At 61.8% G+C, this 47,448-nt stretch carries 50 protein-coding genes, 1 rRNA gene and 1 riboswitch; of the genes, 17 read left to right on the forward strand and 34 right to left on the reverse strand.

The window, feature by feature from the left end; translation table 11 throughout:
• The first annotated feature begins 79 nt into the window (after positions 1 to 79).
• From ACFQ95_RS23325 to ACFQ95_RS23335, 3 genes are read left to right on the forward strand one after another with little or no spacing between them, the layout of a single operon-like run.
• Positions 80 to 577 carry a YbaK/EbsC family protein gene (locus ACFQ95_RS23325; RefSeq protein ID WP_422834951.1) on the forward strand — a complete coding sequence of 166 codons (498 nt, stop codon included), beginning with the start codon at positions 80 to 82 and terminating at the stop codon, positions 575 to 577.
• Position 578: 1 nt separating this feature from the next.
• Positions 579 to 815 (forward strand): DUF1289 domain-containing protein, encoded by a 237-nt coding sequence (locus ACFQ95_RS23330; protein WP_422834953.1) that lies wholly within the window; start codon positions 579 to 581, stop codon positions 813 to 815.
• 19 nt (positions 816 to 834) lie between these two features.
• The gene (locus ACFQ95_RS23335) at positions 835 to 1,482 is read left to right on the forward strand and encodes a 2-hydroxychromene-2-carboxylate isomerase (protein WP_422834954.1); all 648 of its coding nucleotides are present in this window, start codon (positions 835 to 837) and stop codon (positions 1,480 to 1,482) included.
• Positions 1,483 to 1,505: 23 nt separating this feature from the next.
• On the opposite strand, the gene ACFQ95_RS23340 is transcribed toward ACFQ95_RS23335, so the two are convergent.
• Together ACFQ95_RS23340 and ACFQ95_RS23345 are read right to left on the reverse strand one after the other, a co-directional pair.
• Positions 1,506 to 1,916, reverse strand: a complete 411-nt coding sequence (locus tag ACFQ95_RS23340; protein ID WP_422834956.1) for a RidA family protein — start codon at positions 1,914 to 1,916, stop codon at positions 1,506 to 1,508.
• Complete coding sequence (locus tag ACFQ95_RS23345; protein WP_422834957.1) at positions 1,906 to 3,054, reverse strand: DSD1 family PLP-dependent enzyme; 1,149 nt, start codon at positions 3,052 to 3,054, stop codon at positions 1,906 to 1,908. Before ACFQ95_RS23345 ends, ACFQ95_RS23340 begins: the two co-directional genes overlap by 11 nt.
• A 94-nt stretch (positions 3,055 to 3,148) precedes the next feature.
• On the opposite strand from ACFQ95_RS23345, the gene ACFQ95_RS23350 reads away from it, so the two are divergent.
• The 3 genes from ACFQ95_RS23350 to ACFQ95_RS23360 all read left to right on the forward strand — a co-directional run bounded on the left by ACFQ95_RS23350 (position 3,149) and on the right by ACFQ95_RS23360 (position 5,519).
• Positions 3,149 to 4,042: a LysR family transcriptional regulator gene (locus tag ACFQ95_RS23350; protein ID WP_422834959.1), complete on the forward strand. Its 894-nt coding sequence runs from the start codon at positions 3,149 to 3,151 to the stop codon at positions 4,040 to 4,042.
• Positions 4,043 to 4,197: 155 nt separating this feature from the next.
• Entirely contained in the window at positions 4,198 to 4,908 is a 711-nt protein-coding gene (locus tag ACFQ95_RS23355; RefSeq protein ID WP_422834960.1) for a YebC/PmpR family DNA-binding transcriptional regulator, read from the forward strand.
• A gap of 167 nt (positions 4,909 to 5,075) precedes the next feature.
• On the forward strand, positions 5,076 to 5,519 hold the full coding sequence (locus ACFQ95_RS23360; RefSeq protein ID WP_422834962.1) for a YdeI/OmpD-associated family protein: 444 nt from the start codon (positions 5,076 to 5,078) through the stop codon (positions 5,517 to 5,519).
• Positions 5,520 to 5,561: 42 nt separating this feature from the next.
• Here the strand turns inward: ACFQ95_RS23360 and ACFQ95_RS23365 are convergent, their stop codons facing one another.
• Complete coding sequence (locus tag ACFQ95_RS23365; protein ID WP_422834963.1) at positions 5,562 to 5,744, reverse strand: hypothetical protein; 183 nt, start codon at positions 5,742 to 5,744, stop codon at positions 5,562 to 5,564.
• A 187-nt stretch (positions 5,745 to 5,931) separates the two neighbouring features.
• Between ACFQ95_RS23365 and ACFQ95_RS23370 the strand changes: the two genes are divergently transcribed.
• Positions 5,932 to 6,444, forward strand: coding sequence for a GAF domain-containing protein (locus ACFQ95_RS23370; protein ID WP_422834965.1), 513 nt, complete (start codon positions 5,932 to 5,934; stop codon positions 6,442 to 6,444).
• Between the two features lie 4 nt (positions 6,445 to 6,448).
• Here the strand turns inward: ACFQ95_RS23370 and ruvC are convergent, their stop codons facing one another.
• From ruvC to ACFQ95_RS23385, 3 genes are read right to left on the reverse strand one after another with little or no spacing between them, the layout of a single operon-like run.
• Positions 6,449 to 6,997, reverse strand: coding sequence for a crossover junction endodeoxyribonuclease RuvC (gene ruvC, locus ACFQ95_RS23375; protein ID WP_422834966.1), 549 nt, complete (start codon positions 6,995 to 6,997; stop codon positions 6,449 to 6,451).
• 56 nt (positions 6,998 to 7,053) lie between these two features.
• Positions 7,054 to 8,052, reverse strand: coding sequence for a phosphatidate cytidylyltransferase (locus tag ACFQ95_RS23380; RefSeq protein WP_422834970.1), 999 nt, complete (start codon positions 8,050 to 8,052; stop codon positions 7,054 to 7,056).
• 1 nt (position 8,053) lies between these two features.
• Complete coding sequence (locus tag ACFQ95_RS23385) at positions 8,054 to 8,683, reverse strand: lysophospholipid acyltransferase family protein (protein ID WP_422834972.1); 630 nt, start codon at positions 8,681 to 8,683, stop codon at positions 8,054 to 8,056.
• 45 nt (positions 8,684 to 8,728) lie between these two features.
• Between ACFQ95_RS23385 and ACFQ95_RS23390 the strand changes: the two genes are divergently transcribed.
• Entirely contained in the window at positions 8,729 to 9,145 is a 417-nt protein-coding gene (locus ACFQ95_RS23390) for a YchJ family protein (RefSeq protein WP_422834974.1), read from the forward strand.
• Between the two features lie 22 nt (positions 9,146 to 9,167).
• Here the strand turns inward: ACFQ95_RS23390 and ACFQ95_RS23395 are convergent, their stop codons facing one another.
• Together ACFQ95_RS23395 and ACFQ95_RS23400 are read right to left on the reverse strand one after the other, a co-directional pair.
• The gene (locus ACFQ95_RS23395; protein WP_422834976.1) at positions 9,168 to 10,439 is read right to left on the reverse strand and encodes a hypothetical protein; all 1,272 of its coding nucleotides are present in this window, start codon (positions 10,437 to 10,439) and stop codon (positions 9,168 to 9,170) included.
• 7 nt (positions 10,440 to 10,446) lie between these two features.
• On the reverse strand, positions 10,447 to 11,052 hold the full coding sequence (locus ACFQ95_RS23400) for a hypothetical protein (protein ID WP_422834978.1): 606 nt from the start codon (positions 11,050 to 11,052) through the stop codon (positions 10,447 to 10,449).
• A gap of 408 nt (positions 11,053 to 11,460) precedes the next feature.
• Between ACFQ95_RS23400 and ACFQ95_RS23405 the strand changes: the two genes are divergently transcribed.
• From ACFQ95_RS23405 to ACFQ95_RS23420, 4 genes are all read left to right on the forward strand, one after another.
• Positions 11,461 to 12,726: an ABC transporter substrate-binding protein gene (locus ACFQ95_RS23405; RefSeq protein ID WP_422834979.1), complete on the forward strand. Its 1,266-nt coding sequence runs from the start codon at positions 11,461 to 11,463 to the stop codon at positions 12,724 to 12,726.
• A gap of 97 nt (positions 12,727 to 12,823) precedes the next feature.
• A complete protein-coding gene (locus ACFQ95_RS23410; protein ID WP_422834981.1) occupies positions 12,824 to 13,705 on the forward strand; it encodes a carbohydrate ABC transporter permease in 882 nt (293 codons plus the stop codon).
• Positions 13,695 to 14,549, forward strand: coding sequence for a carbohydrate ABC transporter permease (locus ACFQ95_RS23415; protein WP_422834983.1), 855 nt, complete (start codon positions 13,695 to 13,697; stop codon positions 14,547 to 14,549). Before ACFQ95_RS23410 ends, ACFQ95_RS23415 begins: the two co-directional genes overlap by 11 nt.
• Before the next feature lie 6 nt (positions 14,550 to 14,555).
• The gene (locus tag ACFQ95_RS23420; protein WP_422834985.1) at positions 14,556 to 15,626 is read left to right on the forward strand and encodes an ABC transporter ATP-binding protein; all 1,071 of its coding nucleotides are present in this window, start codon (positions 14,556 to 14,558) and stop codon (positions 15,624 to 15,626) included.
• A 128-nt stretch (positions 15,627 to 15,754) separates the two neighbouring features.
• Here ACFQ95_RS23420 and metF read toward each other — a convergent pair whose 3' ends face one another.
• The 12 genes from metF to ACFQ95_RS23480 all read right to left on the reverse strand — a co-directional run bounded on the left by metF (position 15,755) and on the right by ACFQ95_RS23480 (position 27,992).
• Entirely contained in the window at positions 15,755 to 16,600 is an 846-nt protein-coding gene (metF, locus tag ACFQ95_RS23425; protein WP_422834986.1) for a methylenetetrahydrofolate reductase [NAD(P)H], read from the reverse strand.
• Positions 16,601 to 16,740: 140 nt separating this feature from the next.
• Positions 16,741 to 17,757 (reverse strand): TlyA family RNA methyltransferase, encoded by a 1,017-nt coding sequence (locus tag ACFQ95_RS23430; protein WP_422834988.1) that lies wholly within the window; start codon positions 17,755 to 17,757, stop codon positions 16,741 to 16,743.
• A 151-nt stretch (positions 17,758 to 17,908) separates the two neighbouring features.
• Positions 17,909 to 19,342, reverse strand: coding sequence for an adenosylhomocysteinase (gene ahcY / locus ACFQ95_RS23435; RefSeq protein ID WP_422834990.1), 1,434 nt, complete (start codon positions 19,340 to 19,342; stop codon positions 17,909 to 17,911).
• A gap of 80 nt (positions 19,343 to 19,422) precedes the next feature.
• A riboswitch (S-adenosyl-L-homocysteine riboswitch) is annotated at positions 19,423 to 19,499 on the reverse strand.
• A 77-nt stretch (positions 19,500 to 19,576) separates the two neighbouring features.
• Complete coding sequence (locus ACFQ95_RS23440) at positions 19,577 to 20,704, reverse strand: acyl-CoA dehydrogenase family protein (protein WP_422834992.1); 1,128 nt, start codon at positions 20,702 to 20,704, stop codon at positions 19,577 to 19,579.
• A gap of 27 nt (positions 20,705 to 20,731) precedes the next feature.
• On the reverse strand, positions 20,732 to 21,400 hold the full coding sequence (locus tag ACFQ95_RS23445; protein ID WP_422834993.1) for an SDR family oxidoreductase: 669 nt from the start codon (positions 21,398 to 21,400) through the stop codon (positions 20,732 to 20,734).
• 75 nt (positions 21,401 to 21,475) lie between these two features.
• Positions 21,476 to 22,102, reverse strand: a complete 627-nt coding sequence (locus ACFQ95_RS23450; protein ID WP_422834994.1) for a pyridoxamine 5'-phosphate oxidase family protein — start codon at positions 22,100 to 22,102, stop codon at positions 21,476 to 21,478.
• A 12-nt stretch (positions 22,103 to 22,114) separates the two neighbouring features.
• On the reverse strand, positions 22,115 to 23,299 hold the full coding sequence (locus tag ACFQ95_RS23455) for an acetyl-CoA C-acyltransferase (RefSeq protein WP_422834996.1): 1,185 nt from the start codon (positions 23,297 to 23,299) through the stop codon (positions 22,115 to 22,117).
• Position 23,300: 1 nt separating this feature from the next.
• A complete protein-coding gene (gene aceK / locus ACFQ95_RS23460) occupies positions 23,301 to 25,142 on the reverse strand; it encodes a bifunctional isocitrate dehydrogenase kinase/phosphatase (RefSeq protein WP_422834997.1) in 1,842 nt (613 codons plus the stop codon).
• Positions 25,143 to 25,179: 37 nt separating this feature from the next.
• Complete coding sequence (gene can, locus ACFQ95_RS23465; protein ID WP_422834999.1) at positions 25,180 to 25,836, reverse strand: carbonate dehydratase; 657 nt, start codon at positions 25,834 to 25,836, stop codon at positions 25,180 to 25,182.
• 68 nt (positions 25,837 to 25,904) lie between these two features.
• Entirely contained in the window at positions 25,905 to 27,083 is a 1,179-nt protein-coding gene (locus tag ACFQ95_RS23470) for an isovaleryl-CoA dehydrogenase (RefSeq protein WP_422835000.1), read from the reverse strand.
• Positions 27,084 to 27,114: 31 nt separating this feature from the next.
• Entirely contained in the window at positions 27,115 to 27,498 is a 384-nt protein-coding gene (locus ACFQ95_RS23475; protein ID WP_422835033.1) for a PaaI family thioesterase, read from the reverse strand.
• Positions 27,499 to 27,551: 53 nt separating this feature from the next.
• Positions 27,552 to 27,992, reverse strand: coding sequence for a MerR family transcriptional regulator (locus tag ACFQ95_RS23480; protein WP_422835002.1), 441 nt, complete (start codon positions 27,990 to 27,992; stop codon positions 27,552 to 27,554).
• Positions 27,993 to 28,109: 117 nt separating this feature from the next.
• On the opposite strand from ACFQ95_RS23480, the gene ACFQ95_RS23485 reads away from it, so the two are divergent.
• Positions 28,110 to 29,264 (forward strand): MBL fold metallo-hydrolase, encoded by a 1,155-nt coding sequence (locus ACFQ95_RS23485; protein WP_422835004.1) that lies wholly within the window; start codon positions 28,110 to 28,112, stop codon positions 29,262 to 29,264.
• A 90-nt stretch (positions 29,265 to 29,354) separates the two neighbouring features.
• On the forward strand, positions 29,355 to 30,041 hold the full coding sequence (locus tag ACFQ95_RS23490) for a TetR/AcrR family transcriptional regulator (RefSeq protein ID WP_422835005.1): 687 nt from the start codon (positions 29,355 to 29,357) through the stop codon (positions 30,039 to 30,041).
• A gap of 13 nt (positions 30,042 to 30,054) precedes the next feature.
• On the opposite strand, the gene ACFQ95_RS23495 is transcribed toward ACFQ95_RS23490, so the two are convergent.
• The 5 genes from ACFQ95_RS23495 to glyQ form a co-directional block, all read right to left on the reverse strand.
• A complete protein-coding gene (locus ACFQ95_RS23495) occupies positions 30,055 to 31,017 on the reverse strand; it encodes a M48 family metallopeptidase (protein WP_422835006.1) in 963 nt (320 codons plus the stop codon).
• 15 nt (positions 31,018 to 31,032) lie between these two features.
• Complete coding sequence (locus ACFQ95_RS23500; protein ID WP_422835008.1) at positions 31,033 to 31,770, reverse strand: lysophospholipid acyltransferase family protein; 738 nt, start codon at positions 31,768 to 31,770, stop codon at positions 31,033 to 31,035.
• Between the two features lie 87 nt (positions 31,771 to 31,857).
• Positions 31,858 to 32,445: a D-glycero-beta-D-manno-heptose 1,7-bisphosphate 7-phosphatase gene (gene gmhB, locus ACFQ95_RS23505; protein WP_422835010.1), complete on the reverse strand. Its 588-nt coding sequence runs from the start codon at positions 32,443 to 32,445 to the stop codon at positions 31,858 to 31,860.
• Positions 32,446 to 32,469: 24 nt separating this feature from the next.
• Positions 32,470 to 34,629: a glycine--tRNA ligase subunit beta gene (gene glyS / locus ACFQ95_RS23510; protein WP_422835012.1), complete on the reverse strand. Its 2,160-nt coding sequence runs from the start codon at positions 34,627 to 34,629 to the stop codon at positions 32,470 to 32,472.
• Between the two features lie 17 nt (positions 34,630 to 34,646).
• Complete coding sequence (gene glyQ / locus ACFQ95_RS23515) at positions 34,647 to 35,552, reverse strand: glycine--tRNA ligase subunit alpha (RefSeq protein WP_422835014.1); 906 nt, start codon at positions 35,550 to 35,552, stop codon at positions 34,647 to 34,649.
• A gap of 295 nt (positions 35,553 to 35,847) precedes the next feature.
• Here glyQ and ACFQ95_RS23520 point away from each other — a divergent pair, with 295 nt between their 5' ends.
• The gene (locus ACFQ95_RS23520) at positions 35,848 to 36,123 is read left to right on the forward strand and encodes a hypothetical protein (RefSeq protein ID WP_422835015.1); all 276 of its coding nucleotides are present in this window, start codon (positions 35,848 to 35,850) and stop codon (positions 36,121 to 36,123) included.
• A gap of 49 nt (positions 36,124 to 36,172) precedes the next feature.
• Here ACFQ95_RS23520 and ACFQ95_RS23525 read toward each other — a convergent pair whose 3' ends face one another.
• The 4 genes from ACFQ95_RS23525 to ACFQ95_RS23540 all read right to left on the reverse strand — a co-directional run bounded on the left by ACFQ95_RS23525 (position 36,173) and on the right by ACFQ95_RS23540 (position 40,670).
• Positions 36,173 to 37,243, reverse strand: coding sequence for a type II asparaginase (locus ACFQ95_RS23525; protein ID WP_422835016.1), 1,071 nt, complete (start codon positions 37,241 to 37,243; stop codon positions 36,173 to 36,175).
• Between the two features lie 133 nt (positions 37,244 to 37,376).
• Positions 37,377 to 38,948, reverse strand: coding sequence for an apolipoprotein N-acyltransferase (lnt, locus tag ACFQ95_RS23530; protein WP_422835035.1), 1,572 nt, complete (start codon positions 38,946 to 38,948; stop codon positions 37,377 to 37,379).
• Positions 38,949 to 38,992: 44 nt separating this feature from the next.
• A complete protein-coding gene (locus tag ACFQ95_RS23535) occupies positions 38,993 to 39,877 on the reverse strand; it encodes an HlyC/CorC family transporter (protein WP_422835017.1) in 885 nt (294 codons plus the stop codon).
• Positions 39,878 to 40,010: 133 nt separating this feature from the next.
• The gene (locus ACFQ95_RS23540; RefSeq protein ID WP_422835019.1) at positions 40,011 to 40,670 is read right to left on the reverse strand and encodes a GNAT family N-acetyltransferase; all 660 of its coding nucleotides are present in this window, start codon (positions 40,668 to 40,670) and stop codon (positions 40,011 to 40,013) included.
• Positions 40,671 to 40,944: 274 nt separating this feature from the next.
• Here ACFQ95_RS23540 and ACFQ95_RS23545 point away from each other — a divergent pair, with 274 nt between their 5' ends.
• Complete coding sequence (locus ACFQ95_RS23545) at positions 40,945 to 41,559, forward strand: HdeD family acid-resistance protein (protein ID WP_422835021.1); 615 nt, start codon at positions 40,945 to 40,947, stop codon at positions 41,557 to 41,559.
• A gap of 9 nt (positions 41,560 to 41,568) precedes the next feature.
• On the opposite strand, the gene ACFQ95_RS23550 is transcribed toward ACFQ95_RS23545, so the two are convergent.
• From ACFQ95_RS23550 to ACFQ95_RS23560, 3 genes are all read right to left on the reverse strand, one after another.
• The gene (locus ACFQ95_RS23550; RefSeq protein WP_422835023.1) at positions 41,569 to 43,389 is read right to left on the reverse strand and encodes a diguanylate cyclase domain-containing protein; all 1,821 of its coding nucleotides are present in this window, start codon (positions 43,387 to 43,389) and stop codon (positions 41,569 to 41,571) included.
• A gap of 13 nt (positions 43,390 to 43,402) precedes the next feature.
• Positions 43,403 to 44,620, reverse strand: a complete 1,218-nt coding sequence (locus ACFQ95_RS23555; protein ID WP_422835025.1) for an oxygenase MpaB family protein — start codon at positions 44,618 to 44,620, stop codon at positions 43,403 to 43,405.
• 380 nt (positions 44,621 to 45,000) lie between these two features.
• Positions 45,001 to 45,462 (reverse strand): SH3 domain-containing protein, encoded by a 462-nt coding sequence (locus ACFQ95_RS23560; protein ID WP_422835027.1) that lies wholly within the window; start codon positions 45,460 to 45,462, stop codon positions 45,001 to 45,003.
• 349 nt (positions 45,463 to 45,811) lie between these two features.
• Here ACFQ95_RS23560 and ACFQ95_RS23565 point away from each other — a divergent pair, with 349 nt between their 5' ends.
• Complete coding sequence (locus ACFQ95_RS23565; RefSeq protein WP_422835029.1) at positions 45,812 to 46,207, forward strand: methylglyoxal synthase; 396 nt, start codon at positions 45,812 to 45,814, stop codon at positions 46,205 to 46,207.
• Between the two features lie 123 nt (positions 46,208 to 46,330).
• Here the strand turns inward: ACFQ95_RS23565 and ACFQ95_RS23570 are convergent, their stop codons facing one another.
• Together ACFQ95_RS23570 and rrf are read right to left on the reverse strand one after the other, a co-directional pair.
• Positions 46,331 to 46,978 (reverse strand): 2'-5' RNA ligase family protein, encoded by a 648-nt coding sequence (locus ACFQ95_RS23570; protein WP_422835031.1) that lies wholly within the window; start codon positions 46,976 to 46,978, stop codon positions 46,331 to 46,333.
• A 187-nt stretch (positions 46,979 to 47,165) separates the two neighbouring features.
• A 5S ribosomal RNA gene (rrf, locus tag ACFQ95_RS23575) occupies positions 47,166 to 47,278 on the reverse strand.
• Between the last annotated feature and the right edge of the window lie 170 nt (positions 47,279 to 47,448).

The following is a 47,448-nucleotide window of genomic DNA, read 5'->3' on the forward strand; positions in this document are numbered from 1 at the left end:
CGCGCCGCCACAGCTTTGCTGAACAAGCGCACGTCGTAGAACCTGTTCACGCTCTTGAATTTTTGAAGGCCTGATGACCATGTGCGGAGCCGAACTCCATTCCCTGCCCGAAGGTGTGCAACGTGTGGCCGCCGTGCTGCAGGACAAAAACCATCCACACACACCGGTGATGCTGGCCGACGCCGCGCGCACCGCGCAGCAGGCCGCCGACGCGCTGGGCATAGCTGTCGGGCAGATTGCCAAGAGCATCATCTTTCGCCGCACCGAAGACGACGCGGCGGTGCTGGTGATCACCTCGGGTGACCGGCGTGTGGACGAAAAAAAGGTGGCGGCCCTGGTCGGCAAACTCGGGCGTGCCGACGCCGACTTCGTCAAAAGCAAGACCGGCTTCACCATTGGCGGCGTGGCGCCCGTAGGCCATGCCGCGCCGGTGGTCACGCTGATAGACCGTGAACTGTTCCGCTTCGACGTGGTGTGGGCCGCAGCCGGCCACCCACACGGCGTGTTCCAACTGCGCCCGCAAGACCTAGAAGGGCTGACCTCGGCCCCCGTGGCCGACGTGGTGAAGGTGGACTGACATGACACCACGGCAGCAACTACGCACGCGCGCGCTGGCCGCACAGGCCCTGCCCGCAGATGCGGTCGAGGTGTTGTCGCCGTGTGTGTCGGTGTGCCGCATGAGCCCGGCCACGGCCTTGTGTGAAGGCTGCCTGCGCACCATAGGCGAAATTGCCGATTGGAGCCGCATGGCGCCCGACGGCAAACGTGTGGTCTGGGCGCGCATAGAAGAACGCCTGGCGGCCTGCGCCGCATAACACCGCCTGGAAACCGAACATGCACCAGATCACCTTCTACCTCGACTTCGTTTCGCCCTACGCCTACATTGCGTTCGAGCGTTTGCCGCGGGTTCTGCAAGGCCTGAGCTACAACGTGCAATACCAGCCCGTGCTGCTTGGCGCTGTGCTGCAGCACCACGGCCAGCGCGGCCCGGCGGAAATTCCGGCCAAGCGCGAATGGCTTTATCGACATGTGCAATGGCTGGCCGCGGAGCAGCATATTCCGCTGCAAATGCCCGCCGCCCACCCCTTCACCCCCCTGCCCTTGCTGCGTTTGGCCGTGGCCAGCGACACCCAAGGCCTGCCCAACCGCCACACCTGCGCCAGCTTGTTTCGCCACGTCTGGCAGGATGGCGCCGATGCGCTCGACGCCACACGCCTGGATACCCTGCGCCAGCAATTGCCCGCCTCGCGCGAACCAGGCGATGCCGAGGTCAAGCAGCAACTGCGCAGCCACACCGAACAGGCGATTGCCGCCGGTGTCTTTGGGGTGCCGAGTTTTGTGGTCAATGGCAAACTTTTCTGGGGCGTGGATGCCTTGCCCATGCTGCGCGCCTACCTGGATGGCTCAGCGTGGTTTGACGGCCCACAGTGGGACGCGGTGCAACAGTTACCGTCCGGCTTGCCCGGCAAGGCCACCGCCTGACGGCGAACTTAACGGCGCTCGTGTTACGGCGCTGGCAGTGCCAGCGCAATCGCTTCCACCTCCAGCTTCAAGCCAAAATGCAATGGCCCCGTGGGCACCACCGCACGGGCCGGTCTGGCAGCGCCGGCCCAGGCGGCGTACAGCGTGTTGAAGAGTGGCCAGTTGGCGATGTCGTCCACATACACGCGCAGCTGCAGCAGCTGTTGGATATTGCTGCCGCTGGCCAGGAGGGCGGCCTCCACATTGGCCAGCACTTGCAGCGTTTGCACTTCAAATGATGCGTCCACCAAGCGCACGCCATTCGGCGTGATGGGCAGTTGCCCGGAGATGAACACCAGCCCGGCGCCCACGCAGGCGTGGCTATAGTGGCCGCCGGGCGCGGCGAGTGTGTCAACACCAACGGCCTGCACCTTATTGGCTTGATCACCAGCCATGAAAGCGCCCCCAGGTCTGCAGAGTGCCGTCCTCATCCAGCGCCTGGTACTCGGGAAACTGGGCTCCCGTGGCGCAAGCGTGGTTGGGCAGGATGCGCAGGCGTGTGCCCACAGGCAAGCGTGTGGCGATGTCCGCGTCCGGTGCCCCGGTGCTGCGCGAGATGATGCCTTGCTCCTGGTTGGCGCTGCCCATCAGAAAGCCTGGCAAGGGCGTCCCATCAAGCGTGCACACCTGGCCGTAGCCAAAGTCCTGCTGTTGTTTGGCCGTGCCCCGGTCGCGGCTCATGGCCATCCAACCGGCATCCACAATCGCCCAACCCTTGTCGGCTTGGTGGCCTATCACCGTGGTCAACACTGTCAGCGCAATTTCGTCGGTGGTGCACACACCCACGTTGTGCATCACCAGGTCAAAAAACACATACACCCCGGCACGGAGTTCGGTCACGCCCTCCAAGTTTTTGGCCTCCAGCGCGGTCGGGGTGGAGCCCACACTGACCACCGTGCACGGCAGCCCCACCGCGCGCAGGCGCTCGGCCGCATACACACAACCGGCGCGCTCCTGCTCCGCCAAGGCCGCCAGCGCCTCTGGAGTGTGCAGCTCGTAGCTTGACCCGGCGTGGGTCAACAAGCCCGCCAGTTGCATGCCGCCTTGGTGCAGGATCTGGCCGACTTGCAGCAGCGCGTCTTCATCGGGCTTGATGCCGGAGCGGTGGCCGTCGGTGTCGATTTCAATCAACACTTCAAAGGCTTCACCATGCTGCCGGCCGAAGTCGGCAATCGCCTGGGCCACCACGGCGTTGTCGGTGATGATGGCCAGCTTGCAGCCCTGGCGGCGCAGCGCCATCACCTGTGGCAGGCGTTGCGGCACCATGCCCACGGCATACAGGATGTCTTGCACCCCTTGGGCGAAAAACTGCTCGGCCTCCTTCAGTGTGGACACGGTGACCCCCTGCGCACCGGCGGCTCCTTGGGCTTGCACCACCTGCGCACACTTGGTGGTTTTCACGTGTGGCCTGAAACGCACGCCTAGCGCATTGGCCTGGTCCTGCATGCGTTGGATGTTGTGCCGCATCTGCGGCAGCGAGACGATGGCCGCGGGTGTGTCAATGCTGGCGAGGGTGTTGCTGGAGGCTGGCATGGGGTTTTTCAACAAGTGGCTGGTGGCCGGACTTTAGGCCTTATGACCATGCTTGTGCTTAAATTCAAGCTCATCAATCGTTAAGCTGTGCTGAATGATCCAGATCGAAGACCTGCAGTTGGCCGCCGCTCTTTTGCGCCACCCCTCGCTGAGCGCGGCAGCGCGTGCACTGGATCTCACGCCACCGGCGTTGTCTATGCGCCTGCGCAAACTTGAAACCACACTGGGGGTGGCTTTGGCGGTGCGCTCGGCACGCAGGCTGAGCCTGACCTCGGAAGGTGAACGTTTTGGCCGCGAGGCCGAAACCCTGCTGGCCAACCTGAATACGCTGCGCGACTCACTGCAACGCGCCGACCAGGGCCTCAGTGGCACGCTGCGTGTGGTCGCGCCTTTTGGTTATGGCCGCCTGCATGTGGCCGCCATGCTGGCGCGCTTTGCCAAGCTGCATCCCCGCTTGCGCCTGCAGCTGGACTTACGCGAAACGCCGTGGGCCGAGCGGCACGAGGCCGATGCGGTGGTGCACATCGGTGTGGTGCGCGACTCTTCATGGGTGGGGCACACGCTGGCAGCAAACGAACGCTGGCTGTGTGCCAGCCCGGCTTATGTGAAAACCCATGGTGCGCCCACAGCACCGCGCGATTTGGCCCAACACGCGTGTATCTGCATCCGCGAGAACCAAGAAGACGTCACGCTGTGGCACCTGCGCCCGAGCGTGCCGCATCCCACACGCCGCAGCGAAACCGTACGGATCGCCCCCGCCCTCACCACCAACGACGGTGGTGTGGCCCGCCACTGGGCCGAGCAAGGCCTGGGGCTGGTGCTGCGCTCGGAATGGGACGCCGCCGACGCCATGGCGCGCGGCTCATTGGTGCGCTTGATGCCGGACTGGGCCTTCGACAGCGCGCCCATCATGCTGCTGGTGCCCAGCCGCAAGGGCCGCTCGGCGCGGGTACAGGCCTTGGTTGAATTTATGGACAAAGGCCGCTGAGGCCTCTGCGGGCTGCCCGGAAACCGGCCGCCCGAGCCAAACCCCGCGTGGACACACCTGTGGCCCTAACGGCGCTAACATTGCGCCCCGTACGCCCGTGTTTAACACCTTGGCGTCCCCTCTCAATCCAACAAATCAATACAAGGAACGCAGCCATGGGCGCGCAATGGAAAGCAAAAGGCAAGGAACTCGCGGCAAACGCCCGGGGCCGCCTGTTCGGCAAATTGGCCAAGGACATCATGATTGCCGCACGCAACGGCGCCGACCCTGCGGCCAACGCACGTTTGCGGCTGGTGATAGAGCAGGCGCGCAAAGTCTCCATGCCCAAGGACACCCTTGATCGCGCCATCAAAAAAGGCGCGGGCCTGACTGGCGAATCTGTGCATTTCGACCACGTGATCTACGAAGGCTTCGCGCCGCACCGCGTGCCGGTGATGGTCGAATGCCTGACCGACAACGTGAACCGCACTGCGCCGGAGATGCGTGTGTTGTTCCGCAAGGGCCAGTTGGGTACCTCGGGCTCAGTGTCCTGGGACTTCGACCACGTCGGCATGATAGAAGCCGAACCCAGCGCAGCCGGTGCGGATGCCGAACTGGCCGCCATCGAGGCCGGTGCGCAGGACTTTGAGGCGGGTGAAGAAGGCCTGACCATGTTCCTGACCGATGCCGCCGACCTGGACCTGGTGAGCCGCGCTTTGCCAGCGCAGGGATTCAACGTGTTGTCGGCCAAACTGGGCTACAAGGCGAAGAACCCGGTAGACCCAGCCAGCCTGAGCGCAGAACAACTCGAAGAAGTCGAAGCCTTTTTGGCCGCCATCGACGAGAACGATGACGTGCAGAACATCTTTGCCGGCCTGGGCAACTGATCTTTTCCGGCCGACCCGCGCCCAGTGGGCCGGCCGGCATGGTGCTGATGACGGCTCCGAGCTTCTTCTCAAACCCACAGAGCTTTCGCCGCTGGTTTGAAACCCATGCCGGCAGCGCAAGCGAGCTGCTGGTGGGGTTTCACAAGGTGGGCACAAGTCTGCCCTGTATGTCTTGGTCGGAGTCCGTCGACGAAGCCCTGTGTTTTGGCTGGATAGACGGTGTGCGCAAACGTGTGGATGACGCCAGCTACACCATACGCTTCACGCCCAGAAAACCCACGTCCATCTGGAGCGCGGTCAACATCGCCAAGGTGGCGCAGTTGCGGGCGCAGGGCCGCATGACGGCCGCAGGGGAAGAAGCTTTTGCCAGACGCACGGCGGCGAAATCAGCGGTGTATGCGCACGAACAAGCGACCAGCGCCGAACTGTCGGCCGCCGAGCTGCACATGTTCAAAAGCCAGCAAAGCGCCTGGCATTTTTTCGAGAAGACACCGCCGGGTTATCAAAAAGTCATGCTGCACTGGATCTGCAGCGCCAAGCGGCCCGAAACCCGCAGTACGCGGCTGGCGAAGCTGGTGCAAGCCTGTGTGATGGGCTTGCGCTTGCGTTAGTGCTGCGCGCCACAAGCCTAGTTGGCGCGGTGCTGCGCGTGGCTACTGAAAAGACTCACGGACCTCGCGGTCGGTCACACGCAGGATGCCAGCCTCCAAGCCGCAGTAGGCCTTCTCGAAGGCGGCGGCAATCAACTCCTCGGTGATTTCGTCATATTTGCCCTGCGTCTGCCGGAGCACCTCGGCAGTGATGGCTGCAGCACCGGTGATGAGGTCGTGTCGCATATCTGCTCTCTCTCGCGATGGTTGTGTAAAGGTGTCTATCGTAAGCCGGAAGATGGCGGCTTTCTGGCTTGCATGGTAGTTCATAAGACGGCATGCGGTCACTTGCCGGTGGGGCGATCTAAGCTCCCATTCGCCGCCCATTCCCCCCTCATTCGCGGCCTTTATGCGAGCGCTTAGACTGTTAGGCATGTACTTGGATTACGAACCTGACGACGTGGACGTCAAAATCTGCGAGTTGCTGGTCGCCACCAGTGACGCCGCCGACCCCGAGCTGCCCTCCGCCGTGCCCGAGGTGCTGAAATTGCTGCGCACCCGCCTGGGCATGGATGTGGCGTTTGTGTCGCAGATCGCCGATGGGCGCCGTACCTTCAAAGCCGTGGACTGTGCAGCCGACTTCCCGCTGCTGCAGGTCGGCATGTCCGACCCGGTGGAAGAAAGCTGGTGCCAGCGGGTGGTCGAGGGCCGGTTGCCAGAGCTGATGGCAGATGCCGCGCCCTACATCGCCGCTGGCCAGGCGCCCGATCCCGGATTCCCCATAGGCACACATCTGAGCACGCCGGTGCGCCTCTCGAGTGGCGCGGTCTACGGCACCTTGTGCTGTTTCAGCCGCGGCGTGTGTGCAGACGCAGACATCGACAGGCTGCGCTACACGGCGCGCCTGCTCGCCGCCAGGTTGGCGCCCGGCGCTGGCGCGCCCTGAGGTTTCAGTGGCCGCGCCCGGCGCGGTACAGGCCGGTGTTCTTGACTTGCAGCGGCGACGCACTGGCAAGCCGCGCCATGGCGGCACCGGCGTGGGCGTGGGTGATGGCCAGGCCCAAGGCGTCTGCCGCATCGGGGCCGGGCAAAGCCGGCAGCTTGAGCAAACGCTTGACCATTTCCTGCACCTGCGACTTGGCTGCGCGGCCATGCCCCACCACGGCCTTTTTCATTTGCAGCGCGGTGAATTCACTGATTGGCAAGTCGCGTGTGGCCAGGGCCGTGAGGCAGGCGCCGCGCGCCTGGCCCAGCAGCAAGGTGGATTGCGGGTTGACGTTGACGAACACAATCTCCACCGAGGCCGCATCGGGCGCGTAACGCGCCACGACCTCGTGCACGCCCTCGAATAGCACCTTGAGCCGCGCCGGCAGGTCACCGAAGTTCAGGTGGGTGGTCTTGATGGTGCCGCTGGCCACGTAACTCAGGCGCGAGCCGTCCACATCGATCACGCCGAAGCCGGTGGTTTGCAAACCGGGGTCAATGCCAAGAAGTCGCATGCTATATAAACAGTAGCTGTCTGCGCTAGTGTAGAGCGCGCCAGCGAGGTAAAAGCTTAAAGCTTGAAGATCCAGCGCACCGAGTGGAAGAAGATGGGCGCGGCAAAACACAACGCGTCCACACGGTCGAGCAGACCGCTGGCGCCGGTGACCGACAAACCCTGGGCGCCCCAACTGGTGATGCCACGGTCGCGCTTCAGCGCCTTCATCACCAGGTGGCCCAGCGAACCCGAGATACACGCAATCAGCGCCATGCCCAAGCCCTGGGCCGGGTTGAACGGCGTGATGCCCGACAGCAGGCCGCCGAGCAATCCGCCCAGCACCACACCCACCAGCCAGGTGGCCCAGTTGAAACTTTGGCTGATGTTGGGTGCGTGTGGTGTGCGTGGCCAGCGGCGCGCCAGCAGGTGCTGGGCCAGCATGCACGATTGCACCACCGCCACCAGAAAGAACACCAGGAACGCACCCCGTTCCGGGCCGCGCGGAAACTCCAGCAACAGCAGTGCCGGCACGTGGCTCATGCCGTACACACACACCATGATGCCCCACTGCAGCTTGGCGTTGCGCTCCAGAAAACGGTGCGGATCGTCGGCCAGGGCGCTGACCACCGGTATGGCGAGGAACACATAGACCGGGATGAACACGGTGAACAGGTCGAAGTGGCGGCTGCTCACCAGCCAGTATTGCAGTGGCAGCACCGCAAAAAACACCAGGATCAAGCCACGATGGTCGCCCCGGTGGGTGGGTGACAAGGTGATGAATTCGCGCAACGCAAAAAACGACACAAAGGCAAACAGCACCGTCGCCGCCTGGTTGCCCAGGGCCCAGCCAATCCAGAACACCACCACCATGGTCCAGGTGGTTTGCAGCAGGCGGGTGTTGTCCTGCAGGCGCGCCAGGTAGGCCTCCTGCTTGGGCCCCAGGTGTTCGTGGCGGCGTTCGCGCAGCGAGGCGACGAGTTGCCAGATGGAAGCCAGCGTCAACACACCAAACACCAGAATGAACAGCGCCGCCACCTGCTCGGTGCTGCTGAGGTTGCGTAGGTAACGGATCATGTCAAATGTCGCGCAGGGCGATCACGGCGTCACGGGCGCGCGCCAGAAAGGCGTGGCGGTCTTCATCGGCCGCCAAGGCGATGGGCGCGCCAAAGGTCACCGAGCACAACACCGGCACCGGAATGACTTCACCCTTGGGCATCACGCGCTGCACGTTGTTGATCCAGGTGGGAATCAACACCACCTCAGGGAACTGCCGCGCCAGATGGTAAAGGCCCGATTTGAAGGCTTGTGGCTCCGCCGCATGGCCACGTGTGCCTTCGGGGAAGATGATCAACGAGTCGCCCGCATTCAGCACCGCCACCAGAGGCTCGAGCGGGTCCGACTCCACACCCGTCACCGGGTCCTTGCTGCGCATGCGCTCCACATACACGGCATTAAACACCTTGGTCGTGAGCCACACTTTGAAGCGGCTCTTGGTCCAGTAGTCGCGTGCGGCAATCGGCCGCGTGACGGTGCGCAGATCGGCCGGCAGGGCGGCCCAGATCATCACCAGGTCGACATGGCTTTGGTGGTTGGCGAAATAAATGCGCTGTTCACAGCTGGGCGGGCAGCCATGCCAGCGCGCCTGCGCGCCGGTGAGCAGGCGCACCAGGCCGAGGAGCAGGTAGGACACGAACTTTGCCAGCATGGCGGGCATGATAAGCCGAGGCTAGGAGGTTTTTAGAATGGCCCCATGTCCGCGACCTCTTCTCCCCATGTCTGCCCTTGTGGCCGCACCGATACACATCAACGTGCGCTGGCCTACAGCGCCTGCTGCGGCAAGTACCACGCTGACTTTGAAGGCACGCCCGCACCCGATGCCGAGGCCCTGATGCGCTCGCGCTACAGCGCCTTTGTGCTGCAGAACGCACCTTATTTGCTGGCCACCTGGCACCCCAGCCGGCGCCCCGCCACACTCGAATTCGACCCCGGCGCACGCTGGCTGGGCCTGAGTGTGAAAGCACACCAGCGTCTGGACGCGAGCCACGCCGAGGTCGAATTCGTTGCCCGCCAGCGCGACACCAGCGGCCGCGCCACGCGTCTGCATGAACGCAGCCGCTTTGTGCATGAGGAAGGTCGCTGGTTTTATGTAGATGGCGACCAGTTCTGACAGCCACCAGCACATTTAAAAATCATGGTGCTGCGTAGCGGCAGCGCTTCTGCGTTTTCGCCCGTCCTTCACAAAGGCCGTTGGCGCTGGCCCATGAGACAAGCGCGATCTGGTGCAGGTCGTCCACCGGGCTGACATCCTGTCCCTTGTTGAATGACAGCCCGTATTTTTTGCGTATGGCGGCAAGTGCCGCTCTTCTGTGCGCCGCCGAGGGATGTGTTTGCGGGCTTGCCATGCCCAGTCTTGCGCGCTCCAGTTCAAGCAGCTCCAATGCAATCATCAGGAACTCAGGGGTCAGGTCCAGCAGCACGATCAATTCCTCGTCCAGGCCGCTGCGCCCCTGGCGCAGCAGGCGGGTGGCGAGTGCATCTGCGTCAAACTCCTGCGCCTGGTTGTGCAGGTCTGTGGTGATGTTTTGCTCTGTGCCGCCACTCAAGGGCCGCTCCACCAGTTGGGCCGACTGGGTGTGCCGCAGCAGTGCATGGGCGTACTCGTGGGCGACGATGAAGTTCATGCCCTCGGCCGACATGGCGTCATACACGCGCTCATGCATGTCACTGCGAAAGAACTGCTGGATAAAGCCCTTGCGCTGCGTCTCCAGCGCAAGCGGCATGGGCAGCTTCTGGCCCACTGCTGCGTTGTGGATCAGGTCTCTAAAGTAGCTGAGGCGATCAGGCTCGCGCAGGCGGCGCCCTATGTCTTGAGAGGAATAAGACAGCGCCAGTGTGGCCTGGCCCGGCGAATGGTCGATTTTGATCTCATAAAAAGACATCAGGTAACGCCCCAGCTCGCCCTGGAAGTGATCAAGCGCCGGGTCAATCAAGATGACATAACGGCCGTCCTGTCGATGGCGCCAGGCCACGGCATTCAGGTCACCCGTGCGCAGCGTACCCACCGCTGGCAATTCGATGCCCGGAACCTCCTGTCGCAATGCCTGCGCCAAGGTATCCGCAAAGAAGCCGTAGCCGGTTTGCACGGCAGGGCTTTCGCAACTTGTGGTGGGCAGGCGTGCTGCAACCGTGCGTATGCCTTTTTCGGTGTTCTCGCACTGCCAATTGCGTTCGCGCTGGGCGCATTCGTAGGCAATCAGTTTTCTGTATCTTTCTAGATGCTGCTCCTTGGTCCAGACCGGTTTTTCACACTGCCCCTGCTCTTTCTGCAGACGCTCCAGACGCGCGTAAAGAGGGTCGTATTCGGAGCGGAACTTCGGTACTTTGACCTGTTCAACAATGGCGCCGTTGACACAAACCAAGGCCAGCAAGCCAAGTGAAATGACGCGCACAGGCCAATACATGGTGCAGCTACTTGGTGCGCGCGGCGTTCACGAGGAAGACCTCGCTCGCAGCCGAGGTTTTGTTGTGGGGCAGCTCCAGCCAGAACTTCAGGCGGTATTCATCCCAGGTGACGGGGCCTGGGCCGGTGGACGAAAAATGCAGGTTCAGGGCCTCGGCTGTTTTCGGTGCGATTTGCTGCATACTGAGAAGCATGACCGAGATGCCGCCCGGCTTGGGCTCCAGCCGAATGCTCACAGACTCCACCGTGGGAATGGTCATTCGACCGGCCGTGTCGTAGTCTCCGGGCTTCACACCCACCACCTCTATCTTCAGCCCGCTGAAGACTTGCAGATTCGGCGAGTTGTTGACGACGATCGCCCTGTAGGCGCCGATTTTGCCGACCACCGGTTCTAGGCTGGAGATGTGGACAAGTGTGTCAGCGTGCTCTCTATAGGTCTTCCAGGCGGTGTATGCGGCGGGCACGCCGTAGCCCACTGCGAGCGCCAGCCCAAACCCCAAAAGGATGACAGGCGCAAATTTCGGAAAAGACGAAAGCAAGGCTTGAACCGGCGCCGGGAGCAAGCCATACAGCCGGTTGGGCTGTGCCGGTTTCGGTATCGACTTCTTGGCCATCGAGACGTTCCTCGGATGTAGCGGTTGTGCTGGGAGTCAGTCCTCGGGGCGCAATTTTCTACGCCGGATCACGAAAAGACCAGCCGCCTCAGTGTTTGCAGACTGGCATGCTGGTTGCCACGTTTCCATCACATTTTGATCATCACATGGGCTTTGACGCCAATACACAAAGGCGTTGATCGCTATACATTTTGATAAATTGACGGCGCCAGCAGGTAAGGACCGCGCCCTCAGATCGGCGCTGTTGTCCGGGTCGTATGGGCTCGTTTGCGCGGGTATTTCCCAATGTCGTGAAATAATTAATTAATGAAAAATTAAAATCCTACGGATTGGTGCCTTGTTGCGCCATTTTTTTCTCTGCCCGGACGCCATGGTGGCGGCCCGCGTGGCAACTCTTCAGGAGACGAAATGTTGAAACTTTCCAAAATCGCCACGGTTGTGGCTGTGGCCATGTCCGCCGGTGCCGCGTTCACCAGCACTGCATTTGCTGGCGAAGTGGAAGTCCTGCACTACTGGACCTCGGGTGGCGAAGCCAAGTCGGCCGCCGAACTCAAGAAAATGATGCAGGCCAAGGGCCATGTCTGGAAAGACTTCGCGGTGGCCGGTGGTGGCGGTGACGCAGCCGCCACCGTGCTGAAGAGCCGTGTGGTGTCTGGCAATCCGCCAGCGGCTGCACAGATCAAGGGACCAGCGATCCAGGAATGGGCTTCCGAAGGTGTGTTGACCAATCTGGACACCGTGGCCGCCGCTGAAAAGTGGGACACGCTGCTGCCCCCGGTGGTCGCCAACGTGATGAAGTACAAGGGCCACTACGTCGCCGTGCCGGTGAACGTGCACCGCGTGAACTGGATCTGGGCCAACCCCGAAGTGCTGAAGAAGGCCGGTGTGGCCGGCATGCCCAAGACCTATGACGAATTCTTCGCCGCCGCCGACAAGATCAAGGCCGCTGGCCTGATCGCCGTGGCGCACGGTGGCCAGAACTGGCAGGACTTCACCACCTTTGAATCGGTGGTCCTGGGTGTGGGCGGCGCCAAGTTCTACCAGGACGCGCTGGTCAAGCTGGATGCCAAGGCCATCAACAGCGACACCATGAAGAAGTCGCTGGAAACCTTCCGCAAGATCAAGGGCTACACCGACTCGGCATCTTCCGGCCGCGACTGGAACCTGACCACCGCCCTGGTGATGCAGGGCAAGGCCGGCTTCCAGTTCATGGGCGACTGGGCCAAGGGCGAATTCCTGGCCGCCGGCAAGGTGCCGGGCAAGGACTTCCTGTGCGCCGCCGCGCCTGGCACCAGCAGCTCGTTCACCTTCAACATCGACTCGTTCGCCATGTTCAAGCTGAAGTCGGCTGATGCGCAAAAGGCGCAGAACGATCTGGCCGCCGCCATCATGAGCCCAGAGTTCCAGGAAACCTTCAACCTGAACAAGGGTTCCATCCCGGTGCGCCTGAACTCCAAGATGGACAAGTTTGACGACTGCGCCAAGCTGTCGGCCAAGGACTTTGTGGAAACCTCCAAGACGTCCAGCCTGGTGCCCTCGATCGCCCACAGCATGGCCGTGAGCCCCGCTGCCGAAGGCGCCATCAAGGACGCCGTGAGCCAGTTCTGGAACGACGACAAGATCACTGTGGCCGCTGCGATGAAGAACATCGCGAACGCTGCAGCAATGAAGTAAAGCCGTCCGGGCGCGTTTCTTCTGCTCGCCCCAAGGCCCGGCATACCACCTGGGTGGAATGCCGGGCCTGTCTCTCTGCAAGCTGAAAGCGGCTGCCATGAAATCGAATTTTGAAAACACCCTGCCCAAGTTGGTGATCGCACCAGGCTTTGTCCTGGGGTTTGCCTTCATCTACGGGCTGATGATCTGGAACGGGGTGCTGTCGCTCACACCCTCGCGTATGTTGCCCAACTACAGCGAGTTTGTAGGCCTGGAGCAATACACGCGGCTGTGGGACATGGACCGCTGGTGGCTGGCGCTGAAGAACCTGGGCATCTTCAGCGTGCTGTACGTGGGCGGGGCCATGCTGATAGGCATGGCGCTGGCCATACTGCTAGACCAGAAGGTGCGTGCCGAAGGTTATCTGCGCACCATTTATCTCTACCCCATGGCGCTGTCGTTCATCGTCACCGGCACCGCCTGGAAGTGGATGCTCAACCCCGACATGGGCTTGCAAAAGCTGATACAGGACATGGGTTGGACCAGTTTTGAATTCGGTTGGCTGGCCGATGGCGACAAGGCGATCTACTGCATCGTGATCGCCGGCATCTGGCAGTCGGCCGGGTTTGCCATGGCGCTGTTTCTGGCCGGCCTGCGCGGCATAGACGACAGCATCATCAAGGCCGCACAGATCGACGGCGCAAGCCTGCCGCGCATCTACTGGCGCATCATCCTGCCGATACTGCGCCCGGTGGTGTTCTCCACCATCATGGTGTTGTCGCACTTGTCGATCAAGAGCTTCGACCTGGTGATGGCGCTGACCGGCGGCGGCCCCGGCTTCTCGACCGACGTGCCTGCCACCTTCATGTACGTGATGAGTTTCACACGTGGCCAGATCGGCCTGGGCGCGGCCAGCGCCACCATGATGCTGGCCACCGTGGCGGCCATCGTCGTCCCCTATCTTTACAGCGAATTGCGGAGCAAGCCCCATGACCGCTAAACACTTGGCGCGCGGCCTGCTCTATGCCGTGTTGATCCTGGCGGCCATCTTCTTCCTGGCGCCGCTGTACGTGATGCTCGTCACCTCGTTCAAGGACGCTGAAGAAATCCGCAACGGCAACCTGCTGAGCCTGCCGTCGCAGCTCAACTTCTCTGCCTGGGGCTCGGCCTGGTCCAGCGCCTGCACTGGCACCGACTGCCGTGGCCTGCAACCGTTCTTCTGGAACTCGGTGCTGATGGTGTTCCCGGCGGTGATCGTCTCCACCGTCTGGGGTGCCATCAACGGCTATGTGCTGAGCCTGTGGAAGTTTCGCGGCAGCGATCTGCTGTTTGGCTTCATGCTGTTTGGCGTGTTCATGCCGTTCCAGGTGGTGCTGTTGCCCATGAGCCAGGTGCTTGGCTGGCTGGGCATTTCCAGCTCGGTGGGCGGCTTGATCTTTGTGCACTGCCTCGCAGGTCTGGCGGGCACCACGCTGTTCTTCCGCAACTACTACGCAGCCGTGCCGGGTGAGCTGGTGAACGCCGCGCGCATAGACGGCGCGGGTTTCTGGCGCATCTTCTTCCGCATCATCGTGCCGCTGTCCACCCCCATCGTGATGGTCACACTGATCTGGCAGTTCACCAATATCTGGAACGACTTCCTGTTTGGCGTGGCCTTCAGCGGCGCCGACAGCAAGCCCATCACCGTGGGCCTGAACAACATGGTCAACACCAGCAGCAGCGTGAAGAACTACAACGTGGACATGGCGGCGGCGGTGATTGCCGGTTTACCGACGATGTTGATCTATGTCTTGGCGGGACAGTATTTTGTGAAAGGACTCACGGCCGGAGCCGTGAAGGGATAAAACCATATGGCTTCTGAACTCCACATCACCGGCATCCGCAAGACGTTTGGCCAAGGCAGCAAAGAGGTTGAAGTCCTCAAGCGCATCGACATCGATGTCGCACCTGGTGAATTCCTGATCCTGGTCGGCCCCTCGGGCTGCGGCAAGTCCACACTGCTGAACATCATTGCCGGTCTGGAAGAACCAACCGAGGGTGAGATCCGCATCGGTGGCCGCAACGTGGTCGGTGTGCCACCGGCCGAGCGCGACATCGCCATGGTGTTCCAGAGCTACGCGCTCTACCCCACCATGAGTGTGGCCGACAACATTGGCTTTGCGCTGGAAATGCGCAAGGTGCCCAAGGTGCAGCGCGACAAACGCATCGCCGAAGTGGCCGCCATGCTGCAGATCGAGCACTTGCTGGACCGCCGCCCCTCGCAACTCTCGGGCGGCCAACGCCAGCGCGTGGCCATGGGCCGCGCCCTGGCACGCCAGCCGCAGCTGTTTCTGTTCGACGAGCCGCTGTCCAACCTGGATGCCAAGCTGCGCGTGGAAATGCGCGCCGAAATCAAGCGACTGCACCAGACCAGCGGCATCACCAGTGTCTACGTGACCCATGACCAGATCGAAGCCATGACGCTGGGCAGCCGCATCGCGGTGATGAAGGGTGGCGTGGTGCAGCAACTGGGCACGCCGGACGATATTTACCGCCGCCCGGCCAACACCTATGTGGCCACCTTCATAGGCTCACCCACCATGAACCTCATCCCCGGCCAGGGCGTGAGTGCTGGTGCGGCTTCAAGCTTTCGCATCCAGGACGGCAGCGTGCCGCTGCAATGCCCGAACAACACCCAGGGCACGTTGCTGGGCGCGCGGCCGGAACATGTGCACTTTGACGATGCGTCCACCTGGCGTGGCCAGGTCAGCCTGGTGGAAGCCACTGGCGCCGATACCTTTGTGGTGGTGCAGACCAGTGCGGGTGCGATCAACGTGCGCACTTCGCCGGACACGGCAGTTCGCGCGGGCGACCAGGTGGGGTTGGCGGTGGAGAGCCAGCATGTGAGCTGGTTTGACGGAAAGAGTGGAGAACGCGTTTAGGGCGATGCTGAACAAGCCCCGGTCGGCCGGATACGGCCGGCCATGCGCAACGAGCCGGGGGCCGGCCCCGGCGGGCCGCGCCAATCAAGGCCGTATGCGCCTCAAGCGCCTCAAGCTTGCAAGGCCTTTCAGCCGCCCAAGCCCAGGCGCTTGCAGATGGCCAAAGTAGCCGCGCTCTGGTTCATGGTGTAGAAGTGGATGCCGGGCACACCACCAGTGCGCAACTGGTCGCACAGCTCGGTCACCACATCCAGGCCAAAGGCTTTGATGGAAGCGGTGTCGTCGCCAAAGGCTTGCAGGCGCAGGCGGATCCAGCGCGGGATTTCGGCGCCGCAGGCATCCGAGAAACGCATCAACTGCGTGGAGCTGCCAATCGGCATGATGCCGGGCACTACCGGAATGTCGGCGCCAGCCGCGCGCGACTCTTCGACAAAACGCCAGTAGGCATCGGCGCTGTAGAAGTATTGGGTGATGGCCGCATCGGCACCTGCACGCACCTTGGTGACGTAAGCGTCGATGTCGGCCTGCGGTGAACGTGCCTGGGGGTGCACTTCGGGGTAACACGCCACTTCCAGATGGAAGTCGCGTCCCGTCTCGGCGCGGATGAAGGCCACCAGGTCGCTGGCGTATTGGAATTCACCACCGGCACCGTAGCCGCTGGGCAAATCACCACGCAAAGCCACCAGGCGCTTCACGCCCATGGCCTTGAGCTGCGCCAACTGCTCGCGCACGGTGGCACGTGTGGCGCCAACACACGAGAAGTGGCTGGCCGCAGGCACACCTTCGGCCAGAATTTCGGACACGGTGGCAAACGTGCCGTCCTGGGTGGAACCACCGGCCCCAAAGGTCACCGAGCAGAATTCGGGGCGCAGCTGGTACAACTCCTGGCGCACCACGCGCAGCTTGGCCGCACCTTCTGCCGTTTTGGGGGGGAAGAACTCCAGGCTGAGAGGAAGAGGAGAGGTAAGGCTCATACGGTACTCAAGTCAAATAGGGTCGAGGCAATTCGCGTGCACGGCCCCAGCATGGGACATCGCGGAACCGGCTTTGCCGGGCCGCTGATGCCGTCTCCTGCAAGGGGATTGGCGAAGACACGTCGTGCGTAGCCTGGGGGTTAACCAAGCCTTTTGGCGTAGATAAAAAATTCGCGGTTGCCGTCGCCGCCGGCCACGGGGCTGTCAAACCAGTCCAGCACCTCAAGCTCCAGCTCGGCGCAGCATTCACGCAGACGGGCTTGCACCAGCGGGTACATGGCGTCGTCGCGCACGATGCCCCCCTTGCCCACCTGGCCGGGTTGCAATTCAAACTGCGGCTTCACCAGCATGAGCAACACGCCGTTTTCTGCCAACAGTGGCACCAAGGCAGGCAAGATCAAGGTGAGCGAAATAAACGACACGTCGCCGGTGATCAGGTCGAACTCGGGCTCGGTGTCCACATCGTCAAACCCGGCCTTGCGGCGCAACTCGGCGCGTGCGCTGGCGGGGGTGTCTGAGGACGATGAGGAGGACGCCGCACGCGCGTTCATCTTGCCCGCCGCTTGCGCCACATGTGCCTCGACTTCGGCATCGTCCGCGTCGTCGCTGTCGTCGTAGTCGGTGACTTCGCCGCCGCTGTTCATCCAGGCATAAGGGGCCACGGGTTCCGGGTCGTCCTCGGCCGGGGCCTCCCACTGCTCGGACAACACATATTCGCAGGCCTCCTGCAGCGACTCGGGCGTGAGTGAACGGGCGTTCAAGCCCTCTACACACAACACCCGTGCGTCTTCGCGCAGCTTGGGATGCAACTGGCCGTGGCCCACGTCGACCCCTATGACTTGCACCGCGCCAGCCTGCAGCAAACAGTCGGTGAAACCACCGGTCGACTGGCCCACGTCAAGCACCTTCAAGCCGTCCACATTCAAGGCCGCGTGTTTCAGCGCGGCGTCGAGCTTGAGCCCGCCGCGTGACACATAACGCGCCTCGGCATCGTCGAGCAACTCGATCTTGGCGTCGACCGGGATGTCATCCTTGTTCTTGGCCACGCTGCGCCACTTGATGCCATCAAACCAGCGCATCCCCCCGGCGATCAGCCGCACGGCCTGGGAACGGGAGGCGGCCATGCCACGCTCTACTAACAATTGATCGGCACGCATAAACGATGGTCACTCAAAAACAAAGAAGGAAATGGACGCCCCCTGGCTTCCACTGGAACACCGCGGAACTGGCTCTGCCAGGCCGCAGGTGTTGCCCCCTGCAAGGGGGTTGGCGTAGCGACACACCGTGCGCGAAGCCTGGGGGGTGCCATCAGTAGCGGTAGGTGTCTGGCTTGTATGGGCCGTTTTTATCCACACCGATGTAGGCCGCTTGTGCGTCCGTCAGCGTGGTCAGCATCACGCCAACCTTCTTCAGGTGCAGGCGCGCCACTTTTTCGTCCAGGTGCTTGGGCAACACGTAGACCTTGCCGGCCTTGTAGGCGTCTGGCTTGGTGAACAGTTCGATCTGGGCGATGGTCTGGTTGGCAAACGACGAGCTCATCACAAAGCTGGGGTGGCCCGTGCCGCAGCCCAGGTTCACCAGGCGGCCCTTGGCCAGCAAGATGATCTTCTTGCCGTCAGGGAACTTGATGTGGTCGACTTGTGGCTTGATCTCTTCCCACTCGTACTTCTCGATCGAAGCGACGTCGATTTCGTTGTCGAAGTGGCCGATGTTGCAGACGATGGCCTGGTCCTTCATGGCGACCATATGCTCGTGGCGGATCACGTCGCGGTTGCCGGTGGTGGTCACGAAGATGTCGGCCTTGTCAGCCGCGTATTCCATGGTCACAACCTTGTAGCCTTCCATGGCGGCTTGCAGGGCGTTGATTGGATCGATTTCGGTCACCCAGACTTGGGCGCTCAGGGCGCGCAGGGCTTGGGCCGAGCCCTTGCCCACGTCGCCGTAGCCAGCCACCACGGCCACCTTGCCGGCGATCATCACGTCGGTGGCGCGCTTGATGCCGTCCACCAGCGACTCGCGGCAGCCGTACAGGTTGTCGAACTTGCTCTTGGTCACCGAGTCGTTCACGTTGATGGCGCGGAACAGCAGTGTGCCCTTGGCCGACATTTCGTTCAGGCGGTGCACGCCGGTGGTGGTTTCTTCGGTCACGCCGATGATCTCGGCCGACTTGCGCGTGTACCAGGTGGGGTCCACGGCCAGCTTGGCCTTGATGGCGGCGAACAGCAGGGTTTCTTCTTCGCTGGTGGGGTTGGCGATGACGCTGATGTCCTTCTCGGCGCGTTGGCCCAGGTGCATCAACAACGTGGCGTCGCCGCCGTCGTCCAGAATCATGTTCGGGCCTTCGCCAGGCGTGCCCTTGGCGCCGAAGTCAAAAATGCTGTGGGTGTAGTCCCAGTAATCTTTCAGCGACTCGCCCTTGATGGCGAACACGGGCGTGCCGGCGGCGGCAATGGCGGCAGCGGCGTGATCTTGCGTCGAGAAGATGTTGCACGAGGCCCAGCGCACGGTCGCGCCCAGGGCTTGCAGGGTTTCGATCAGCACGGCGGTCTGGATCGTCATGTGCAGCGAACCGGTAATACGTGCGCCCTTGAGCGGCTGGGCAGCGGCGAATTCTTCGCGTATGGCCATCAGGCCGGGCATTTCGGTTTCGGCGACGCGGATTTCGCGCTGGCCCCAGGCGGCCAGGTTGATATCGGCAATGGCTTGGTCAGCGGTATTGATGGGCTTGACGACAGCGTTCATAGGGGTGCTCCAAAGCAAGTTGGTAAGCCACTGCGCCGTCGGGGAGATACGCTTTTGCGAAAACGTCTCACCTCACGGGCAGTGGGTGAGCGCGGTTTGCAGTTATGGGGTTCCGAGCCTCACACCCCTGTTGGGTGCTGCAGCGCTCCTCGGAATGGGGCAGATTATACGGAAGGCCGAAACGCAGCGGGGCTGAAAGTGCGGCGCGCAAGCCCCGTTATTCCACCCTTGGGGCTACAAGCCGCGCTGGATCAAGAGCTTCTGGATATCCGACGTGCCTTCGTAAATCTGGCACACCCGCACGTCGCGGTAGATGCGCTCCAACGGAAAGTCGCTCACATAACCGTAGCCGCCCAAGGTCTGGATGGCGGCGCTGCACACCCGCTCGGCCATCTCGCTGGCAAACAGTTTGGCCATGGCGGCTTCTTGCAAACACGGGCGGCCCGCATCGCGCAAGGCCGCGGCGTGCCAGATCAGTTGGCGCGCGGCTTCGATCTGCGTGGCGCATTCGGCCAGGCGAAAGCCCACGGCCTGTTGGTTGAAGATGCTGCCGCCAAACGCCTGGCGCTCCTTGGCGTAGGCCACGGCCACCTCAAACGCGCTGCGCGCCATGCCCACACTTTGCGCGGCAATGCCTATGCGCCCGCCCTCCAGCGCGCCCAGCGCAATCTTGTAGCCTTCGCCCTCGGCGCCGATCAGGTTCTCGGCGGGAATACGGCAATCGTCGAAGTTGATTTGCGCGGTATCGCTGCTGTGTTGGCCCAGCTTGTCTTCCAGCCGCGCCACGGTGTAGCCCGGCGTGTTGGTCGGCACGATGAAGGCACTCATGCCGCGTTTGCCCGCGGCCTTGTCGGTCACGGCCACCACGATCACCACCTGGCCATTCTTGCCGCTGGTGATGAACTGTTTCACGCCGTTGATCACGTACACATCACCCTCGCGCTTGGCGGTGGTGCGCAGGCTGGACGCATCGCTGCCCGCCTGCGGCTCGGTGAGGCAAAAGCCGCCCAACATCTGCCCCTGCGCCAGCGGCTCCAACCATTGCTTCTTTTGCTGCGCATTGCCGTAACGCAACAAGATGGCATTGACCGGGCAGTTGGTCACGCTGATGGCCGTGCTGGTGCCGCCGTCGCCTGCGGCAATTTCTTCCAGCACCAAGGCCAGCGACAGGTAGTCCAGCCCGGCGCCGCCCAGTTCTTCGGGCACACAGATGCCGTAGGCGCCAAGCGCGGCCAGGCCCTGGTGCGCCTCAACGGGGAAGTGGTGCTCCTTATCCCAGCGCGGCGCATGCGGCCAAAGTTGCTCTTGCGCAAACGCACGCACCGCGTCGCGGATCATTTCCTGGTCTTGGGTCAACAGCATGGTTTTGTCTCCGAATTCTTTTTGTGTTTACCAGTGGGCCGCCCTGCGCCCATCGTGGTGCAGCAGTTGCCCTTTGTCTGCGTCGGTCACACCGGCGAGTGTGTTGCGAATGCCTTGCACACTGGCCTCCACCGTGAGGGCCGCGCCGCTGCCACCCATGTCGGTCTGCACCCAGCCCGGATCTATGGTCACCAGGCGCGCTTGCGGGTAATCGTGCTGCGCGGCGGCCACAGCCATGTTGAGCGCGGCCTTGCTGGTGCGGTAAAGCCACGAGCCGCTGTTGGGCACGCTGCCGATCTGCGACATCGACGACGAGAAGAACGCAAACACACCACCGGCGGCCTCCACCAGCGGCGCCACTTGTGGCAGCGCCTGCATGGCGCCGAGCACATTGGTGTGCATCACCGCGTCGAAGTCTTGCTGTGTGGGCGGCGACAGCGCATTCGGGCGGCGAATGACGCCGGCCACGTACAGCGCGACGTCTATCTTTTCGCCATCGAGCTGCCAGGCCAGGCCGCTCACACTCGCGGGCTTGGCCACGTCGACCTGGTGCACTTCGGCGCCCAGAGCCTGAACGGCCGCTTTGTCAGCCGGGTTGCGCACGGTGGCGAGCACACGGCAACCATCTTCCGCGTACTGGCGCACCAACTCAAATCCGATGCCACGCGAGGCACCAATGACCAAAATGGTTTTCATAGGGTATTGAAGAAAAATAAGGCGTCAACGCATATGGAGAAAGCGCAAGAAGCTATCAAAACAAGAGTAGCCAAGTCACCCGACCTTGCGCTCAAGATCGAGCTGCGCCTGGTAACGCGCCAGCATCTCGGCCTGGGATTCGGGTTCAGTCGCCAAGCCCATCTGGTCGTGGATCATCTGGCCCATGGTGGGCAACACGGCCCGCTCCACCTGCGCATCGGCATGCCACAGGCGCGAACGCATAAAGGCCTTGGAGCAGTGCAGGTAGGCCTCGGCCACACGCACTTCTATCACCAGCTTGGGACGTTGGCGCTCGGCCGTGAACAGATCGGTGAAGGCGGCCTCGTCGCGCAGTTGCGCCGTGCCATTGATGCGCAAGGTTTCGTCCACGCCGGGGATCATGAAGATCAGCCCTATGCGCGGGTCGGCCAGCAGATTGCCCAGCGTGTCGAGCCGGTTGTTGCCGCTGGCATCGGGCAGCAGCACGGTGTGGGCGTCGGGTGTTTTCACAAAGCCGGGTGTGCCGCCGCGTGGCGAGGCGTCGAGCAGGGCTCCGCCCTCGCCGCCCGTGGCCACCACACAGAACGGCGACAGCGCGATGAAGCGCTGGCCGTGTTTGTCTAGCTGCGGCAACTGCTTGCGCAGCGCACGTTCGCCGGGTTCGCCGTAGAGGCTGCGCAGTTGGTCCAGGCTGGTGATCATGGGCTAGGCACCTCAGATCAACTCTATCGCCACCGCCGTGGCCTCGCCGCCGCCAATACACAGTGTGGCGATGCCGCGTTTTTTGCCACGCGCCTGCAGCGCATGGATCAGCGTGACCATGATGCGGGCACCGCTGGCGCCGATGGGGTGGCCCAACGCACACGCACCGCCGTGTACGTTGACGATGTCGTGAGAGATCTTCAGTTCGGTCATCAGCGCCATGGGCACAACAGCAAAGGCTTCGTTGACTTCCCACAGGTCCACGTCTTTGACGCTCCAGCCGGTTTTGGCCAAGAGCTTTTGCACCGCGCCCACGGGGGCCGTGGCAAACCACTCGGGTTGCTGGGCGTGGGTGGTGTGTGCCACCAGACGGGCAATGGGTTTGGCGCCTATCTTTTGCGCGTGGCTGGCGGTGCTCAGCACCAGCGCGGCGGCGCCGTCGTTGATGGACGAGCTGCTGGCAGCGGTGATGGTGCCGCCATCTTTCTTGAACGCGGGTTTGAGCGAGCTGATCTTGTCTATCTTCACCTTGCCGGGACCTTCGTCCAGCTCCACCAGCGTATCCCCGCTGCGGCCCTTGACCAGCACCGGCGCAATCTCGGCCTTGAACATACCGTCGGCCGTGGCCTGGCGCGCACGCTGCACACTGGCGGTGGCAAACGCATCCTGCTGTTCACGCGTGAAGCTGTATTTGGCAGCGCAATCTTCGCCAAACGTGCCCATGGAGCGGCCGGGTTGGTAGGCGTCTTCCAGGCCGTCCAGCATCATGTGGTCGAAGATGCGGTCGTGGCCCATGCGGTAGCCACCACGGCCCTTGAGCATCAGATACGGCGCGTTGGTCATGCTCTCCATGCCGCCGGCCACCATCACCTCATGCGTGCCGGCCAGCAGCAGGTCGTGCGCCAGCATCGCGGCCTTCATGGCCGAGCCGCACATCTTGGACAGCGTCACAGCACCCGCGCTGTCGGGCAGGCCGCCCTTGTAGGCGGCCTGGCGCGCCGGGGCCTGGCCTTGGCCGGCCATCAGGCAGTTGCCAAACAACACCTCACCCACAGCGGCTGGCGCCACACCCGCACGCTGCACCGCCGCCTTGATGGCGACACCGCCGAGGTCGTGTGCCGCCAGCGCGGCGAAGTCGCCCTGGAAGCTGCCCATGGGGGTGCGCGCGGCACCGAGGATCACAATCGATTCAGACATTTCAGCTCTCCTTCAACAAGCAAGATAGACAGACCTCGGCGGCCTTGTCGCGTTGGAAGACAAACCGCTGCTCACGGTCATAGGGAAACACGTCGTGTACGTGGCCGGCCTGGATACGCTCCTTGTGCGCCTGCCAGAACGCGATGTCCAACAGGTCGGCATGGTGGCGCATAAAAACATCGCGCACCGCAGGGTGGCCCAGCAAAAACGGACCAAAGGTTTCGGGAAACACATCTTTCGGCCCTACGCGGTACCAGACCTCGCCACTCATTTCTTCCTCTTCGGTGCGCGCTGCAGGCACGCGGCGGAAGTGGCAATCGGTGAGGTATTCGATTTCGTCGTAGTCGTAGAACACCACCTTGCCGTGACGCGCCACGCCAAAGTTCTTCCACAACATGTCGCCGGGAAAGATGTTGGCCGCCACCAGGTCCTTGATGGCATTGCCGTATTCCACCACCACACGTTCGATTTGCTGCCGGCCCCGGCCATCGTCCGCGCCCGCGTCAAAGGCCTCTTGCAGGTAGAGATTGAGTGGGATCATGCGCCGCTCGATGTAGACGTGTTTCAAGATCACTTCGGCCTGGCCATCAGCGTCGCGGTCACTGATTTCCAACTGGCTGGGGGCAAACTTTTCAATCTCGGCAATCAAGGCCTCGGTAAAACGCGCTCGCGGAAACGCCACTTCGCTGTACTCCAGCGTGTCGGCCATGCGGCCCACGCGGTCGTGTTGTTTCACCAGCTGGTATTTGCCTTTGATGAGTTCTCGCGTCGTGTCCTTCTGCGGCGGGTAGTAGTCCTTGATGAGCTTGAACACATACGGAAACGACGGCAAATCAAACACCAGCATCACCATGCCCTTGATGCCGGGGGCAATGCGAAACTGGTCGCTGGAGTGGCGCAGATGGTGCAGGAAATCGCGGTAGAACAGCGTCTTGCCCTGCTTGGCCAAGCCCAGCGCGTTGTAGATCTCATTACGCGGCTTGCGCGGCATGATGCTGCGCAAGAACTGCACGTAGGCCGAGGGGATCTCCATGTCGACCATGAAGTAGGCCCGCGCAAAGCTGAAGAGCTTGAGCAACGCGTCTTCGCCAAACAGCGCCGCGTCGACGATGAGCTGGCCGTCAGTGTTATGCAGAATCGGCAGCGTGAACGGATGCTCGACAAAACCATTGATCACCTTGCCGCACACATAGGCGCCCTTGTTGCGGAAGAACAGGCTGGCAAGCACCTGGATCTGGAAATTGGCGCGCAACTTCACTTCACCCAGTTGCGCGCGCAGCACCGCAGCCACCGAGGCCACATCGCGCGGCAGGTCTTCAAAGGCGCGCTGCAAGTCAAACTCCTGCAGCAACTGCTGCAACACCAACTCCAGTGTGTCGGGCGTCGGATAGTAGGCCCGGTAGCTGGGCTTTTGCTGCGGCTCCAGGTTCTCGATGTACTCGGTACTGACCGCCGGGCGCACAAAAATGAAGTTGTTATGGAAGTGTGTGCGGTGCAGTATCTTGGTGGTGACGGAGTTGAAGAATGTCTCCGCCAACTCGGGCTGGTAGTGGTCCACCAACAGGCCGATGTAGTGCAGCTTGACCTGCTGCCACACCGCCATGGGCTGCTCGCCGGCGCGGAATTCCTTTTCCAGCCGCATCACACATTCGCGCACGCGCAGGCCGTAGAACTCTATGCGCTCGCGCGCGGCGTGTTGCTGCCCCGGCCAATCGGCGGTTTCAAAACGGTGTTTGGCCCGCGCCGACTCGGAGCGGAACAAGCGGTAGTGCCGATTGAAACCGTCCATCATCGCCTTGGCCACATCAAAGGCCAGGCTTGAATCGAGTCGCTGCGGAAACATGTTCAAAACACCGGGTTGAACAAGTCGCAAAGTTGGCTTATTTGCTGCTGCGCGCAGCGATCACGCTCTCCACCGCAGCGGTGTATTGGGCCTCCAGCGTGTCGGTGCCGTTGACCGTCATGTGCAGGTCCTGCAACAAGCCGTCGTGTACACCGAAGGCCCAGCCATGGATGGACACCTTCTGGCCATTGCGCCAGGCGTCTTCCATCACCGTGCTGACACACACGTTGACCACTTGCTCGATCACGTTCAGATCACACAAGGCGTCGGCGCGCTGGCTTTCGGGCAAGGCATCAAGCTTGGCCGCATGGCGGTCGCGCACCGAGCGCACGTGCAGCAGCCAGTTGTCGGCCAGGCCGACACGCGCGCCTTCGAGTGCGGCGCGCACACCCGAACAGCCATAGTGCCCGACCACCATGATGTGCTCGACCTTGAGACGTTCGACGGCAAACTGTATCGCCGACAACGCGTTCAGATCGGAATGCACCACGACGTTGGCCACGTTGCGGTGCACAAACACTTCACCGGGTTCCAGGCCGGTGATTTGATTGGCGGGCACACGGCTGTCGGAGCAGCCTATCCACATATAGCGGGGCGTTTGCTGCGCGACAAGGCTGGTGAAGAATCCGGGGCGATCACGCTCAACTTGAGCGGCCCAAGCCCGGTTATGGGTAAAGAGATCCTGTATTGGCATGGTGTGATTTTCGCTCGGTTCGGTAAATTGCTGAAAATGGGGGGCGATTCGCCCTCCACGGGCCTGGATTACATGGTCTCGGCAAACAGCTCGCGGCCAATCAACATGCGGCGGATTTCCGACGTACCGGCACCGATTTCATAGAGTTTGGCATCACGCCACAGGCGGCCCAGCGGGTATTCGTTGATGTAGCCATTGCCACCAAAGATCTGCACCCCCTCGCCGGCCATCCAGGTGGCTTTTTCGGCGCACCACAAGATGACCGAAGCGCAGTCTTTGCGCACCTGGCGCACGTGGTCGGTGCCCAGCAGGTCGAGGTTTTTCGCCACGGTGTAGGCAAACGAGCGCCCCGCTTGCAGCACCGTATACATGTCGGCCACCTTGCCCTGGATGAGCTGAAACTCGCCAATGCTTTGGCCGAACTGCTTGCGGTCGTGGATGTAGGGGATCACGTTGTCCATCACCGACTGCATGATGCCCAGCGGCCCGCCGGTGAGCACCGCGCGTTCGTAGTCCAGCCCGCTCATCAACACCTTGGCACCGCCATTGAGGTTGCCCAGCACATTGGCGGCCGGCACCTCGACGTTCTGGAACACCAGCTCGCCGGTGTGGCTGCCACGCATGCCCAGCTTGTCGAGCTTTTGCGCGATGGAAAAACCTTTCATGCCCTTTTCGATCAAGAAGGCCGTGACACCACGCGCTCCCAGCTCGGGCTCGGTCTTGGCGTAGACCACCAGCGTGTCGGCGTCGGGCCCGTTGGTGATCCACATCTTGCTGCCGTTGAGCAGGTAGTAGCCGCCCTTGTCTTCGGCCTTGAGCTTCATGCTGATGACGTCCGAGCCCGCGCCCGGCTCGCTCATGGCAAGTGCGCCCACATGTTCACCACTGATGAGTTTGGGCAGGTATTTGGCGCGTTGTGCGTCGCTGCCATTGCGCTTGATCTGGTTCACACACAGGTTACTGTGCGCGCCGTAAGACAAGCCCACCGAAGCCGAGGCGCGGCTGATTTCTTCCATGGCCACCATGTGTGCCAGATAACCCATGTTGGCACCACCGTATTCTTCAGACACGGTGATGCCCAGCACCCCCAGCTCGCCCATCTTGCGCCACAGGTCCATGGGGAACTGGTCCTTGGCATCGATCTCGGCCGCGCGTGGTGCGATCTCGGCCTGGGCGAATTCGTAGACGGCGTCGCGCAGTGCGTCGATGTCTTCACCGAGTTGGAAATTGAGTCCGGGCAGGTTCATCGTTGTCTCCTCAGGTTTTGGTTTCTGAAACTTATGCGGCTGTATAGGTCATGGGCACGGGCACCAGCGTCTGCTGCATCACGGCGCAGTCGCGGCGCGTGCCATCTGCGGCCACGTGTTGCACCTCGGCGCTGGTCACGATGATGCGTTTACCGGCCTTGAGCACGCGCCCCGTGGCCACCAGCTCACCTTGCTGAAAGGCGGCCAGGAAGTTCACCTTGTACTCCACCGTGACGACTTCCATGCCCTCTTCACAATGCGTCAACGCGGCGTAGCCACCGGCAATATCCGCCAGCGCGCCCATGGCACCGCCGTGGAAACCACCTTGCTGCTGGGTGACTTTGTCGGAATAAGGCAGCGCCACTTCACAAACCCCCTTGTCGACGCGCAGCAGACGTGCGCCCAGGTGAGTCATCAAGCCCTGGCGCACAAAGCTGGCCTGGACACGCTGAAAGAATGGGTTGTGGTTCACGCGGCCACCTTTCTTTTGCTGGAAGTTTTGGCGGGGGACTTGGTTGTGCCTTTTTCGGCCTTGGCCAGCAGCGCCCGCGCCTCTTCCTCGTGCGCCCTGACTTCATCGAGATTGGCCGACAACTCGGTCAACTGGTCTTCGAGTTGCTGGCGGTGCGCGCCCAGCACGGCAAGAAACTTCTTCAACTGCGGCCCGGTGTCACGCGGGTGGTCGTACATGTCGATGATCTCTTTGGCCTCGGTCAGGCTCAGGCCCAGGCGTTTGGCGCGCAGCGTGAGCTTCAGGCGGGTGCGATCACGTGCACTGTAGATGCGGTTGCGCCCACCGGGGCCTTCGCGCTCGGGCTGCAGCAGGCCCATGTCTTCATAGAACCGCATGGCGCGCGTGGTCAGGTCGAACTCTTTGGCAAGGTCGCTGATGGTGTAGGTGGTACCCATGGTGGCCGTCCTGAAGATGAAAACGGGGGTGACTGCAAGCTGCGCGGCAACTGCTTACAATGCACCCACAAGTTGACGTTTACGTAAACGTCAATTATGACCTAAAAAGCAGCGCCTATGAATACCTTGGAAAGCCAGCTCGACTACGCCTTTGGCGACACCCTGCCCGCCCCCGGCCAAACCGTGGAAGTGGCGCCCGGCGTGTTCTGGATTCGCATGGCGCTGCCGTTCGCGCTCGACCACATCAACCTTTGGCTGCTGCGCGACGAGATCGATGCCGGCGATGGCAGCGGCCGCAAAGTGCCAGGCTGGACGGTCGTCGACTGCTGCATCAGCAGCGCCGAGACCCGCGCGCAGTGGGAGCGGATTTTCGCCAGCATGCTCGACGGCCTGCCCATCTTGCGCGTCATCGTCACCCACATGCACCCCGATCACATAGGCCTTGCCCATTGGTTGTGCGAACGCTGGCAAGCGCCGCTGTGGATCAGTGCCACCGACTACTATGTGGCGCGCTTGTTCTCGCAGGGCGCCAGCGCCAATGGCGGCGAAGCCGCGGCGGCGTTTTTCTCGGCGCACGGGCTCGCCAACCCAGAGGTGCTGCAGGCGATTCACGGGCGCAACAACTACTACGCCAACCTGGTGCCCGACGTGCCACGCCAATACCACCGCATGCGCGACGGCGACACCCTGCGCATAGGCAGCCGTGTGTGGCAGTGCATCAGCGGCCACGGCCATGCGCCCGAGCACATCGCCTTGTACAGCGAGGGGCCTGGCACACCGCTGCTGCTGGGCGGCGACATGATGCTGCCCCGCATCTCGACCAATGTGAGTGTCTACGACACCGAGCCCGAGGGGAATGCGCTGCAGGAGTTCCTGGACTCGATAGACAAGTTTGCCCCACTGCCGCGCGACACCCTGACGCTGCCCGCACACGGCAAACCGTTTCGCGGTTTGCACATACGCATACAGCAGCTGCACAACCACCACAGCGAACACCTGGCCCATGTTTTGGCAGCTGCCCAGTCCGCGCCGTGCAGCGCCGCCGATGTGCTGCCCGTGTTGTTCAGGCGCCAGCTCGACGTACACCAAACCACCTTTGCCATGGGCGAAGCGATTGCGCATTTGCACAAGTTGTGGATCGATGGCGACCTGCAGCGCGTACGTGATGCCGATGGGGTTTACCGCTTCCGCCCCACACCGCAGGGCCTGCGCCAAGCAGGTAAAGCCACGCCTACCGCCAGTCTAAGCATCGCGCTACCCGTACAGGCATAGACTTTTATTGGTGCAGGCCAAGCTGGTGAGCATAGCGGCTGACGTCAAGCTGCGATAAAACAGCGGCGCATTTGGCTATGCTATGCGCCTATGCGAGAAACCGCCTTCCACGACCCTCACGCCACCGCCGAGCCTGCGGCCCCCGTGCGCACGCCACGCACCAACAACCCGCAGCGCACCATGGACGACATCCTCGCCGTGGCCACACGCGAGTTTGCCGAACGCGGGCTGAGCGGTGCACGCATCGATGCCATTGCCGAGTCCACGCAAACCAGCAAGCGCATGATTTACTACTATTTTGGTAGCAAAAAAGGCTTGTATCTGGCGGTTCTGGAAAAGGCCTACCAGGACATCCGCGACATCGAAACCGAATCGCACCTGGAAACACTCGCGCCCGAGGAAGCGTTGCGCACGCTGGTGGCCTTCACTTTCGACCACCACTTTGCCAACCCCGAGTTCATTCGCCTGGTGGCCAACGAAAACCTGCACCGCGGTGAATTTCTGGCGCAGAGCACTACCATCCGCGAACTCAACGCCACGGCCATCACCACCTTGTCGGCGATTTGTGAGCGCGGCATCCAGGCAGGTGTGTTTCGCCCAGGCATTGATGCGCTGGACCTGCACATGTCCATCAGTTCACTGTGTGTGTTCAACGTGGCCAACCGGCACACGTTTTCGCTGATCTTCAAGTTTGACTTCGACGACCCGCAAACCATTGCCCAGCGACGCGAAAGCGTGGTGGACATGGTGATGCGCTTTGTGCGCCTGCCGGGCTAAGCAGAGGCCTGCTTCAATCCCACTTAGGGATGGGCACCTGCTTGAGCAAACCGCGGCGCTCGGCATAGTCGGGCATGACCGTGCCCACGGTATCCCAGAAGCGCTGGCTGTGGTCCATCACCCGCAGATGGCTGAGTTCATGCGCCACCACGTAGTCGATCACCGGCATGGAGAAATGCACCAGGCGCCAGTTCAAGCGAATCGCGCCGCTGGTGCTGGCACTGCCCCAGCGGGTGCCCGCATTCGACAGGCTGAGTTTTTGCCACTGTACCCCCAGCAACGGCGCAAAGTGCTGCAGGCGCGCCAGGAAGATGGCCTTGGCCTCGCGCATCAGCCAAGCCTGCACTACATCGCGGATTTGCGCCGGCTGCGCGTGCTGCGGCAGGCCCACCAGGAGCTGGCGTGGCTGCCCTTCGGCACCCGCAGCAGCGAGCACGGCGCCAGCCTTGCCCAGCGCCTGGGTGGGGTCCAGCACCAGTAGCACACGCTCGCCCAGGAAAGGCAATTCGGCGCCATCACGCCAGTCTATGCGTGCACCTTCCTGGCGTTGGGCGCGTATCCGCGCATCACCCAGCTTTTGCAGAATCCAGCCGGCTTTCTCCATCACCGCCGCGTCCACCTCGGCCAGCGGCACCCACTTGGGGGCGCGCACGGTAAGCCCGTCCACCCCTACCAGAAAACCTATGGTGCGGCGCTTGGCGCGCTTGAATTCAAAGCCGACTTCGGCACCCGGCAGGTGCGCCAAACGGTTGGCGCGCGGGTGATGGAAACGCACCGGTTCGAGCTTGGTACCTGCCAGGCCCGCCGCGCCTGCGGGCTCAGCGACTTTGTTGCGGCTGATGCGTGGCCGCTGCGGCGCCCGAGGCTTGGGTGGCGCGGGCGTAGAGGCAGGCTCGGGTGCGGGCGCAGGCATCAACGCCGGCTCGAACAAATCCAGCGTGTATTGCAGCAGTTGCTTGAGCTTGCTGGTGGGCATGTGTGAAGCGTACGCTTACTTGTTGTAAGCCTCGGGATCCAGGCGGCGCATTTCGGCTTCTATCCAGGTCTGCACTTCCTGCATCAACTCATCGGCCTTGCGGCCTTCGCTTGGAATCGGTTTGCCTATGGAGATGTCGACAATGCCAGGTGTCTTCAGGAAGGCTTTGCGTGGCCAGCATTTGCCCGAGGTGACGGCGATCGGAATCACCGGCGCACCACACTCTATGGCCAGCCGCGTGCCGCCCGATTTGTACTGCCCGGCCTCGCCGCGTGGAATCCGCGTGCCTTCGGGGAACATGATCACCCAGGTGCCTTCGGCCAGCAGGCGACGGCCTTGCTCCACCACTTTGTTGAACGCCTTGGCACGTTGACTGCGGTCGATGTGGATCATGTCCAGGCGACCCATGGCCCAGCCGAAGAACGGCACATACAACAACTCGCGCTTGAACACATAGGCCAAGGGGTGCGGCATGATGGCCGGCATCACAAACGTCTCCCAGGTGGATTGGTGCTTCACTAGCAGCACCGCCGGTGCCTTGGTTTCGATGGGCAGGTTTTCAAAGCCGGTGATGCGGTTCTGAATGCCCAAAATCACCGTGCCCCCGTCCACCGCCAGCTTGAGCCAGCGCGCGCACATCCAATACAACTTGGTGGATGACAGAAACGGCGAGACGATCAGCACCGCCAACGCCCACGGCACAACGGTCACGACCATCCATAACAAATGCAAAACCGAACGGATGAAGGACATAAGATTAAATTGGCTCTTGTGGCAATGTAGATCAGCGCAGACAGCTACCGATTCAGTAGCAAATAGTAGCGCAAATGGCGCCAAGGCTCACGCCGCTGCGGCGGCACGGGCCTCGGTTTCGCGGGCGATGATGAAGTTGGCAAAGGCCGACAGGTCCTCGTGCACAAAAGTGCCCTTGGGAAACTCGGCCGGCAAGTCCTGGGGCAGATTGCGGCCACGGTATTGTGCCGCCTTGCCGGTAAGCACCAGGTGGGGCTCGCAGCCTGCAGCCACACCGGCCTGCAGGTCACGCGCGCTGTCGCCTGCGGTCGGCACGCCCGCGAGTTCGGTGCCAAAACGTTCACCGATCTGCTCGAACAAACCGGGTGATGGTTTGCGGCAGACACAAGCATCACCCGGCGCATGCGGGCAATAAAACACGGCATCGATGCGCCCGCCCATGGCGGCCAGCAGGCGGTGCATCTTGGCATGCATGGCGTTGAGCGAAGCCACGTCAAACAGGCCACGCCCCAGGCCCGATTGGTTGGACGCGATCACCACATGCCAACCGGCGTGGTTCAGGCGCGCAACCGCCTCCAGCGCGCCAGGCAAGGGAATCCATTCATCGGCCGACTTGACGAACTGGTCGCTGTCTTCGTTGATGGTGCCGTCGCGGTCGAGGATGATGTATTTCATGGCGGGCCCGGAAAAAAACGGCACTCAGGCCGCGAGTTTGGACAGGTCGGCCACCTGGTTCATGGCTTGGTGCAGCACCTTCAACAAGCCCTGGCGGTTCAGGCGCAGGTCAAGCTGCTCTGCATTCACCATCACGCCATCGAAGAACGCGTCGACAGGCGCACGCAGTGCGGCCAGCGCCTGCAAGGAAGCCGTGTAGTCGCCCTTGGCAAACAAGGCATGCGCCTGCGGCGCTATGTTTTGTGTGGCGGCAAACAAGGCTTTCTCGGCCGGCTCCAGCAACAACACTTCGCTCACGTGGGCATCGGCCTCGGTGTCGCCGGCCTTCTTCAGGATGTTGCCTATGCGCTTGTTGGCTGCGGCCAGCGCCGCCGCTTCGGGCAAGGCGGCAAAGGCACGCACGGCGGCCAGGCGCTTGGGCACTTCGGCCAGGCGTTGCGGCTGCAGCGCCAGCACCGCGTCCACCTCTTGCGCGCTATAGCCTTGTTCACGCAGCGAGCCGGCCAGGCGGTCATAGATGAAGGCCAGCAGCGCCTGCTGGGCCGCAGCCACATCACCGGTGAGTTTGTCGCCAAAGGCGGCAAACGCGGCGGCAACCAGCGGCGCGAGTTCCAGCGCCAGCTCCTGTTCGGTCAACATGCGCAGCACGCCCAAGGCGTGGCGGCGCAGCGCAAACGGATCCTTGTCGCCGGTGGGCAGGTTGCCGATGCCGAACATGCCAACCAAGGTTTCCAGTTTGTCGGCCAGCGCGCTGACCACACCCACGGAGTTGCGCGGCAGGCTGTCACCGGCAAAGCGTGGTTTGTAGTGGTCTTCAATGGCATCGGCCACGGTCTCGGAAAGGCCATCGTTGAGCGCGTAGTAACGGCCCATGGTGCCTTGCAGTTCGGGGAACTCGCCCACCATGTCGGTCACCAGGTCGGTCTTGGCCAGTTGTGCGGCCTGGTCGACTTGCTGCAGTTGTGTGGCGTCAAACTTCAGTTGCTGCGCAATCGCGGCGGCAATGGCGCGCACGCGCTGCACACGTTCACCCTGGGTGCCCAGCTTGTTGTGATAAACCACCTTGCCCAGGCCTTCGACACGCGAGGCCAGGGTCTTCTTGCGGTCTTGGTCGAAGAAGAACTTGGCGTCGGCCAGGCGTGGACGCACCACACGTTCGTTGCCGCCGATCACGGCGCTGGCATCGGCCGGGGCGATGTTGCTCACCACCAGGAACTGGTGCGTGAGTTTGCCCTGTGCGTCCAGCAGCGGAAAATACTTTTGGTTGGCCTTCATGGTGAGGATCAGGCACTCTTGCGGCACGGCCAGAAACTCGGTCTCGAAGGCGCAGGTCAACACGTTCGGGCGTTCGACCAGGGCGGTCACTTCGTCGAGCAGCGCGTCGTCTTCAATCGCTTGCACACCACCACCAATCTTGGCCGCAGCGGCCGCCAACTGGCGTGTGATCTCGGCCTTGCGTTCGGCAAAGCTGGCGATCACGGCGCCCTCTTCGCGCAGTTGGCTGGCGTAGCTGTCGGCATTTGCCAGCACCACGGGATCCACACGCGCCTCAAAACGGTGGCCGTGGGTGTTGCGGCCGGCGGTCAGGCCCAGGGCGGTCACGCCGGGCACCACGTCGTTGCCGTACAGGGCCACCAGGCCATGCGCCGGGCGCACAAAGCTCACGCTGCTCCAGCCTGGCAGCTCGCAGCCGGTTTCCAGTTGGTAAGACATGACCTTGGGAATCGGCAGCTTGGCGATGGCTTCGGCCAAAGCCTTTTGCAGGCCATCGGCCAGCGCAGCGCCAGCCACCATGCTGTCGTAAAACAGCGCTTCGGCCTTGCCGTCCACGGCACGCTTCAAACCGGCGACGGCTTCCGGGCCGGCACCCAGTGCGCCCAGGCGTTTGAGCAAGGCGGGTGTGGCGTTGCCAGCCGCATCCAGGCCCACACTCACGGGCATGAGTTTTTGCGACACGGCTTTGTCTTCGGCACGTGCGGCGACTTGCGTGATGTGCACAGCCAGGCGGCGTGGCGAGGCGTAAGCGGTGAGCTTGGCGCCAGCGGCGGTCAGGCCCTGGGCGGCCAGCTGGTCGAACAACACGCTGGCAAAAGCGTTGCCCAGCTTGTTCAGCGCCTTGGGCGGCAGCTCTTCAACAAACAGTTCAACAAGAAGGTTTTGGGTGCTGGCGGTGGTCGTGGTCATGTTTGTCATGTCTCTTCTCAAGCAGCCTTCTTGCTCATTTGTTCTACCCATTCGCGTGGTGCCATGGGGAAACCCAGGCGCTCGCGGCTCTCGTAATAACTTTGCGCCACGCTGCGCGCGAGGTTGCGGATGCGGCCGATGTAGGCAGCACGTTCGGTCACGCTGATGGCGCCGCGTGCGTCCAGCAGGTTGAAGCTGTGTGCGGCCTTGAGCACCTGCTCATAGGCCGGCAGCGCCAGCTGTTGCTCCATCAGGTGCTTGGCTTGTTTTTCGTGCGCATTGAAGGCGGTGAACAAGAAGTCGGCGTCGCTATGCTCGAAGTTGTAGGTCGATTGTTCGACTTCGTTTTGTTTGTAGACGTCGCCATAACTCAGGTTTTCAGTCCACTTCAGGTTGTAGACGTTGTCCACACCCTGCAGGTACATGGCCAGGCGCTCCAGGCCGTAGGTGATTTCGCCGGTGGCCGGCTTGCAGTCGATGCCACCAACCTGCTGGAAGTAGGTGAACTGCGTGACCTCCATGCCGTTGAGCCAGACTTCCCAGCCCAGGCCCCAGGCGCCCAGGGTTGGATTTTCCCAGTCGTCTTCGACAAAACGGATGTCGTTTTTCTTCAGGTCAAAACCCAGCGCTTCAAGCGAGCCGAGGTAGAGCTCGAGGATGTTGGCCGGCGCGGGCTTGAGCACCACCTGGTATTGGTAGTAGTGCTGCAGGCGGTTGGGGTTCTCGCCGTAGCGGCCGTCTTTTGGGCGGCGGCTGGGCTGCACATAGGCGGCTTTCCAGGGTTCGGGGCCGATTGCTCTCAAAAACGTAGCTGTGTGCGACGTACCAGCGCCGACCTCCATGTCATAAGGCTGCAAAAGTGCGCAACCCTGGTCAGCCCAATAGGACTGCAATTTCAGAATGATTTGCTGGAATGTCAACATGAAGGTCTGGCAAGTGGGTGCAACTGCGTTGCCGCAGAAAACGGAAGCCTCACCGCGAAGCCCATGGCTCCACGGGCAAGTCGCGTCCGGGGTAAAGGAACATTTTACGGGCGAGTCGCCCTGTGGTACGGAAGACGCGAAGACGTGATTTTTTTCACGGCAAAAGTCATCTAGACCAGTCTGTGCGCAAGGCCGCATCACAAATGTTTCATAATGAAACAAACTCAGGGCCTTGTATGCGCCCGCGGCCGGCCGCAGCCCGCCCTGCATCACCTCACCGGTATTCACTCCACCCATGGAAGAGCAAGTACACGTATTCTGGACGTTGGTCATCGCCCTTTGCTGGATCGCACTGCTCATTTTCCTGGGCGGCACGCTGGCTTGGTGGGTCTACCGCAAACGTCGCCGCGAACGCCGCCGCGCCGCCGGCCGCGCCGCACGCCAGTTGACCAGAGATTGGCGCGAGGGCCGCTTGCCCACGCCTGAGCCAGGGCCAATCAATGGCAAAGATGACGAAGAGCCGAAAACAAGCCAACGCACTGAAAGACGAAAAACCTGGCGCATCGATTAACACGCCAGGTTTTCAGGGCTGATCAAGCGCCGTCAGCGGCGCGGCAAGCTCAATACTCCCAGAAGATACGTTGCAGCTCCTTGGTGTCGCTGGTCTTGGTCAAGGCCACCATGGCCAGAATGCGCGCCTTTTGTGGGCGCAGATCGTGTGCCACCACCCAGTCGTATTTGTCATCCGGCTGCTCGGCGTTGCGGATCACAAAACCATCCGGCACACGTGACGAACGGATCACCACGATGCCATCGGTGCGCAGCTTTTGTAGGCTGGGCACGATGCGGTCAGCCACCGAACCGTTGCCCGGGCCACCGTGTATCAGCGCCTTGATGCCGCTTTTGCCCAGCGCGTCGATGGCGGTGGAAGCCACACCTTCGTAGCCCATGGCGATTTCAACGGCCGGCAAGCTGTTGATGGTGTCGATGTCGAACTCGGAGTTCATGGTGTGGCGCTTCACAGGCGCACGGAACCAGTAGTTGCGGCCTTCCACCACCATGCCAAGCGAACCCCATTGGCTGACAAAGGCGCTGGGCTTGATGTTGAAGTTCTTGCTGACGTCGCGGCCGCTTTCTATGCTGTCGTTCATGGTCAGCAACACACCCTTGCCCATGGCGTCCTTGCTGCCGGCCACACTCACGGCGTCATACAGGTTCAACGCACCGTCGGCCGACAGCGCGGTTCCCGGACGCATGGACGCCACCATCACGATGGGCTTGTTGGTATGCACGGTCAGTGTCAGGAAGAACGCGGTTTCTTCCACCGTGTCGGTGCCGTGGGTGATGACGATGCCGTCCACGTCGGGCTGTTTGGCCAGCGCCGAAACCCGTTTGGCCAGGGTCAGCAGGTTGTCGTTGGTCAGGCTTTCCGAGGCCACCTGGAACACCTGCTCGCCACGCACGTTGGCGACCTTGGCCAGTTCCGGCAGGCCGGCAATCAGCTTGTCAACGCCAACCTTGGCAGCCGCATAGGTGGCGCTGTTGATGGCCGAGGCGCCAGCACCGGCGATGGTGCCTCCGGTGGCCAGGATGACCACGTTTGGCAAAGCGGTCTGGGCCTGCGCTATGGCCGTGGCGGCGAGCAAAACAGCTGCGGCGGCGTAAGCGCGCAAACGGGTAGAGCTATACATGGAAGCGTCCTTTTTTTGCAGTTTTGGAACAGGGGAACGAGAGCCGCTATTGCAATACAAGACGCTGGTTTGTGGGTGCCTGCAACCATGCTGATGCGGCATCCGGCCATGCGCCGGATGCACCATACTGCCGCTACGCGCAGGGGCGGCGTGCTACTAAACGTAACGTCAGGCCCAAAGCCAGGCCCAACACACCCAAGGCCCAAAGTGGCCATAGCCCAAAGCGCGAGACCCACCAGGCGAACGGTGTGATCTGCCAGCCGGTCTCGGCGGAGAGGCCACGCCCCTGCACTTCACCCACCAGCACACCACGCGTGAGGCGCGGCAGTTGCTGCGTCACTCGCCCGCGGTGGTCGATGATGGCCGTGGCCCCGGTGTTGGTGGCGCGTATCATGGGGCGTTCAAACTCCAGCGCCCGCATACGCGAAATGCTCAAGTGCTGGTCTATGGCCAGCGAGTCGCCAAACCAGCCTATGTTGCTGAAGTTGACGAAGATGGTGGGCGCCTGCGCCGGGTCGATAAAACGTGCGCCCAGCTCTTCACCAAACAAATCTTCATAGCAAATGTTCGGCGCCAGGCGTTGGCCCTGCAGGGTCAGCGAGGCCTGTCCCACCGCGCCCCGGTTGAAGTCACCCAGCGGGATGTTCATCAGCTCGGTGAACCATTTGAACAGCGGCGGAATGAACTCGCCAAACGGCACCAGGTGGTGCTTGGCATAGGTGTAGTGCTCGGCCACTCCGGGCTGGAAACCCATGACCGCATTGGTGTAGCCGTCACGCTGGTTGCCTAGTGGCAAACCCAGCATGACGGTCTGCTCTCCCGTGGCAAAGCGTTTTTGTAAGCCGTCCCAATACCCGGGAGGCAGTTGCTGCGGCAGCAACGGCAGCGCGGTCTCTGGCGCCACCACCAGCGGGGTACGCGCAGCCCCCAACTGCTCGCCATACCACTGCAGTGCCGTGACCACGCCCGAACCTTGTTCGAACTTTTCGTCCTGGGGGATGTTGCCTTGCAGCAGCGAGACCTGCAGGCGGTCGTTGGTGGTGGCGGCTTCGGGTTCGGCTCCGGGCTCACCCAGGCGCGAGGCCACGGCCAGCAACAGCAGCACGGCAAACAGCCCTATGGCCGGGCCACTTTTGTGCGTCGCTTGGCGTTGCCGTCCCGCCGCCACCAGCAGGCAGGCCAGCACCGAGGCCACCCAGCCTATGCCATAAACACCGATGTAGCGTGCCAAAAGGCCCAGGCCGTCTAGGTGTGCATAACCGCCCGCGCCCCAAGGGAAACCGGTGAACCAGACACCACGCGCGAGTTCGGCCAGCAGCCAAAGACTTGCAAAAACAATAGCGCGTGCCACATGGTTGTCCGGCGCCAAGGCCTTGAACAAGCCACACACCAAGGCGTAATACAAAGCCAGGGTCGCGGCCAAGCCTAGCACCGCCAACACCGCCAGGGGGGCCGCCAGGCCGCCGTAGGTGTGCATAGAGATGAACAGCCACCAGAACGTGCCCGTGAGCCACGCGGTGGCAAAAAACCAGCCCCGCACAGCGGCGCCACGCCACGTGGCAGCGGCTTCCAACAAGGCGACCAGCCCAGCCATCGACAGAATCTGCAGCCACCACACGGGTTGGCCATCGAATGGGTTGGCGATGGAGGCGGCCTGCGCCAGCCCGGCACCGATGGCGGCAAGCCAAGCCGGCCGGCCCGCCATCCAGCCCGGCGCTGCTTGCCGGTGGTGCGCGACCAACTTATGCATCAACCGGTGAGGTCGGCGTCCTGCACCGGTGAGACCTTGAACCAGCGCACGGCGCCACCCTTGTTGTGCAGCACCACGAAATTCAATCCGGCCAATGCAAGATGTTCACCACGCTTGGGCACATGGCCCATTTCGTGCGAAATCAGGCCACCGATGGTGTCGAACGCGTCTTCGGGGTCGGAGCTGGTGATGTGCACGCCAAACGCTTCGTTGACACGCTCTATGGGCGTGTCGCCACTGACACGGTAGGTGCGGTCGGCCAGGCCAAAAATGTCGCCTTCGTCTTCGGCAATGTCGAACTCGTCTTCGATCTCACCGACGATTTGCTCCAGCACATCTTCAATCGTGATCAGCCCGGCCACGCGGCCAAACTCGTCAATCACGATGGCCAGGTGGTTGCGGTTGCCGCGAAACTCGCGCAGCAAATCGTTCAGCCCCTTGGACTCGGGCACAAACACCGCCGGGCGCAACAGTGCACGCAAATTCAATTCTGGCGCACGCTGCAGTTTGAGCAGGTCTTTGGCCAGCAGAATGCCAATGATGTTTTCTTTTTCGCCCTCATACACCGGGAAGCGCGAGTGCGCGGTGTCGATCACCTGGTGCAGCAAGGCCTCGTAGGGGGCATCGATGCTCAAGCAGTCCATGCGGGTGGCGGCCACCATCACGTCGCCTGCGGTCTGGTCTGCCATACGCAGCACACCTTCGAGCATGACCCGAGATTCGGCGCCTATGACGTCGTTGTTTTCAGCTTCGGCCAGGGTTTCGATCAACTCCGCCCGAGAGTCGGGCCCAGGGTGGATGAACTCAGCCAGTTTTTGCAGAAAACTGCGCTTATCTTCCCGGTCAGGTAGAGCCGAGGAGCGCGCGGGATAGGGGTCTGACACAGACGAAGTTGCAGGACGTGCGGTTGTGGAAGAAGCGTAAGGATAGCGGATTGCCACTGCGTGATGCGGAATACTTCACAGTATGCAATCGGGGCGCGCGGATTTTCATTCAGCGGCAGTGCATGGACGGCCTTTAAGCCGACTGCAAGCCGCGCCAGAACCGTCGAAATTGTTTGGCCTGCGCTTTCAGGCTGTAGTCGGTGAAGGCCAGGTGCTCTTCTACCATTTCCGTCACCCGGCTGTCGAAGGTCGCCGGTGCCAGCCGCAGAAAGGCTTCAGCCTCGGAACCATGGCGCTCCACCGTGGCCCCGGCATTCCGCGCGATGTTGAGCATGGTGCGGTTTTCGCTCAGCGCATGGATGTGCAGCACCGCCACACCTTCGTTGCGCGCGTGGCGCGCTGCGCGCTCGAACAGGCGCGCACCATAGCCGCGGCCACGGGCGTGCGGCGATACCGAAACGCCAAACTCGGCGCCTGATGACAGGTTCTCGTTCACGGTAAACGCCAGATGGGCCACCGCGATCAACTGGAGTTGCCGGTTGTAGATGCCAAAAACGTCGTCAACACCGAAATTCATGCCGTCCACATAACGCCTGACCTGCTCGTCGCTGGCCGGGTAGCCAAAGCGCAAATAGCGGTCGCGTGTATCCAGTGCCAACAAATGTTGGGCAATACGTTCCCGGTGAGCCGGTCCCAGCGTGCGCACTGGCACCGAAGCAGCCCAGGCAGTCTTGGTATTCGGCGCGAAAAATCCCGCCAACGATGTTGGCTTGACTGCAGCTGTGGCAGCCACGGGTGCCGATTGGGCATTGGATTGAGGCGGTATTGGCGCGGATGACGACATCCGCCAAATATAAGGGTTTTCCCTTTATTTTCCAGTAGCTTTTTGCTTCAAAAACCTTGGTGAGACGAATTTCAAAGGTTTTCTGTTGTGTTGGCGAGGCAATGCTGCATACACATTGGCATTAGCACACAAACGACAAACACTTTGAAAAATCCAAATTACGTGGCAAAGTCAGCTTGAATTGCGCGCAAAGTGCACCATCGACGATTTCCCGGGACGAGCCATGCAACGTGACTATTTCTTAATGCAGATGAGCCGCCAATGGCACTGGATTGTGGTTCGCGGCTTGGCGGCTATTGTTTTGAGCCTGCTGGCGTTTGTCATGCCAGTGCAAACGCTGGAGATTCTGACGCTGTGCTGGGGCGCTTATGCGCTGATGGACGGATTGATCAGTTTGGTGACGGCCTACCAGATACGCGAGCAGAACCGCCCTTGGTGGTCGTTGGCCATTGTCGGTGTGGCGGGTGTGGCGGTTGGCTTGGTGACCTTCGCTTGGCCAGGCGTGACCGCCTTGACGCTGCTGCTGTTTGTGGCCTGTTGGTCGCTGGCCATGGGTGTGTTCCAAATTGTGGCGGCTGTTCGCGTGCGCAAGTCGATGCGCGGCGAATGGATGCTGATTTTGTCCGGCGTGGTGTCGGTGCTGTTTGGCGCCGCGATGCTGATCGACCCCGCCGCTGGAGCCGTGGCGCTGGTGTGGCTCACAGCGTGTTATGTGATGGTTTTTGGCGTGCTGCTGCTCTTCATGGGTTTGCGTTTGCGCAGTGTCGCCAAGGAGCCCTGGGAGCCACCCGTGGTGACACGCCCATCACCATTGGGCGCGCCGCATCTCGACCGCTGAGCGCCGCTCTTATGCCGCTGCGGTAGAAGACGTGCCGAGTTCGCTCATCGTCAGGCCCGGCTTGCCGTGCTCCAGACGGCGCAGACAATGTTTACCGTCCTGTTTGCCTTGGTACATGCTGGCATCGGCCAGCTTGAGTAATGTCTTGGCATCGTTGCCGTCCAGCGGCGCCAGTGCATAACCAATGGTCAAACCAACCTTGCAGCGGTGCTGGGTCAGTTGAAATGGCGCATGAAACGCCTCCAGCAGTTTGTGGCCCAATTCGCTGGCCTGCTCCAGCTTGTGCAGACCACTGGCCATGACCACAAACTCATCACCGCCCACGCGGGCCACGATGTCAGAGCTGCGCACCATGTGCTGCAGGCGTTGCGCCACCGCCACCAAAAGCTCGTCACCCACGTCATGCCCGTATTGGTCGTTGATAGGCTTGAAGCCATCCAGGTCCAGCACAAACACCGCCAAAAACTTGCCCGCACCGCTGTGCGGTAACGCCGCCGTGAGGGCGGTGTTCAGCCCTCGGCGATTCGGCAGGCCGGTCAGCGGATCGGCGTGCGCCAGGGAACGCATGGCATCGCGCTCTTCGCTGGCTTGTTCCGCCGCACGACGCATTTCGCGCGAACGCAAGCTCAGCAGCCGCATCAACAAAACGGTGTCCAGCAGTGTCGCCATTTGCACCGAGTGCTGTGTCCAGAAGCTGATGGGCAGACGACCAAAAATCACACCAGTCATGGTGATCACGGCGGCAAAGTACAGCAGCGCACCCAACACCACATAAATGCCCAAAGTATTGCCACGGCGCAGGCCACTCACCGCCACAGGCAAGGCCGCCAGCGTGGGCACGATGCCCAATATGCCGACGATGTTGCTGCTGGTCTGGGTGTTGATCAGGTCTAGCGCATGGCTCACCATGAAGACCACGGTGAGCCATGCGCCGGTTTTCATCAGCGGAGAAAACCAGCGCGGCGCATCCGGTCCTGCCAGCACGTGTTCAAAAAACAGAAAAAATGCACAGGCCGAGATCAAGGCGGAAATTACCGCCATGTGGGTCTCCATCCATCGGCTGTTGGTCCACAGGAACTGCGCGCCGACGCCGAACTGCAACATGGAGAACAGCAAGCCTCCCAGCACCAGCAGGGCATATTTCAGGAAGATGCGGTCGCGCAGGCCAAACCAGTTGGTCAAGCTGTAGACCACCAGACAAAGCGACAAACCAACCATCAAGCCCTGCAACATTTGCTCCGCCAGCGCGTGTCGCATATAGGTGGAGGGACGGTTCAGCGTCATCGGCACAATCATCGCGCCGGCCGTTTCCACGCGCACCAGCAGCTCGTAGTCTTGCCCGGGATCAAGATGCAGCATGGTGGCATGCGAGCGCCCCACCCGCTCGGTGCCGGTATAGGTTTGCAGGTTGCCTAACAAGGTGTGAGACAACACCTGTCGGTTTTGCACCAGATAGACATCGATGCGGTTGAGCACGGCGTAGTCCAGCTCCAGCATCCACAAGGGCTTGGCGTTCACCGCCACGCGCAAAGGCACCTTGAACCACACCGGCTCCTTGCGCAGGCCCAGCGTGGAATGTGCCGTGGTGGGCGGCGCAAAAACCTGGGGCGCATCCATCAGGGTGCGGACGCTTTGGTCATGTTGCGTGTCGAAGAAAACACTGACCGTGGGCCACAAGTCGACGCGGCTGCTGTCGGCGTGCAGCAACAGAGGCGCCTGCGAAACCTTGCCAGCGTCGTTGAGCGCGGCCGTCTGTGCCGTCGCAGACAAGCTCAACACCATCAGCAGCCAGCAGCACATCAGCCGCACAAGGGAATGAAGAGGGGGCATGCCGCACATGGTGTCAGGCGGTCTGGTCGGAGGACGTAACCGAAGCTGCGGCGGCCGGCGCAACAGAAGGTGCCCAGCCACCCGGCGTGGTGAGCCGGTCTTCCAGCGTGTTAAGCCACTGCGGAGCCTTGGGGTCACTGCCCCAGCCGTCGACCATGCCGCTGACCTGTGTCAGCAAGGCATCCGGAAGCTTCAAGGGACGGGTCTGGTCCATCAGGATTTTGCTGAGCAACTGATAGCCCACCACACGCGACAGGAAGCGCGACACCGAGAAGCTCGGCACCACCAGACGCACCAGCCAGTCGAACCCGCGGATCAGCCACATCAGCAGCACAAACGCGGCCCAGGACGCCAGCGCGACCGGCCCGGTCAAGCCCAGTGCCTTCATGGTTTTGCGGCCGCACAGGTAGCCCGTCATCAACACCGGAAAGGCATTTGCCAGACGCCAGGGAATCGCCTCCTTCATGGTGTTCATGAGCGCCTGTGCCAGAGGCGGGCGTGGATCTGGCGTGAGGCTGCGCGCGCAGCCTTCCAGTTGCATGCGTGTGAACAGCGCCTCAGCCTCGGCCATGGTCTCGGCCATCAAACCGCGCTCAATACCCAGGACGTGGCCGACTACGTTCCAGGCGTGCAAATATGCTTCTTCGTCTTGCGTGGTCAGGCCTATCCCCAGCCGGCGCATGCTGCGCAGAAACACATAACCAAAGGTCAGCAAGGTGTAGGCCAGCTCCTGCTGGTTGCATGGCAGACCGTTGTCATCCGCCACCCAACCACGCGCAAACAAGGCTTGGTACATGTCTTGCGGCTTGGACTCCAGCGAAGCTACGTTGCCATGTGTCGGCGACGCGAGCGCTGCCTCGGGGCTGTCGTGCAGGATCAGATGGCGCACCATGGCGTGGATCAAGCGGACTTTCAATACCTGCGCCACACCGCCGCCTGTGCCCAAGGTCAACCCGCCACGCATCATGACCGGAAAAATCATTGCGGCGGTGGAGCGGATGCGGTACTCAGTGCGTTTCTCCAACTGCCCCGTCTCGTGCAGCACGGAGGCCAGATCGGGCACTACGTAACACTCGGGCAGGCTGGAGCAAAACAACAGCACGCAGGACAGCGCACCGTAGTCCATGAAGATTTCTTCGGCCCGCTGGATGCGCACGGGGTCGGCCCAATCGGGCAGATCCTGCCCCGCGCTCAGGTAACGCCGCAACGCCGCCGCTACGTGGGGCTCCACCCCTGGAGGAGGCTGCCAAGCCTGCAGGTCAGCGTTGCTGGTCCACGTGGCGATGCATCGGTTGACCTGCCCAATATGCGTCCACTGCTCGGCGCAAGCATGGATCCAATCTGTGGCATTAAGCGCGAGAGGGCTGGGCGTGCAAGGGCCCAAGATTTCGGCAATGACGCCATCCGCAACGGGATCGGCTCGGTACGCAGGTGATTCTGAACGCAAACGCTAGCTCCTCACTGGAACGGCCGTGGTGGCAGCAAACGAGCATTGTAGGGTTGCGATACATTTTTACTCAATCTTTGAGCGAAGTTTCATTTTTGATTGACGGTGCGCAAAGCTTGAGGTTCCTGGCAGCAATGACCAATCCGGCCTCGGTTGGTTCGGCGCTACCAGCCCCACAACAAACTTGCGGCCACCCAAGCCGTTTGGCCATTGCTGCGCTTCACCTTTACCCACGCCCCCTTTTTCTGCACGGTGCGCAACACTTCCAGCCGCTGCACTTTGCCCACCACGCGCGCACTTTGGCTTGGAGCACTGCGCAGATTGGCGACCTTGGCCTTGACCACATGGTGCGGCGTTTTGGTACTCGTGCTGCGCGCAATCCAACCACGGTCGTTTTCAAAATCGCGCACCTGCAGCCAATCGCCTTTGCGTTGCAGCACTTCCAGCGGGTAGCCGCGCTGCAACTCCCACGCGACCTCCGCGCGTGTACTTGGCGCCGTGCGCAAGTTGGCGACGGCCCCCTTGATGCTGACCATCTCACGCGCTGCCGCCGCCCCCCCGATGAAAGAGAACAAGCCTATGAAAAATACAAATACAACGCGCGCAACGGTACGGCTTAGGAGCATGGGTTTCGATTCCTTAGGGTGAAACTGATTCAGGGAAGGTGCCCAACCCGCAACAGGGGGCCCCCTCAAAGGAGCACACGCAGTCCCCAAAGGTTCCTGAAGATTCAAATCAAATGAAGCTCTTGAGCGCAATAGCCCTGCAAACACAGCTAGCAACTCGATAGCAGAGCCCTCAAACTGCTGTGCAAGAAGGTACGCATACCGCCCATCGCCGACAAGCACGTGGCAGCATGCTCGCCCGTCGGTGGCCCTGGCGGTAGAAAATAATCCAGGGGTTCGGCGCCGCCAATGAACATCTCCACAACGGTGAAGGCAGCCGCCGGCAAATCGTCGCGATAAGATCCCAGCCATGAACCTTGCTCTCATCGCCCACGACGCCAAAAAGAACGACATGCTGCAACTGGCAGCGGAGTTTCGGCCCTACCTGCAAACCTGTACCCTCATGGCCACCGGCACAACCGGCGGCCGCTTGCAGCGGGAGTTGGGTCTGGAGGTGGAATGCCTGCTGAGTGGGCCGCTCGGTGGCGACCTGCAGATCGGCGCGCGTTTGGCAATCGGCCAGGTCGACGCAGTGATCTTTCTGCGCGACCCCATGACCTCACAACCCCATGAGCCCGACATCAACGCTCTGGTGCGCGCCTGTGACGTACACAACGTAGCCTGCGCGACCAATGTCGCCGGCGCGAGGTTGATGCTAACCGGCTGGGCCGATTTGGCGGGACTGGTCACACATCAAGCTATCTAAAAGAATAGCACCCTGCGCATATTTGAAGCGCTTTAATGGCCATGCATGCGTGAGCAGGCACAGCGCTTGAGCCGTAATCCCGGAGTGTCCGGACTCTCTAATACCAGCTCAAGTTGCTAGTGGCTAGGTTGCGGAAGCCGAGGCGCTCTGTAGTGGCCACTCGCCAATCCACTGGTAGTGGCTAAGCCCTTTATGACTGATGACCAGTGCAAAGCGGGTCGCGGTCCATGTGATCGGAGCGACCAGCGGGCTCTCTAGCGGAACGGCGCCTGAGTCGTACAACAAGGTCATATGCGCATGACCCGTCGAGCGTGCCCCTTTCACGTTGGTACGCTGCAAAGCCAAACCGAGTGCTTTTTGCAGATAGGCAACGGCTTGCTGCGTGGCCTCATCAGCTAAAAGCATGAACCCGTCTCCGTGCGGGTAGTGTGCGGCTCGATTCCAGACTATCGGTATGCAAGAACACGCCACACTTTCCGCCGCACGGATGGCAGCATCCACTACCCGTTGAGGTAGTTCGTTTTCGAACGAGGCAACGCTGTAGAGAGAAATGTGCAAGCGCTCTGCAGCTTGCAAGCGCCCCTTGAGCCCATGCTGTGATTGCAACTTTGCAGCCGCGGCAACCAACTGGCTCGTATCCTGTTGCTCGGGAAAAATGGCAAAGAAGAGCGAATAGCCGTTAGCGCTGCCTCTGGTCGTTGTCACATGATCCAGAGGACAGTTTGGCTGGTCTTCATCCATGCCCGGCAAACTGAATTGATCAGCACTCATATGGACCTCCAACTTTCAGAGCCAGCATCTCAGCTCCATTAACCCTGTTGAGTCCAATCAATATTGGACCAATAGGCTGGGCATGGGGAGTTCGATAGGCAATGTAATGAAACGCTGTGATTTATTTTCGCTCGCCCCAAAGCGAAGCGCCCCAGTCCTTTGGAGACTGGGGCGTTTCTAGATAATAGCCTGACGATGACCTACTTTCACACGGGAACCCGCACTATCATCGGCGCGGAGTCGTTTCACTGTCCTGTTCGGGATGGGAAGGAGTGGGACCAACTCGCTATGGTCATCAGGCATAACTGTTTGCTGGACTGACACATGTCAGCACAGCGAATTCATAGAGATTTAATCAGCACCGGGTTAGCTTTTGCAGCGTACCGGTTGGTATTTTTTGAATGCGTCAACTTGGCATAACACCCTGATCTGACGATCAAAGTTATAGGGTCAAGCCGCACGAGCAATTA

This window comes from Variovorax sp. HJSM1_2, from assembly GCF_049316285.1.
Lineage (GTDB): Bacteria > Pseudomonadota > Gammaproteobacteria > Burkholderiales > Burkholderiaceae_C > Rhodoferax_B.

Coding starts and splice junctions, on each gene's coding strand:
- aceK (WP_422834997.1), bottom strand. CDS start 25,142: ATGTTTCCGCAGCGACTCGATTCAAGCCTGGCCTTTGATGTGGCCAAG.
- ACFQ95_RS23370 (WP_422834965.1), top strand. CDS start 5,932: ATGTACTTGGATTACGAACCTGACGACGTGGACGTCAAAATCTGCGAG.
- ACFQ95_RS23365 (WP_422834963.1), bottom strand. CDS start 5,744: ATGCGACACGACCTCATCACCGGTGCTGCAGCCATCACTGCCGAGGTG.
- ACFQ95_RS23480 (WP_422835002.1), bottom strand. CDS start 27,992: ATGGGTACCACCTACACCATCAGCGACCTTGCCAAAGAGTTCGACCTG.
- ACFQ95_RS23485 (WP_422835004.1), top strand. CDS start 28,110: ATGAATACCTTGGAAAGCCAGCTCGACTACGCCTTTGGCGACACCCTG.
- can (WP_422834999.1), bottom strand. CDS start 25,836: ATGCCAATACAGGATCTCTTTACCCATAACCGGGCTTGGGCCGCTCAA.
- ACFQ95_RS23405 (WP_422834979.1), top strand. CDS start 11,461: ATGTTGAAACTTTCCAAAATCGCCACGGTTGTGGCTGTGGCCATGTCC.
- ACFQ95_RS23340 (WP_422834956.1), bottom strand. CDS start 1,916: ATGGCTGGTGATCAAGCCAATAAGGTGCAGGCCGTTGGTGTTGACACA.
- ahcY (WP_422834990.1), bottom strand. CDS start 19,342: ATGAACGCTGTCGTCAAGCCCATCAATACCGCTGACCAAGCCATTGCC.
- ACFQ95_RS23470 (WP_422835000.1), bottom strand. CDS start 27,083: ATGAACCTGCCCGGACTCAATTTCCAACTCGGTGAAGACATCGACGCA.
- ACFQ95_RS23520 (WP_422835015.1), top strand. CDS start 35,848: ATGGAAGAGCAAGTACACGTATTCTGGACGTTGGTCATCGCCCTTTGC.
- ACFQ95_RS23475 (WP_422835033.1), bottom strand. CDS start 27,498: ATGACTCACCTGGGCGCACGTCTGCTGCGCGTCGACAAGGGGGTTTGT.
- ACFQ95_RS23400 (WP_422834978.1), bottom strand. CDS start 11,052: ATGGCCAAGAAGTCGATACCGAAACCGGCACAGCCCAACCGGCTGTAT.
- ACFQ95_RS23380 (WP_422834970.1), bottom strand. CDS start 8,052: ATGATCCGTTACCTACGCAACCTCAGCAGCACCGAGCAGGTGGCGGCG.
- ACFQ95_RS23390 (WP_422834974.1), top strand. CDS start 8,729: ATGTCCGCGACCTCTTCTCCCCATGTCTGCCCTTGTGGCCGCACCGAT.
- ACFQ95_RS23490 (WP_422835005.1), top strand. CDS start 29,355: ATGCGAGAAACCGCCTTCCACGACCCTCACGCCACCGCCGAGCCTGCG.
- ACFQ95_RS23410 (WP_422834981.1), top strand. CDS start 12,824: ATGAAATCGAATTTTGAAAACACCCTGCCCAAGTTGGTGATCGCACCA.
- ACFQ95_RS23350 (WP_422834959.1), top strand. CDS start 3,149: ATGATCCAGATCGAAGACCTGCAGTTGGCCGCCGCTCTTTTGCGCCAC.
- ACFQ95_RS23355 (WP_422834960.1), top strand. CDS start 4,198: ATGGGCGCGCAATGGAAAGCAAAAGGCAAGGAACTCGCGGCAAACGCC.
- ACFQ95_RS23335 (WP_422834954.1), top strand. CDS start 835: ATGCACCAGATCACCTTCTACCTCGACTTCGTTTCGCCCTACGCCTAC.
- glyS (WP_422835012.1), bottom strand. CDS start 34,629: ATGACCACGACCACCGCCAGCACCCAAAACCTTCTTGTTGAACTGTTT.
- metF (WP_422834986.1), bottom strand. CDS start 16,600: ATGAGCCTTACCTCTCCTCTTCCTCTCAGCCTGGAGTTCTTCCCCCCC.
- ACFQ95_RS23385 (WP_422834972.1), bottom strand. CDS start 8,683: ATGCTGGCAAAGTTCGTGTCCTACCTGCTCCTCGGCCTGGTGCGCCTG.
- ACFQ95_RS23360 (WP_422834962.1), top strand. CDS start 5,076: ATGTCTTGGTCGGAGTCCGTCGACGAAGCCCTGTGTTTTGGCTGGATA.
- ACFQ95_RS23570 (WP_422835031.1), bottom strand. CDS start 46,978: ATGAGTGCTGATCAATTCAGTTTGCCGGGCATGGATGAAGACCAGCCA.
- ACFQ95_RS23445 (WP_422834993.1), bottom strand. CDS start 21,400: ATGAAAACCATTTTGGTCATTGGTGCCTCGCGTGGCATCGGATTTGAG.
- glyQ (WP_422835014.1), bottom strand. CDS start 35,552: ATGTTGACATTCCAGCAAATCATTCTGAAATTGCAGTCCTATTGGGCT.
- ACFQ95_RS23550 (WP_422835023.1), bottom strand. CDS start 43,389: ATGCCCCCTCTTCATTCCCTTGTGCGGCTGATGTGCTGCTGGCTGCTG.
- ACFQ95_RS23430 (WP_422834988.1), bottom strand. CDS start 17,757: ATGCGTGCCGATCAATTGTTAGTAGAGCGTGGCATGGCCGCCTCCCGT.
- ACFQ95_RS23565 (WP_422835029.1), top strand. CDS start 45,812: ATGAACCTTGCTCTCATCGCCCACGACGCCAAAAAGAACGACATGCTG.
- ACFQ95_RS23325 (WP_422834951.1), top strand. CDS start 80: ATGTGCGGAGCCGAACTCCATTCCCTGCCCGAAGGTGTGCAACGTGTG.
- ACFQ95_RS23440 (WP_422834992.1), bottom strand. CDS start 20,704: ATGCTGTTGACCCAAGACCAGGAAATGATCCGCGACGCGGTGCGTGCG.
- ACFQ95_RS23455 (WP_422834996.1), bottom strand. CDS start 23,299: ATGTCTGAATCGATTGTGATCCTCGGTGCCGCGCGCACCCCCATGGGC.
- ACFQ95_RS23495 (WP_422835006.1), bottom strand. CDS start 31,017: ATGCCCACCAGCAAGCTCAAGCAACTGCTGCAATACACGCTGGATTTG.
- lnt (WP_422835035.1), bottom strand. CDS start 38,948: ATGGCGGGCCGGCCGGCTTGGCTTGCCGCCATCGGTGCCGGGCTGGCG.
- ACFQ95_RS23500 (WP_422835008.1), bottom strand. CDS start 31,770: ATGTCCTTCATCCGTTCGGTTTTGCATTTGTTATGGATGGTCGTGACC.
- ruvC (WP_422834966.1), bottom strand. CDS start 6,997: ATGCGACTTCTTGGCATTGACCCCGGTTTGCAAACCACCGGCTTCGGC.
- ACFQ95_RS23395 (WP_422834976.1), bottom strand. CDS start 10,439: ATGTATTGGCCTGTGCGCGTCATTTCACTTGGCTTGCTGGCCTTGGTT.
- ACFQ95_RS23345 (WP_422834957.1), bottom strand. CDS start 3,054: ATGCCAGCCTCCAGCAACACCCTCGCCAGCATTGACACACCCGCGGCC.
- ACFQ95_RS23450 (WP_422834994.1), bottom strand. CDS start 22,102: ATGATCACCAGCCTGGACCAACTGCGCAGCCTCTACGGCGAACCCGGC.
- ACFQ95_RS23415 (WP_422834983.1), top strand. CDS start 13,695: ATGACCGCTAAACACTTGGCGCGCGGCCTGCTCTATGCCGTGTTGATC.
- ACFQ95_RS23330 (WP_422834953.1), top strand. CDS start 579: ATGACACCACGGCAGCAACTACGCACGCGCGCGCTGGCCGCACAGGCC.
- ACFQ95_RS23525 (WP_422835016.1), bottom strand. CDS start 37,243: ATGTATAGCTCTACCCGTTTGCGCGCTTACGCCGCCGCAGCTGTTTTG.
- ACFQ95_RS23420 (WP_422834985.1), top strand. CDS start 14,556: ATGGCTTCTGAACTCCACATCACCGGCATCCGCAAGACGTTTGGCCAA.
- ACFQ95_RS23545 (WP_422835021.1), top strand. CDS start 40,945: ATGCAACGTGACTATTTCTTAATGCAGATGAGCCGCCAATGGCACTGG.
- gmhB (WP_422835010.1), bottom strand. CDS start 32,445: ATGAAATACATCATCCTCGACCGCGACGGCACCATCAACGAAGACAGC.
- ACFQ95_RS23560 (WP_422835027.1), bottom strand. CDS start 45,462: ATGCTCCTAAGCCGTACCGTTGCGCGCGTTGTATTTGTATTTTTCATA.